A 57,204-nucleotide genomic window follows, 5' to 3' on the forward strand; every position below is an offset into this window, starting at 1 on the left:
TAGCCAGGCGCTGATAGATATCCGGGGTCATACCGGCAATGATTTCATCGAGTTCCATTACAGTTCCGTTAACCTTTGGTGATATTTCCGTCATCGTCGCTGAAGCTCAGCGATGCGGAATTAACGCAGTAACGTTCACCGGTTGGCTGCGGGCCGTCCGGGAACACGTGGCCCAGGTGAGCGTCACAGCTGCCGCAGCGGATCTCAATACGCTGCATTCCGTGAGTATTATCATCAAGATAGCGAATGGCCTCGTCGCTGTAAGGCTCGTAAAAACTGGGCCAGCCGCAGCCTGAATCATACTTTGACGCGGACAGAAACAGCGGGGCCTGGCACACCAGGCAGTGATACAGACCTTGCTCTTTGTTATGCAACAGTTTACCCGAATACGGTGGCTCTGTGCCACGCTGCTGGGTAACGTAATGCTGCATTTCGTTCAGTTCATTTTCGGGTGAAATAGGGGATTTCTCATTAGCCATGGTAGACTCTCTGGCAGTGTTATTATGAAGACTTCGCTTAGCATTCTAACAAATACTTAACAAGATCAGGTGAATTTTTCTCTCAAGGTGCGAGAGGAGAATCGTTCAGAGACATAATTGTGACTCAGATCACCTTTTACAATATGACCCCCTTTATATTCGGGTTAAGTGCCTTAAGATCACGGCAGGGTTGGCGTCAAGAAATGGACTTTTTATTGAATAATTCCTGGTCATGAGTTTGACCTGTAGCAATAATTGACACGATTCCGCTTGACGCCTGGTAAGCTTTTTGTAATTTTACTGCCAACCTTTTATTCACTATCAACTAGCTGGTGGAATATATGACTATCAAAGTAGGTATCAACGGTTTTGGCCGTATCGGTCGCATCGTTTTCCGTGCTGCTCAGGAACGTTCTGATGTAGAAATCGTTGCGATCAACGATCTGCTGGACGCAGAGTACATGGCTTACATGCTGAAGTACGACTCAACTCACGGTCGCTTCGACGGCACTGTAGAAGTCAAAGACGGTCAACTGGTTGTTAACGGTAAAACCATCCGTGTTACCGCTGAGCGCGACCCTGCTAACCTGAAATGGGACGAAGTGGGCGTTGACGTTGTTGCAGAAGCAACCGGTCTGTTCCTGACCGACGAAACCGCACGTAAACACATCCAGGCTGGCGCCAAGAAAGTTGTTCTGACTGGCCCATCTAAAGATGACACCCCAATGTTCGTGATGGGCGTGAACCACAAATCTTACGCTGGCCAGGACATCGTTTCTAACGCATCCTGCACCACCAACTGCCTGGCACCGCTGGCTAAAGTTATCAACGACAAGTTCGGCATCGTTGAAGCGCTGATGACCACCGTGCACGCAACTACCGCTACTCAGAAAACCGTTGATGGCCCGTCTCACAAAGACTGGCGCGGCGGCCGCGGCGCGTCTCAGAACATCATCCCTTCATCTACCGGTGCTGCAAAAGCCGTAGGTAAAGTGATCCCTGAGCTGAACGGCAAACTGACCGGTATGGCGTTCCGCGTTCCTACCCCTAACGTTTCCGTTGTTGACCTGACTGCACGTCTGGCTAAGCCTGCTTCTTACAAAGAAATTTGTGAAGCAATCAAAGCCGCGTCTGAAGGCGAGCTGAAAGGCGTTCTGGGCTACACCGAAGACGAAGTGGTTTCTACCGATTTCAACGGTGAAAAACTGACTTCCGTATTCGATGCTAAAGCCGGTATCGCACTGAGCGACACCTTTGTTAAACTGGTTTCATGGTACGACAACGAAACTGGTTACTCTAACAAGGTACTGGATCTGGTTGCGCACATCGCCAAATAAGGCGTGCTGTAACAGAATCAGACACTAAGGGCGACTCAGGTCGCCCTTTTTTTATCGCTATTTTTCTGAAGGACCGCTCATGAACGAAAAGCTCTTCTCGCTGCCGGTACTTAACCAGATCTCGCCTTACATCACCCAGCGTCAGGTGGGCGAACTGCCGGTGGTCGTTATTACCCATCCTAAGGTCCGCGCGGCCGTCACGCTGCAGGGCGCACATCTTCTCGCCTGGCAGCCCGCTGGCGAAAAGCCGGTGGTCTGGCTGAGTGAGAAAACGGCCTGGACCGCCGGTAAGGCCATCCGCGGCGGCGTACCGATTTGCTGGCCGTGGTTTGGTCCGGCGGGTGAACCGGCACATGGCTTTGCCCGCAACCTGCCGTGGAAGCTCTCCGCGCATGATGAAAACGAGCAGAGCGTGATGCTGACCTTCGTTCTGGAAAGCAACGAGCAGACTAAAAAGCTCTGGCCGCACGACTTTACCCTCTTCGCCCGCTTCCGCTTCAGCGATACCTGTGAAATTGAACTGGAAGCGCACGGCGATTTTGAGGCCACTGCCGCACTGCACAGCTACTTTAACGTTGCCGATAACGCGGCCGTGACGGTCAGCGGTCTGGGACCGGACTATATCGATCAGGTGCTGAAGGGCGCAGCCGGCCATTTGACGGACGGCAAACAAACCTATCAACAGCGCGTCGATCGGATCCATACTCAGCCCGCAGACTGCAGCGTGCTGGAAGACCGTGCCGGTCAGCGGGTTATTGAAGTACACCATCACTATCAAAGTGACGTTGTCACATGGAATCCGGGCGCGGAGCTGTCGTGCAGCATGGGTGATATGGCCAATGAAGGCTACAAAACGATGGTCTGCGTAGAAACGGCGCGTATCTCGCGCCCGTTGGTCAGCTCCGGTGAACAGCCGGCACGCCTGGCAGTGACCTTCCGCATTCAGAAGTAATCTGCGTTACCCCGCAGGCGGCCGGCCATGCCGGACGCCTGCGGGGATCGTCACCCGGCCTGCTGCGCCGTAGCTTAAACCACATCCAGCGGCAGTTTTGCCGACGGCGGCGGAAATGCCTGGTTGAGCAACATCAGCTCTTCGCTGCTGAGCGTAACCGACAGCGCCGCGGCATTTTCCCTGACGTGGGCCAGTGAACTGGCTTTCGGAATGGCGATAACCCCTTCTTTACGAATCACCCACGCCAGCAGCACCTGCGCGACGCTGATGCCCTTGCACTGTGCAAGCTGAGTCAGTACGGGGTGTTCCATCAGCTCACGACGCAGCCTGCCCGCCTGGGCTATCGGACAGTAGGCCATTACCGGCATTGTCAGCTGCTGGCACTGCGGCAGGAGGTCGTACTCGATACCGCGCGACGCGAGGTGATACAGCACCTGGTTAGTGGCGCAGCCTTCACCGCCCTCCTCCTGCAGCAGTTCACTGAGGTCATCGGTGTCGAAGTTGGATACGCCCCAGCGGCGAATTTTCCCCTGCTGCTGCAGGGTTTCCATCGCCCGAATCGTCTCCTCCAGTGGGATATTGCCGCGCCAGTGCAGCAGGTAGAGATCGAGATAGTCGGTTTTCAGCCGACGCAGGCTGCGTTCGCAGGCGTCAACCGCATCGACCTCGCTGGCATTCCAGGGATAAACCTTGGATACCAGCCAGGCGCGATCCCGACGGCCCACCAGCGCCTCACCGACGATCTGCTCCGCACCGCCTTCGGCGTACATTTCCGCGGTATCAATCAGCGTCAGGCCGGCCTCTATGCCGCACTGTAATGCGGCCACCTCCTGGCGACGTAAACCGGGGTCTTCCCCCATATACCACGTGCCCTGACCGATAGCGGGCAGGCGGATCCCATCAGAAAAGGTGACCGTCCGGCTCATTACTCTCTCCCTGCATCATTATTGCGCCCCAAAACAGCACAAAAGGGCGCGATGCGCCCTTCTGTGGTGCAGAGCGCGTTATCAGAAGGTGTAGCTGATCCCACTCCACAGCAGAACCTGAGAACTTTTATCAACCATCGGGCTGTCTTTGATTTCATCGCCCAGGCGAACATAGCGGCCTGACACCGTCGCGTTCCAGCTGTCGCTGATTTTCCAGCCGCCGGTCAGCTCCAGATACGGGCTCCAGCTGTCATCCGCGTCGTAGCGATTAAGGCCGCTACGGTCGGACTCGGCGGACGAGATGCCGTAATAATACTGGTTCTGGTTAGAACTGTTCCACAGCGCGCCAATCCCCGGGGTCAGGCTGAACTGGCCGAATTCGAAGCGGTAAAGATAGGTCAAATCCCAGATGATGCCGTTGCTGTTATCCAGCACATCGCCCGCCAGGGTGGTACGCACAATCCCCCAGTCGGCCATATGGCGGTAGGAGAAACCGGCCATCATGGTCATATGGCGCTTGTTCAGCGACTTCATATCGCCATCGTCGGCATCGTCAGGATCGTAGTTTTGCGGCGAACCCAGCACCGTCAGAGAGAACTGGTCCTGGCTGTCCTTCCACAGGTAGTAACCTGCCTGCAGCGTATTCAGATAGAAGCTGTCCCCGTCATAGTTGATGATGGGAACCGGATAGTAACGGTCCTGACCACTTTTGTACGGGCTCTGGCTGTAAATAACGGAAGCACCCAGCGTCAGCGGGTTAGCCTGTGCGACAGGGGCCGCAAAATACAGAGGCAGAAATGCGGCAAGCGCGGTAAGTTTGAAATGGTTCACAAATTAATCGTTCCGTAAATATAACAATCAGGTTGATTAGTTTAACCATGATATCCCTGGGCGATCATAAATTTACATAACTTGTAGCACTCTTTGTTAATTTTAAGCAGGGAATATCCGCTTCTTTACCGCAGCGTTATTTTTCTCTGCCGGGCCGGACGAGGCTGGAAAGTGTGCTGCTTAGCGCTTTTCTGACTTTGTTATTGAAATTTCATCGAAAATGCTCGACGGCTCAGGAAATTTTTTACTATGCGTTCTACGCTTAATTGTAAGACCTAAATTTTAACGAGCAGAGTAACCAAAGAAGTGTGTTTCCCGATAAAAAAAGTCAGGTTGGCATAAGGGTTGCTGTACTCATTAATAAGTTCCTTCAGGAGCTATCGCGTTAGGCTCCTGGTACCTGTGCTAAAAACGAAAGGACGGGCATCGCTATGAATATATTCGATCACTATCGTCAGCGTTATGAAGCTGCCAAGGACGAAGAGTTCACACTGCAGGAATTTCTTACCATCTGTCGGCAGGATCGCAGTGCATACGCCAACGCGGCGGAACGACTGCTAATGGCAATCGGTGAACCCGTAATGGTCGACACCGCTCAGGAGCCTCGCCTTTCCCGGCTGTTCTCAAATCGTGTGATTGCACGTTACCCGGCGTTTGAAGAGTTTTACGGCATGGAGGAAGCGATTGAACAAATCGTCTCCTACCTGAAACACGCCGCCCAGGGGCTGGAAGAGAAGAAACAGATCCTGTACCTGCTGGGTCCGGTCGGTGGCGGTAAATCCTCCCTTGCAGAGCGGCTGAAATCGCTGATGCAGCGCGTGCCTATCTATGTCCTCAGCGCGGACGGCGAACGCAGCCCGGTCAACGACCACCCGCTCTGCCTGTTCAATCCACAGGAGGATGCCAATATTCTGGATAAAGAATACGGCGTCCCGCGTCGCTATCTTGGCACCATCATGTCTCCGTGGGCGGCGAAGCGCCTGCATGATTTCGGCGGGGATATCACCCGCTTCAAGGTGGTCAAGGTCTGGCCGTCTATTCTGGAACAGATTGCCATCGCCAAAACCGAACCGGGTGATGAGAATAATCAGGATATCTCCGCGCTGGTGGGGAAAGTGGATATCCGCAAGCTGGAGAATCACGCCCAGAACGATCCTGATGCCTACGGTTATTCCGGCGCGCTGTGCCGGGCAAACCAGGGGATCATGGAATTCGTTGAGATGTTCAAAGCGCCGATAAAAGTGCTCCACCCGCTGCTCACCGCTACGCAGGAGGGCAACTATAACGGCACCGAAGGCATCTCCGCCCTGCCGTTTAACGGTATTATCCTCGCACACTCTAACGAATCCGAGTGGGTGACGTTCCGTAATAACAAGAACAACGAAGCGTTCCTTGACCGCGTATATATCGTCAAGGTTCCCTACTGCCTGCGGGTCTCTGAAGAGATCAAGATCTACGAAAAACTGCTGGTTAACAGCGAGCTGACGCATGCTCCGTGCGCGCCGGGAACCCTGGAGACGCTGGCTCGATTCTCAATTCTTTCCCGTCTGAAAGAGCCGGAAAACTCCAGCAGCTACTCGAAAATGCGGGTCTACGACGGTGAAAGCCTGAAGGATACCGATCCGAAAGCTAAATCCTATCAGGAGTATCGTGACTACGCCGGTGTGGATGAAGGCATGAACGGGTTGTCAACCCGCTTCGCCTTTAAAATCCTCTCCCGCGTGTTCAACTTCGACCACGTGGAGGTGGCGGCTAACCCGGTACACCTGTTCTACGTGCTGGAACAGCAGATTGACCGCGAGCAGTTCCCGCAGGAGCAGGCGGAGAAATACCTTGAGCATCTGAAAGGCTATCTGATCCCGAAATACGCCGAGTTTATTGGCAAAGAGATCCAGACCGCCTACCTGGAATCCTACTCTGAATACGGCCAGAATATTTTTGACCGCTATGTCACCTATGCCGACTTCTGGATCCAGGATCAGGAATACCGCGACCCGGATACCGGACAGCTGTTCGATCGTGAATCGCTGAATGCGGAACTGGAGAAAATCGAGAAGCCCGCCGGGATCAGTAACCCGAAAGACTTCCGTAACGAAATCGTCAACTTTGTGCTGCGCGCCCGGGCGCATAATAACGGCCGGAACCCGAACTGGACCAGCTACGAGAAGCTGCGCACCGTCATCGAGAAGAAAATGTTCTCCAACACGGAGGAGCTGCTGCCGGTGATTTCGTTTAACGCGAAAACATCCACCGATGAGCAGAAAAAACACGACGACTTCGTCGATCGCATGATGGAAAAAGGCTATACCCGTAAACAGGTTCGCCTGCTGTGCGAGTGGTATCTGCGCGTCAGGAAGTCATCCTGACGTTCAGGTCACTGCTTAAGCCTTCGGCCCGGAAGCGTCATCCCGGGCCGATCGGCGATGGCAGATTCGCAGGAAGTGCATCAGGGCGGGTTCGGGCGATGTCCCAGCCGCCTGCAACGTAGTATGGGGGAGCTATGGCCTATTTTATCGATCGGCGTCTTAACGGCAAAAATAAAAGCGCGGTAAACCGCCAGCGCTTTTTGCGCCGCTATAAGTCGCAAATCAAACAGTCGATCTCCGAGGCCATCAACAAGCGTTCGGTTACCGACGTCGAAAGCGGCGAATCCGTCTCTATTCCCGTTGAGGATATCAACGAACCCGCGTTCCATCAGGGCCGCGGAGGCCAGCGTCACCGGGTACATCCGGGTAACGACCACTTCGTGCAGAACGACCGCGTGGAACGTCCGCAGGGCGGTGGCGGCGGGAGCGGAAGCGGTCAGGGCAACGCCAGCCAGGACGGTGAAGGCCAGGATGAATTTGTATTCAACATCTCGAAAGATGAGTATCTGGATCTGCTGTTTGAAGATCTGGCCCTGCCGAATCTGAAGAAGAATCAGCATCGTCAGCTTAACGAGTATAAAACCCATCGGGCGGGCTATACCGCCAACGGCGTTCCGGCCAACATCAGCGTGGTTCGATCCCTGCAAAACTCGCTGGCGCGCCGCACGGCGATGACCGCCGGCAAACGCCGAACGCTGGCCGAGCTGGAAGAAACGCTGAAAACCGTTGAAAACAGCGAGCCGGCAAAGCTGCTGGAGGAAGAACAGCTGCGTAAGGAGATTGCCGAACTCCGCGCCCGTATCAAACGGGTTCCGTTTATTGATACGTTCGATTTACGCTACAAGAATTTTGAAAAACGCCCCGAGCCTTCCAGCCAGGCCGTGATGTTCTGCCTGATGGACGTTTCCGGTTCGATGGACCAGGCCACCAAAGATATGGCCAAGCGCTTTTATATCCTGCTGTATCTGTTCCTCAGCCGGACCTATAAAAACGTGGATGTGGTTTACATTCGCCACCATACGCAGGCGAAGGAAGTCGATGAGCAGGAGTTTTTCTACTCGCAGGAAACCGGCGGTACGATCGTTTCCAGCGCGTTAAAACTGATGGATGAAGTGGTCAAAGAGCGCTATGACCCCGCGCAGTGGAATATCTACGCCGCGCAGGCGTCCGATGGCGACAACTGGGCCGATGATTCCCCGCTTTGCCACGAGCTGCTGGCGAAAAATATCCTGCCGGTGGTGCGTTATTACAGCTATATCGAAATCACCCGCCGTGCCCATCAGACGCTGTGGCGCGAGTATGAAAATCTGCAAACCCGCTTCGATAACTTTGCCATTCAGCATATTCGTGAGCAGGAAGATATCTACCCGGTGTTCCGCGCCCTGTTCCAGAAGCAGGTTGAGGAAAATTACTGATCCCGTCTGCGCCGGTAGCGCCCTGCTACCGGCGTTGAATGCAGGATTAACGGCCATTTATGCCTGATTACGGGCGCTACGCGTGCCGGATGGCAGAAAAATTCCCTTTTGCGCACTCAGCGGTATTCATTCCGGCGGTTTTTACGCTATTTTATCCCCTGTATTCAACTGAGTGACCTCGGTTTTTTAAACCTTTTCTCCGCCACGCACTATCTGTAAAAAAAATTTTAACCTGTTGGGAGACACACCTTTTGGAAGCCAGCGCGATTTACAGTTTATTTATCATTGGTTCAGTGCTGGTTGCCGCAAGCATACTGCTGAGTTCCTTTTCCTCCCGCCTGGGCATTCCGATTCTGGTTATCTTCCTGGCGCTCGGCATGCTGGCGGGCGTTGACGGCATCGGCGGCATTGTTTTTAACAACTATCCGGTCGCGTACCTGGTCAGTAACCTTGCCCTGGCGGTGATCCTGCTCGATGGCGGCATGCGAACCCAGGCCAGCTCCTTCAGGGTGGCCCTCGGCCCGGCGCTGTCGCTGGCGACGGTGGGCGTGCTGATCACCGCCGGTCTGACCGGCATGGCCGCCGCCTGGCTGTTTGATTTAAATATGATGAACGGCTTCCTGATTGGGGCGATTATTGGCTCCACCGATGCGGCAGCGGTTTTCTCGCTGCTCGGCGGAAAAGGGCTTAACGAGCGCGTCAGCGCCACGCTGGAGATTGAGTCAGGCAGCAACGATCCGATGGCGGTGTTTCTGACCATCACCCTGATCGAGATGATTCAGAAAGGCCAGAACGGGCTGGACATGATGTTCGTTATTCATCTGATCCAGGAGTTTGGCCTGGGCATCGCACTGGGCATTGGCGGCGGCTGGGGGCTGCTGCAGCTGATTAACCGCATTTCACTGCCCCCGGGCCTTTATCCGCTGCTGGCCCTGAGCGGCGGTATTCTGGTGTTCTCCCTGACCACCGCGCTGGAAGGCAGCGGGATCCTGGCGGTGTACCTCTGCGGGTTTGTGCTCGGCAACCGGCCGATCCGCAGCCGTCACGGCATTCTGCAAACCTTCGACGGCATGGCCTGGCTCAGCCAGATCGGCATGTTTCTGGTGCTGGGGCTGCTGGTTAACCCGCTCGACCTGTGGCATATCGCCGTACCGGCGATGCTGCTGTCACTGTGGCTGATCCTCGTTGCCCGTCCACTGTCGGTGATGGTGGGCCTGCTGCCGTTTCGCGGTTTCAATATTCGTGAGCGCTTCTTTATTAGCTGGGTTGGGCTGCGCGGTGCGGTACCGATTATCCTCGCCGTATTCCCGATGATGGCGGGTCTGCCCCACGCCTCGCTGTTCTTCAATATCGCCTTCTTCGTAGTGCTGGTTTCGCTGATTGTGCAGGGCACCTCGCTGGGCTTCGCCGCCCGTAAAGCCAGGGTCATCGTTCCCCCGACCGCCTCCCCGATTTCGCGCATTGGCCTGGATATCCATCCCGAAAATCCGTGGGAGCATTTTGTTTACCAGCTCAGCGCCGATAAGTGGTGCGTCGGTGCCGCCCTGCGCGACCTGCATATGCCGCGGGAAACGCGTATCGCCGCCCTGTTCCGCAATAATCAGCTGCTGCACCCCACGGGCAATACGCGGCTGCGCGAGGGGGATATCCTTTGCGTAATTGGCCGCGATCGCGATCTCCCGGCGCTGGGCAAGCTGTTCAGCCAGTCCCCGCCGCTCGAACTCGACCAGCGATTCTTCGGCGACTTTATTCTGCAGGCCGATGCGCGCCTGCAGGATGTCTCTGAAATTTATGGCATCGACCTTGATGAAGAAAATGACAAACAGCAGACACTCGGGAAGCTGGTTTCCGACATCATTGGTGGTGCTCCGGTGGTCGGCGATCAGGTTGAGTGGAAAAATATGATCTGGACCGTGGCGGAAAAAGAAGATAACGAAATTATTAAGGTTGGGGTGCGCGTGCAGCAGGATAAAGAATAACAACCCGGCGTAAGGAGACAATTCCTCTGTCTCCTTACACTTAATGCTTTTCTTTTCCGTGGGTAATCTCTACCCTGTACGGCTTGCTTTAATTTGGATCTTACTTCTGTCATGCAAAAATTCACCCTGCTGCTGCTCAGCCTGGTTCTGCTTGCCCCGCTGGGCATCGATCTCTATCTGCCTACTCTGCCGGACATCGCCGTTGGATTAAGCACGCCCGTATCCACTATTCAGACCACCATCCCTCTTTTCCTGCTGGTGATGGGGCTTGGGCAAATTGTTGCCGGGCCGCTGGTGGATAATCTGGGACGGAAACCGATCGCTATCTTCGGTCTGCTGCTTTACATTGCCGGCAGCATTATGGCGGCCACCGCAGACGCCTGGTTACAGTTCCTCGCCGCGCGAATTATTCAGGGCTGTGCCGTATGCTGCACGGCGGTTGTCGCCTTCAGCGGGGTGCGTGACCGCCTGGACGGTGATGATGCCGCCCGCGCCTATGGTTTCCTTAACGGCGCGCTGAATATCGTCCCGGCGCTGGCTCCGCTGCTGGGCGGCCTGCTGGCGGAAGCCTTTAACTGGCGCGCGCCCTTCTGGTTCCTAACCCTTTACGCGCTGGGCATCGGCCTGCTGGTGGTGTTCTTCCTGCCGGAAACACGCCCGGCGGATACACAAAAAGTGAAAGGACTGCCGCTGCGCCAGTACTGGCAGATCCTGCGCCAGCCGCGTTTCCTGGCGTTCGCTTTCGCCAACGCCGGGGCGCTGGGTATGGTGCTGACCTATGTATCGCTGGCACCCAACGTCCTGATGACCGAAGGCCGCCTTTCTGCCCTGCAGTTCTCGATTGCATTTGGTGCCAACGGCTTCTGGATTATGCTGGTCAGCGTGCTGGTCAATAAGGTGATTCGCAAGCTGGGTCGTCCGATCTGCCTGGCGATTGGGGCGCTGGCTATGACGGCAGGAGCCGTGATGCTGATGGCTGGCGTCTGGCTGCTGCCCGAGGCCTGGCAGACAAACTGGGCGCTGTATATGCTGCCTGTGGCGGTGTCCGTTGCCGGACTGGCCTTTACCGTTGGCCCGGCCACCAGCTACGCGCTGGAACCCTATCAGCAGCAGGCCGGTGTGGCTTCCGCGCTGGCGGGCTTTATTCAGATGGCGGGCGGATCGTCAGCGGGGCTGGTGATGATGGCGCTGCCGCTGGCCGAGAAGTCGGCGCTGGCGCTGATGATGGTGGCGGGTGCGCTGCTGGCGTTTATCGCCTGGCGCTTCAGTAAGAAAGTGCGCGGTACGCTGACCGCGCTCTGAGTCAGACGATCACACTACAACAACCGGCACTCTCGGTGCGAGCGCGCACATCAGCTCATAACCGACGGTGCCGGATGCCGCTGCGACATCATCTATCTTGACGTGATTTCCCCACAGCTCCACCGCGCTGCCGATACCGGCCTGCGGACACGGGGTTAAATCAACGGTGATCATATCCATGGAGACGCGGCCAACGATGCGCGTCATCACGCCATCCACCATCACCGGCGTGCCGGTCGGTGAAATGCGCGGGTAGCCGTCGGCATAGCCGCAGGCAACCACCCCGATGCGCTGCTCTTCCTCCGCACGATACAGACCACCGTAGCCTACTCTGGCTCCGACGCCCAGCTGCTGCACGCCGATAATTTCACTGGTTAAGGTCATCACCGGCTTCAGCCCGTTACCGGCGATGTCCTGCCAGCGGCCGCTCGGTGAAGCACCGTAAAGAATAATGCCGGGGCGCACCCAGTCGTGATGCGTTTGCGGGTGCCACAGCGTGGCGGCAGAGTTCGCGAGGCTGCGCGGGCAGTCAAGGCCTTCCGCCGCCTGCTCGATACGTTTCAGCGGTTCGGCAATGCCCTCTTCCGTCTCCGCTTCGGCAAAGTGCGCCATCAGCGTGATTTCACCCACGTTGGGCAGCGAACGCAGTTTCTGCCACGCGTTATGCACCTGATCCGGCTGGAAACCAAGCCGGTTCATCCCGCTGTTCATCTTAAGGTAAATATCCAGCGGCGCGGAGAGCCTGGCTTTCGCCAGCGCCTGGATCTGCCAGTTGCTGTGCACGCTGGTCGTCAGGCGGTAGCGATCGAGAGTTTCGAGATCTTCCGGATGGAAAAACCCCTCCAGCAGCAGGATGGGTTTCTTCCAGCCGCGCTCGCGCAGCAGGATGGCCTCTTCCAGATTCAGCAGCCCAAAACCATCGGTGTCCTGCAGGCTCTGCCAGACGCGGTCAATACCGTGGCCATAGGCGTTAGCCTTCACCACCGACCACAGGCGCGAACCGCCCGCGGCCTGGCGGGCAACGGCCAGGTTTTGCCGCAACGCGGCGGTATCGATCGTTGCGACAATCGGACGCGACATACTCTCTCCTTTTGCTTTTAATACGGTAAATTAACGGATACCGGCACCGTGCAGCGAGCGGGCCGGAGCCGGCGTATAGCCCGGCAGATAGCGCATTACCGACAGATCTTCCGCCATAATCGCCGGCGTTTTACCCGTAATAATATCCGCGAGGAGCTGACCGGATCCGCAGGCCATCGTCCAGCCCAGAGTACCATGACCGGTATTAAGGTACAGGTTTTTCAATGGGGTACGGCCCACGATAGGCGTTCCGTCCGGGGTCATCGGGCGCAGTCCGCTCCAGAACGTCGCCGCGGCCACATCCCCCCCATTCGGGAAGAGATCGCGCACCACCATTTCCAGCGTTCCGCGGCGTGCCGGTAATAATTTTGTATTATAGCCAACAATTTCCGCCATTCCGCCGACGCGGATACGATTATCAAAGCGTGTGATCGCCACCTTATAAGTTTCATCCAGCACGGTGGAAACCGGCGCGGCACTCTCGTCGGTGATCGGTACGGTAAGCGAATAGCCTTTCAGCGGATAGACCGGGATTTTGACCATGTCGTGCAGCAGCGCGGTGGAAAACGAACCAAATGCCACCACGTAAGCGTCAGCGGTAACCACTTCCTCGCCGCACTTCACCCCGCGGATCTGATTCCCTTCCTGCAGCAGCGCATCGACCTGCATATTGAAGCGGAAATTAACCCCCGCTTCCGCCGCCATTCTGGCCAGGCGCTGAGTGAACAGCTGGCAGTCGCCGGTTTCATCGTTAGGCAGGCGCAGGCCGCCGGTCAGTTTATGCTGGGTGGTCGCCAGCGCGGGCTCTACCCGCGCCAGGTCTGCGGCCTCCAGCAGTTCATAAGGCACCCCGGCCTCTTTCAGCACGGCGATATCCTTCGCCGCACTTTCATACTGCTGCGCGGTACGAAACAGCTGCAGCGTACCGCCCTGGCGGCCCTCATAGGCAATGCCCGTTTCCTGGCGCAGCGCTTTCAGGCAGTCGCGGCTGTACTCGGAGATGCGCACCATACGGCTTTTGTTCTGCTGGTAGTGGTTCATATCGCAGTTGCGCAGCATCTGCCACATCCACTCCAGCTGGAAGCGGCTGCCGTCCAGACGAATGGCCAGCGGCGCATGGCGCTGGAACATCCATTTTACCGCCTTCAGCGGCACACCCGGTGCGGCCCACGGGGCAGCATAGCCCGGAGAAATTTGTCCGGCGTTGCCGGCACTGGTCTCCAGCGCCGCATCCGGCTGGCGATCGATGACCGTGACTTCGTGCCCCGCCTGCGCCAGATACCACGCACTGGCCACGCCGACCACCCCACTACCGAGAATGACAACACGCATACTGAACCCCAACTGGTTTACAAAAGAACATTACACTGTGTGAGAGCTTTAATTACCGAGTAAACCACCAGGAAAAGCGCTCACTCTCCGCTGACAAATTTCACATATTTTTCACCCAGCCAGCGAATAAAAACAAGATATCACTACGAATACAGTCATAAATTCTTCTTTTTTTATAATGGCAGCATCTTAAAAACCTTTTTTGGAATAAAACGCCTGTTGACAGCACAAACCTTTTACATCATAGGTTTTGGTTATAAACAGGATTAAATCCTGAAAATCGCCCGCTATTGGGCATTTCCCATCACGTAAATATCTTTTTTTAAATCGTGCTCTATTTTCTGTCGAAGATTTCATTTGTTTTCACGGGAGGGATAAGAGACAGTGAACTATCATTGAGATATTGGCTTTTATTCCAGGCTTATCAACGCGGCACAGCGGCGGGGATGGGTTGACATGAAAACGGACATTTTGTCGCTACGTGCTGTATCGCCAGAAACCGGTTTTATAAAAAGGGGTGCGCTATGACAACGATCTTTGACGTTCCAATTACGGACAGCAAACGACTCAATGATGGACCAGACTGGACGTTCGACCTGCTTGATGTGTATCTGAAAGAGATCGATCGCGTTGCCAAATCCTACCGGCTGGATACCTACCCTCATCAGATTGAGGTGATCACCTCGGAACAGATGATGGATGCCTACTCCAGCGTGGGGATGCCAATCAACTATGCGCACTGGTCGTTCGGCAAAAAATTTATTGAAACCGAACAGCGCTATAAGCACGGTCAGCAGGGGCTGGCCTATGAAATCGTCATCAACTCCAACCCCTGTATTGCCTACCTGATGGAAGAGAACACCATGACCATGCAGGCGCTGGTGATGGCGCACGCCTGCTACGGGCACAACTCTTTCTTTAAAAATAACTACCTGTTCCGCAGCTGGACCGACGCCAGCTCCATCGTTGATTACCTGATTTTTGCCCGCAATTACATCAGCGAATGTGAAGAACGCTACGGGCTTGAGCAGGTGGAACGGCTGCTGGACTCCTGCCACGCGCTGATGAACTACGGCGTTGACCGCTACAAACGCCCGCAAAAAATTTCGCTGCAGGAAGAGAAAGCGCGGCAGAAAAGCCGCGAGGAGTATCTGCAAAGCCAGGTCAATATGCTGTGGCGAACGCTTCCCCGTCGCGAACGCGAGGAAACCCAGTATGCCGCCGCCCGCTATCCGTCAGAGCCGCAGGAAAATCTGCTGTACTTTATGGAGAAAAACGCACCGCTGCTGGAGCCGTGGCAGCGCGAGTGCCTGCGTATTGTCAGAAAGGTCAGCCAGTATTTTTATCCGCAGAAGCAGACGCAGGTGATGAATGAGGGCTGGGCAACGTTCTGGCACTACACCATCCTGAATCATCTGTATGACGAAGGTAAAGTCTCCGAGCGTTTCATGCTGGAGTTTCTGCACAGCCACACCAACGTGGTGTATCAACCGCCTTATAACAGCCAGTGGTACAACGGTATTAACCCCTACGCGCTCGGGTTTGCCATGTTCCAGGATATTCAGCGCATCTGCCAGCATCCGACCGAAGAGGACCGCTACTGGTTCCCGGATATTGCCGGCAAAGACTGGCTGGAAACCCTGCACTTCGCCATGCGCGAGTTCAAGGACGAGAGCTTTATCAGCCAGTTCCTGTCGCCCAAGGTAATGCGGGATTTCCGCCTGTTCACCGTGCTGGACGATGACCGTAATAACTATCTTGAAATTGCGGCGATCCACGACGAGGCGGGCTATCGGGCAATTCGTCAGCAGCTCTCCGCACAGTACAACCTCAGCAATCTGGAGCCGAATATCCAGGTTTACGATGTCGATTTACGCGGTGACCGCTCGCTGACGCTGCGTTATGTGCCGCACAACCGTGCACCGCTGGATAAAAGCCGTCGCGAGGTGCTTAAACACGTTCACCGCCTCTGGGGCTTTGACGTCACCCTCGAACAGCAAAATGAGGATGGTAGTTCGGAAATCCTGGACCGCTGCCCACCGCGTCCGAGCGCCCCGCTCTGAGGCACGGCCGGCCGCGCACAAGCTGAAATAAAAACGCCCCCGGAGAGTGACCTCATCCGGGGGCGTTTTACATTTTACGGTTCGTTAGCGGCGCGGCGGCGGCAGATCCGTCGGCATACTGACCTGCATCGCATGCCAGATTTCTCCGCTGCGGCGGCCGTAATCGCGTACGCTGTCGGCAATCAGCTCGTACTCTTTCGAGTGGCAGATATGCAGCAGGTGCTGGTAGAAGTCCTGCGCCAGACGGCGTGCTTCCGGGTTGGAGAAGTAGTGGCGGCCAACCCGGGTATACAATCCTCTCAGCCCGTTCAGGATCAGTCCATAAATCGGATTGCCGGAAGCAAAGGCCAGCCCGCGGAAGATACTGTAGTCCAGCTCGGTGTAGGCTTCAGCGTGATCGTCAATGTGGTTCGCCGTTTCCAGCACTTCTTTCGCTTTATCCGGAAAGTTACGAATGGCGCGGCGGATAAAGATGGAAGAGATATCGGTCCGCACGGAGAGCAGGTTATCAATCAGTTGAGGCACGCTGTCGTGGTCAAGCCGTGCCAGCGTTTCAAGAATGCTGAGCCCGGAAGTTTCCCAGAAGTTATTCACCCGCGTGGGTTTACCGTGCTGAATGGTCAGCCAGCCGTCACGAGCCAGACGCTGCAACACTTCACGAAGCGTGGTGCGCGTTACGCCGATTAACTCTGAGAGTTCACGTTCAGCAGGCAGTATCGAGCCGGGGGGAAAACGATTATTCCAGATACTTTCGATTATATATTCTTCCGCGAAACCCGCAGGGCTCTGAGCCTTAATGACCATAAGCGTTTTGTTTCCATTGCGTTCATAACTGCAAAAATTCATCTCATCATACCAGAGCCCCCAGGCTTCACCTAGCTCAGGCAAAGGGGAAAATGGCGATCGCCAGCAAAAAAATAAGCTTTATCCTGGTCTTTATCCGAGGTTTTTTTCTTTTCACCGATGAAACCGGCGTCGGGTCTTCCGCCGCCACTTTTTTTCGTACCGGTTTTAATTTAAGTCATTTTACTGCCTAAATTTTTCTTGTCCCGAGGCTGGAATACGGCCGCATTTGGTTTACACTGCCGAATCAACGCTTACTACACGGATAGACTTATGTTGAGATACCTGAATCGCTGTTCTTATGGCCGGGGTGCCTGGCTGTTAATGGCGTTTACTGCTTTTGCCCTCGAATTGACGGCGCTCTATTTTCAGCATGTCATGTTGCTTAAACCCTGCGTCATGTGCATTTACGAACGTTGCGCGCTGTTCGGCATTATGGGTGCCGGGATCGTGGGCGCCATCGCCCCGAAAACGCCGCTGCGCTGGGTGGCGATTCTGATCTGGCTTTACAGCGCGTGGGAAGGGGTGCGCCTGGCATGGGAACACACCATGATCCAGCTGCATCCGTCCCCTTTCGTCACCTGTGATTTCGCCGCGCGCTTCCCGTCCTGGCTTCCGCTGGATAAGTGGCTGCCTTCGGTATTTGTTGCCAGCGGTGACTGCGCGGAGCGCTCATGGACGCTGCTGAATATGAGTATGCCGCAGTGGCTGGTGGGGATTTTTGCCGCTTATCTGCTGGTGGCGGTGCTGGTGCTGATTGCCCAGGCGTTTAAGCCCAAAAAACGCGACCTGTTCTCGCGCTAAATAAGAATAAGGCCAGCATAAACGCTGGCCTTATTTTTTGTCCCTCATTCGCTGACGGTCAGTTACCGTACCCGCGTGGACGATTGATGATGTGCTCTTCCCAGTCCACCACTTCACTTTCATGAACGGCGATATGCCGCACTGAGATCCTTGCTGCATGCATCGCTGCCCGCGAGCCGTTGCGTAACGGGTGCCAGACCGGCAGCGTTTTACCCTCTGCCAGTACGCGGTAGGCGCAGCTCGGCGGTAACCAGGAGAAGGTCGGCAGATTTTCCCGCGTCAGCTTTATGCAGTCCTCTTCCAGCTCAAAACGGTGCTCGTAGTTGCGGCACTGGCAGGTTTTGATATTCAGCTGGTTGCAGGCGACATTGGTAAAGTAAATCTCATCCGTGTCCGCATCCTGCAGCTTGTTCAGGCAGCACTGACCGCAGCCATCGCACAGCGATTCCCATTCCTCATCGCTCATTTGCTCCAGCGTTTTGTGCTGCCAGAAAGGGTTCTCAGTCATATCGGCGTCCGGTAAAAGTAAAAACCCGCACCTTATAAAGGGTTTGGGCTGAGTATGCAAGTTTTACAGTACCCGGGTGGCAACCCCGTGGCCGCCGAGCGACACTTCCAGCTTATCGCCGGATACCATCGGGCCAACGCCCTCCGGCGTGCCGGTGAGGATCACATCGCCCGCGCGCAGGGTGAAAAACCTGCTCATGTAGGCAATCAGCGGCAGGATTTGATGGATCATATCGGCGGTGCTGCCGTGCTGACGAACTTCACCGTTGACGACGAGCTTCAGCTCAACGTTTTGCGGATCGGCAGTAAACTCGCTGCGCGGAATGAAGCCGGAAATCGGGCAGGAGTTATCAAAGCCTTTGGCTTTTTCCCACGGCTGACCGGCTTTTTTACAGCCCGCCTGCACGTCGCGCAGGGTTAAATCCAGCGCAACGCCATAGCCTGCAATCGCCTGCGCAACGTGTTCTTCACTGGCCTGTTTGAGGGTGGCACCAATCAGCACCGCCAGCTCCACCTCATGATGGACGGCACCCAGACCCTGCGGAATAGACAGCGGCTGGCGAATGTCACACAGCGCGGTTTCCGGCTTGATAAACAGTACAGGTTCGGTCGGGGTCGCGCTGCCCATCTCTTTAATATGTTTGGCATAGTTGCTGCCTACGCAAACCACTTTATTGACCGGAAAATCCAACAATGCGCCCTGCCAGTTGTGATGCTGATACATGTTTTTCCCCTGCTTTAATGAATGACAGCCCCGGTAATCTACCGCAGCCGCCCCGTTTACTGCGCGAGAGCATCGGCCATCATGCCGATACTGATGGCGAAATAATAAGATCGATTCCAGTGCATGAGCGTACGGAAATTGTCATAAACCATGAATGAACGCCCGTCGCCATCCTCAGGCGTGACGATCCACGCCCGGCCGGGTGCGTTACCCTGCGCTGGCGTTTTGACGACCACGCCGAGCTGCTGCCACTGCGCCAGCGTTTTCGCCTGCGCGGTTTTCAGGCCATTAAGCCGGTTATCGAATCCCGGCGGCAAAGTCACCTCACTTCCCCATCCCTGCCCGGCTTTCCAGCCCTCTTTCTGCAAATAACTGGCGATGGAGGCGAACACGTCATCGACATTATTCCAGATATCAATTTTTCCGTCGCCGTCGCCGTCCCTGCCGTAATTCAGGAATGAACTGGGCATAAACTGGCTCTGCCCCATGGCGCCTGCCCAGGAACCCTTCAGCGAGTCTGCCGTCATGCCCTGCTGCTGAATAATCTTCAGCGCCGCCATCAGCTCTTTGGTGAAGAACGCTTCACGGCGCCCCTCAAAGGCCAGAGTGGCAAGCGCGGAGATGACGTCCTCTTTACCCTGAATAGTGCCGAACTGGCTCTCCATCGCCCATAGCGCAACGATATACTCTGGCGAAACGCCAGACTGCGACGCGACGCGATCGAGCGACGCGCGATATTCATTGAGCTTTTCTCGTCCCTTTTCGATTTTACCGAGGGTCAGAACGCGGCTGAGGTAATCATTAAGGGTAACTTTATGTTCAAGCTGGCTGCGATCGGACTTTATGGCGCGATCGACAAAATGGATGCCGGCAAAAGCCGTGGCGATGGTCGCGTCAGAAAAACCCTGCTGGCGAGCCGTGGCTTTGAGCTGTTCCACGTAGCCCGGGAACTCGGCAGGATCGCGCCCCTGTTGTGACAGCGAGGTCGCGGCGGGAGAGGATAACGTCGCCGAAGGGATGGCAGCGTAACTTAAACTGACGCTGCCCGAAATCGACAGCAAAGATAACAGCGTGGTAAGGAGTGGCAATTTCATGCATGCATCCTTTAATCACTTCCCCAGCGCCGGATTTAAATGTGGAGGCCGGCGCGGGAGATATATTTACAGACGATTCCTAGTTAAACTTTTTTATGGTTTTCCAGATGCATCTTTAGCAAACTTTCGGGCGGGGGTGGCATTTGTAAATAAAAGCCTTCCTCACGTAATGCCGCCCTCACTTTTTCAATATCTGCCCCCACCAGCTTCTTGCTGCCGTCCAGCGGCAGCAGCATCGCGAGCTGCGGTTTGCCGAAGCCATTCATCAAAGCTTCAGGCACCCGTGAGAAATCGTCTTTTTTTTCGACATAAAGATAAGTCTGGTCGCGTTTAGTACTTCGATAGATCACACAAAACATATTTTTTACTCGAATTAACCTGGATGGTAGCTTGCCTGGATATTACAGTAACTATAACATGCTTGCAGAACTTCGGAATATTGTCCTGATTTGATTAACCAGCACAATGTGCGGCTATTTTAGACGGGATGATAAATAACAGGACTGAGCGGGACAGATGCCACAATCGCCAATTGAGTTAAAGGGCAGCAGTTTTACACTTTCTGTCCTACATTTGCACCATACCGATCCCGCCACCGTGCGTAAGGCGCTGGCGGAAAAGGTCAGCCAGGCTCCGGCCTTCCTGAGAAACGCACCTGTCGTTGTGAATGTTTCATCTTTAACTCGCGATGTTAACTGGCGGCAGATGCAGCAGGCGATCGTCGCCTCAGGGCTGCACATTGTCGGCGTCAGCGGCTGTCGGGACGAACAGTTAAAGCGCTCAATTACGCGTTCAGGGCTGCCATTATTAACCGAAGGGAAAGAAAAGAAACCCGTAGCGGATGTACAGCCCGAAGCCCCTGCTGTCATACCCGTCGCTGCGGTGACGGAACCTTTGGTCGGGAAAACGCGGGTGATTTCCACCCCCGTGCGATCCGGGCAACAAATCTATGCCAAAAACTGCGATCTGATTGTCACCAACAGCGTGAGTGCGGGTGCGGAACTGATCGCCGACGGCAATATTCATATTTACGGCATGATGCGTGGCCGCGCGCTCGCGGGTGCCGGCGGCGATAAAAGCTGCCAGATTTTTTGCACGAATTTATCAGCGGAGCTGGTTTCCATAGGCGGTGTGTACTGGATTATGGACCAGATACCGAACGAGTTTTTCGGAAAAGCGTCACGTCTTTGTCTCAAAGACGGTGAGCTGACCATCCAGACATTGAACTGAGCCATGCTCGCAAGCCCTTTCTTTTCTAAGGAAATTACTATATGGCACGCATAATTGTTGTTACATCGGGTAAAGGAGGCGTTGGTAAAACCACGTCCAGCGCGGCCATCGCTACCGGTTTAGCGCAAAAAGGAAAAAAAACGGTCGTTATCGATTTTGATATCGGCCTGCGAAACCTCGATTTGATAATGGGCTGTGAGCGACGCGTTGTTTATGATTTTGTTAACGTGATCCAGGGTGATGCCACGCTGAATCAGGCGTTAATTAAAGATAAACGCACGGAGAATCTGTTTATTCTCCCCGCGTCACAAACTCGCGACAAAGATGCGCTGACCCGCGAAGGCGTGGAAAAAGTGCTGAACGATCTGGCGGCCATGGAGTTCGACTTTGTTATCTGTGATTCACCGGCAGGTATTGAAACCGGCGCACTGATGGCCCTGTATTTCGCCGATGAAGCCGTGATCACCACTAACCCGGAAGTGTCTTCCGTGCGCGACTCAGACCGCATTCTGGGCATTCTGTCGTCGAAATCCCGCCGGGCAGAAAACTCGCAGGACGCGATTAAAGAACATCTTCTGCTGACCCGTTATAACCCGGGCCGCGTTAGCCGTGGCGATATGCTGAGCATGGAAGACGTGCTTGAAATTCTGCGTATCCCGCTGGTCGGCGTGATCCCAGAGGACCAGTCCGTACTGCGCGCCTCTAACCAGGGTGAACCTGTCATTCTGGATATCGAATCCGATGCAGGCAAAGCCTATGCTGATACCGTTGACCGCCTTCTTGGAGAAGAACGCCCCTTCCGCTTCATTGAAGAAGAGAAGAAGGGATTCCTGAAACGCCTGTTTGGGGGATAAACCATGGCCTTACTAGACTTCTTTTTATCCCGAAAAAAGAGCACAGCTAACATAGCCAAGGAACGGCTGCAGATTATTGTGGCAGAACGCAGGAGGGGGGATGTTGAACCCCAGTATCTGCCACAGTTGAAAAAGGATCTTCTGGAAGTCATCTGCAGATACGTCAAAATCGATCCCGAAATGCTCAGCGTCAAGCTGGATCAAAAGGAAGGTGATATTTCCATTCTGGAGCTGAATGTCACGCTGCCTGAGTCGGAAGAACCTGATAAATGATCCTTCCCTGCTCATAATCTTCCCCTGCGAGCCGCAGGGGAAAATTGACGAGCTTAGTCCGCGCTGAGGATTTCGTTGATGCCCGCCTCCAGCAGCGTGCCCCGCCAGCCATCAATCAGTTCCGGTTTACGATCCCGCGGTTTTAATTTCCAGTACCAGCTCAGCAGCTGATTGATCTGACGGCGTGATGCCAGCAGTTCCTGACTGACGCCATGCTGTTCCGCCGCACTGGCCACCAGCGCTTTAATCGCTTTGAACACCGACTTGTAACGCGGGTGATCAATCAGGTTGACCACCGGCTCCGGCAGTTCACTCTCGTCCAGCGCTTCGGCTTTCGCCACCATCGCCAGCAGCGCACGTCCGTGGAAACGGATCTCCTGCCCCGGTACGCCGAGATGCTCCAGCTCGCCGAGCGATCCTGGCAGGTAGCGTGCCACCTTCCACAGATTTTCTTCGCGAACCACAAAGTTAACCGCCATATCCTTTTCGCGCGCCGTTTCAAGACGCCACGCGGCCATCAGGCGCAGCGCGGCCAGCTGCCGTGGGCGCAGCTGCCAGGCGTTGGTCATTTCACGATAAGCTTCCTGAGGGTCAAGCTGCGCGGTGCGCCGCTGGCACAGCAGGCGGCATTCATCCAGCGCCGCCGCCATCTGTCCGGCGGCTTCCGTTTCAGCCATCAGCTTCTGCGCGATGGGCAGCAGATAGAAAACGTCTGCAGCAGCGTACTGGCACTGTTTTTCGGTCAGCGGGCGCGCCATCCAGTCGGTGCGGGATTCGCTCTTATCCAGAGCAATGCCGGTAAAGGATTCCACGATGGTGGCAAAGCCGCATGACAGCGGGCGGCCGGAAAACGCCGCCAGGATCTGGGTATCGATCATCGGATCGGGGAGCACGCCAAACTCATGCAGGAATACCTCCAGATCTTCACTGCCGGCGTGCAGAAACTTCACGATCTGCCGATCCTGCAGCAGCGCGCGGAACGGTTCCCAGTCACCGATAGTCAGCGGGTCGATCAGCGAAATGGTTTCCCCGTCAAAAAGCTGAATTAAACCCAGTCGCGGATAGTAGGTGCGCGTACGGACGAATTCAGTATCCAGCGCCAGGGCAGAAACCTGACGCGCACGCTGACAAATGTCCGCCAGCGCTTCATTGGTGGTGATCATGGTGTAATTCAAAATAACAGTCTCTTGTCGCAGACCGCCGCGCGGTCGGCCTCTGCAGGTGTTAGAAATAATAATGCCGGGCGCATCCCGGCATGTTGTCCCCCGTGGCCCCGGCTGCAATGTTGGCACAGCCGGACAGCCACGCGGCTATCGATTAATCGCAGTCTGTCACTCAGGCTGCCGGTTTTTGCGCCGCCTTAATCGCTTCATCACGCAGCTCACGGCGCAGGATTTTTCCCACGTTGGTCTTGGGCAGATCTTCGCGGAACTCCACAATCTTGGGCACTTTGTATCCCGTCAGATACTTTTTGCAGTGGGCTATCAGCTCTTCTTTGGTCAGGGAAGCATCCTTCTTCACCACGCAGATTTTCACCGACTCGCCCGCCACATCATTCGGTACACCGATCGCCGCAGCTTCCCGTACTTTCGGGTGCAGCATCAGCACATCTTCGATTTCATTCGGATAGACGTTAAAACCTGAAACCAGAATCATGTCTTTTTTGCGGTCAACGATGCGAAGAAAGCCTTCATGATCAACGGTAACAATATCGCCGCTGCGAAGCCATCCATTTTTTAAAACTTCATCGGTGGCATCGGGGCGCTGCCAGTAGCCCAGCATCACCTGCGGTCCCTTAATGCACAGCTCGCCGGGTTCGCCCGGCGCAACCTCATTCCCTTCATCGTCAACCAGCATGACGTCGGTCGACGGTACCGGCAGGCCGATGCTGCCGTTGTGGCACTGGATATCATACGGATTGACCGACACCAGCGGCGAGCACTCCGTCAGGCCGTAGCCCTCCAGCAGATAATGCCCGGTCAGCTTCTCCCAGCGTTCGGCAACCGACTTCTGCACCGCCATGCCGCCCCCGGCGGAGAGGCTGAGGCTGGAAAAGTCCAGCTTGTTGAAACCGTCATCGTTCAGCAGCGCGTTAAACAGCGTATTCACGCCGGTAATCGCGGTGAAAGGATATTTTGCCAGCTCTTTAACCAGGCCCGGGATGTCGCGTGGGTTGGTGATCAGCAGATTGGCACCGCCGAGATCGATAAACAGCAGGCAGTTTACCGTCAGCGCAAAGATGTGGTACAGCGGCAGCGCGGTGACCACCGTCTCCTGCCCTTCTTTCAGCAGCGAACCGTAGGTGGCCCGGGTCTGTTCCAGATTTGCCTGCATATTGCGATGGGTGAGCATCGCCCCCTTCGCCACGCCGGTGGTGCCGCCGGTGTACTGCAGAAAAGCCAGATCGTCGTTAATGATATCCGGCTTGGTGTAGTTCAGATGCGCCCCGCGCTGCAGCGCCTGGCGGAACGAGATCGCCCCTGGCAGATGGTATTTGGGCACCATCTTCTTAATGTACTTCACCACAAAATTAACCAGCGTGCCCTTAGCCGCCGACAGCTGGTCGCCCAGCCGGGTGAGGATCACATGCTTCACCTGGGTTTTCGCCACCACTTTTTCCAGCGTGTGGGCAAAGTTAGAGACAATAACAATCGCGCTGGCGCCGCTGTCGTTCAGCTGATGTTCTAATTCGCGCGGGGTATAAAGCGGGTTAACGTTGACCACGGTCATTCCCGCGCGCAGCACGCCAAACAGGGCGATGGGATATTGCAGCAGGTTGGGCATCATCAGCGCCACGCGATCGCCCTTCTTCAGCCCCAGCCCCTGCTGCAGATAGGCGGCAAATGCCCGACTGCGTTCGTCAAGCTGCCGGTATGACAGGCTTTGCCCCATGTTGATAAATGCGGTCTGTTCAGCATAGCGCAGTGCCGCATGTTCAAACAGATCGATGAGGGAGCGGTAACGGTCCGCGTTAATTTCAGCCGGAACATCGGCCGGATAGCGGTTAAGCCAGACCTTTTGCAAGGAGTCACCTCGAAAATGAGTATTTGTAGTCATCGCAGCTCAGCCTCTGGTTTCTGTTAACATTATTTTAACTCAGCGTACCAGTTTGCTCAGCTCTCCGTTTAGAGGTTGCGAAGCCCATCACTAAAAATTTCTCACCCGGAGAAAAGGAGTCAAAAAAAAGGCATACCCGCTGAAACACAGCGGATATGCCGTGAAAAAATTCGTTACTGCGGCACTATTCAGTCAGGATAGTCTGAACCTGCGCCGGAGCCGGTGCGTAGTAACCCCACGGCGGCGGACCCCAGTAGCCGCCATGACGACGACCATAGCCCGGTCCATACCAGATCCACGGGTCAATCGGCTGTGGCGCCGCGACCATCTGCTGGATCTTATGCCAGCGCTGATAGCCGGAGACTCTTACGACAACAAAGTTATAGTTTGCCTCACCAATTTTACCCTTTTCAACTCCCGAGATTGGCCCGACAACGGTCACCATCTGGTCATTGAAGTTAATGGGATCAACAAAGCCGTTGATATCGGCGAACACGCGACCAATCGTCGCCGATCCGAGGATCGGTCGTGCCGAGTCATCCAGCCGCATGGCGGCAATCTCAAGACGCGTCATGCCATTCTTGTTAGTGACGCTAATCACTTTACCGCCGAAGCGCGACTCCTGCCCGACATAGAGCTGTGGCGCATTAAGCACCCGCACCAGATCCTGCTGCGGCGTCGGCGACGTGCCCTTCACTGAGTCAGGCACGGTGACACAGCCTGCAAGCAGGAAAGACGTTAATAACAAACCACTCAACTGCCATAAACGAGATTTACGCATAAAATTCTCCCAGGTACTGTTGATTTGACTGCACCGTGGCGAAATAGTTGCCGCGACTCACTCGCGGCCCGGTAATTTTTTCCAGGTTACTTCATTACGTAAATACGTGGGTTCTGCCTGCTCCGGCGCAACGGTTTCACCGGCTGCCAGCGCCTGTGAGGCAAGGATCAGCATATCTTCGGCGGCAGGTAATTCCACCTCACTGGCCGTTAATACCAGCTGGCTGTTTTCAGCCAGCTCCGGCCAGGCTTTCCAGCCGGTGCCCACGCAGGTCCACTCACCGCTTAAAGCGGCCATACGCTCACTCGCCGCCTGGGGGCTGAGTACGGCTTCGCTCTCTTCACCGTGCCAGATACCCTGTTCATCGCGCTGATATTCAGCCCAGTAGACTTCGCCCATGCGGGCATCAATCGCCGCCAGCACGCGTGAAGCTCCGCCCACGCGGAAAGCGCCCTGCGCCATCGTTTTCAGCGTGGAAACGCCAATCAGCGGCAGCTCTGCGCCAAGCGCCAGCCCCTGCGCAATGCCAATGCCGATGCGAACGCCGGTGAAACTCCCCGGGCCGCGACCAAAGGCCAGGGCATCCAGCGCCTTCAGCGCCACGCCGCCCTGCTGCAGGATTTCCTGCACCATGGGGAGAATGCGCTGGGTATGTTCCCGCGGGCAGAGTTCAAAGTGTGCCAGCCGCTGCTGGTTATTCAGCAGGGCTACCGAGCAGGCTTCCGTGGCCGTATCAATGGCTAAAATTCGCGTGGACATTGCAACCTCAGGGATAAAAATTTCGGCGCGAATGATAGCACACTGCGCGCCATTTTGATGACTGCCGCGTTATGGCTTGAGAAATGCCGCCGCACGGGCAATATCTCGCGTGCGCGGCGTGGGTGGCAAACTGTTAAGAAACACCGCGCCGTAGGGCCGCATCACCAGTCTGTTATCGCAAATCACCAGCACGCCGCGATCGTCAACGTCGCGGATCAGGCGGCCAACGCCCTGTTTGAGGGTGATAACCGCATCCGGAAGCTGCACCTGATCGAAGGGATCGCCGCCGCGCAGCTTGCAGTCTTCCATCCTGGCTTTGAGTAAGGGATCGTCAGGCGAGGTAAACGGCAGCTTATCGATAATCACCAGCGACAGTGCATCACCCCGAACGTCCACCCCTTCCCAGAAGCTGCTGGTGGCCACCAGCAGCGCATTGCCGGCGGCAATAAACTGCTTCAGCAGCTGGCCCTTGCTGGTTTCCCCCTGCAGCAGCACCGGCAGGGTCAGCGAGGCGCGGAACTCGGCGGCCAGATCGCGCATCACCTGATGTGAGGTACAAAGGAAGAAGCAGCGCCCGTTGTTGGCTTCGATCAGCGGCCGCAGCATCCGTGCCAGCTGGCGCGCGCCGCCCGGCTGATTAGGCGACGGCAGATTGCGCGGCACGCACAGCAGCGCCTGGCGGGAATAGTCAAACGGGCTGTCGAGGATCAGCGTTTCCGCCCTTTCAACGCCCAGCCGCTCAACGAAGTGGGTAACCTGCTCGTTAACGGCCAGCGTGGCCGAGGTAAAGATCCAGCTGGCCGGCCGCTCTTCCATCACTTCACGGAAGCGGTCAGAGACGGAAAGCGGCGTCAGCGCCAGAATAAAGTGGCGGGAGTTGCACTCGTACCAGTAGCTGAACCCCGGCTGCGAAACGTCCTTGAGGCGCTTCAGCCTGCCGCGATAGAGCGCGGCGCGCTCAAACGCCGCGTCCAGCAGCGCCGAGCGCCCCAGCGACAGTTTGGCCACGTCGTAACACAGCTCCAGCGCATCATCGAGCAACAGCAGCGCGCGCTGCACGTGGGGATCGCTCAGCAGCTCGCGCAGATTGCCGCGAAAACCGGGATCGCCCAGCGCCAGCCGGAAATCCTGCGCGCTCTGCGCCAGCCGGTCGGCGGATTTCTGCAGCTGCTGTACGTCGCGAATTTCGGTGCGATAGGCAATAGTGATGTCTTTAGCCAGATCGAGCAGCTGGCGGCTGGAGAGCTGCTGGCCAAAATACTGGCTGGCAATATCCGGTACCTGATGCGCCTCATCGAAAATCATCACGTCGGCTTCCGGGATCAGCTCGGCGAAACCGCTCTCTTTCACCACCATATCGGCCAGAAAGAGGTGATGATTGACCACCACCACGTCGGCATCCATCGCTTTACGTCGCGCCCTGACCACAAAGCAGTCTTTATACTGTGGGCAGTCGCTGCCCAGACAGTTGTCGTTGGTACTGGTGACCAGCGGCCAGATGGTGCTGTCTTCCGCCACGCCGCCGCAGGTACTGATATCCCCGTCAACGGTTTCACTTGACCAGCCGCGCAGATGCACCAGATCGCTCATGGCCTGCACGGCCAGTTCCCCTCCGGCCATTGACTGTTGCTCCAGTCGTTCGAGGCACAGATAGTTAGAACGCCCCTTAAGCAGCGCCAGCGTGCCTTTAAACTTGAGCGCCTTTGCCACCGTGGGCAGATCGCGGCTGTAGAGCTGATCCTGCAGGGCTTTCGAACCGGTGGAAACAATGACTTTTTTCCCGGAGCGGAGCGCGGGAGCGAGATAGGCGTAGGTTTTCCCGGTGCCGGTACCGGCTTCCACGACCAGTTCGCCGCGCATGTCGATAGCTTTCGCCACCGCCGCAGCCATTACCCGCTGGGGTTCACGCGGTTTAAAACCGGGGATCGCCTGCGCCAGAGCGCCGTCCGCTGCAAAATCGTCTGCCACATATCCTCACTGCAGGAAAGAAACTACTGTAATTATGTCAGTATTACCTGCCGGATGCAAAATAGCTGGAATCAATGAGTTAGTGTGAATTAACGACGTGATGGCTGCGGCAGGTGGCCGGTTTACAGGCACGGAGTGTCAGATGAGTTTGCCGTAAAGGCTATCAGGGCAGCAAAGCAGAACGATCCGCTGGCTCTCAAAATACCCCGTTGAGTCACCCGAAGGCCTTTTATTAGTTAAGCACATCAGGCGCTATCACGGGTGCACATGGTCGACAGCGATCTTTAAAAGCGATCTGTTTGAATGGGGAATATTAAGACTGGGCTGTAATGGTTACTGAAATAAAACAGTAATACTTACTGGCTGGCCGTCATAATTGACTTACAAAATATGCACTTAGCACCATACGGGTTCAACTTGGTGATATCAAGATGAGAAAAACGGTACTGAATGCTAAAGCAGGATGGGCAGATAAGTTTGAAATTGTAGATAATAACCTTCATTTTTTTATTTAAGAAAAACCACCTTAACACTAATAATCCAATAAATATGTTTTATTTCTGTTTTTTATTCACGACGGCTTTTTTAATAATAACGGCGTGCCGTGAGTCAGAATGCGCAGCACCCTGCCGCAGGTGACTCGCGCCGCCGTTTATGCCAGGCTATCGCCGGTGATTAAAGTGTAAAAAGGAAAACGCATGACCATTGAACGTATCGATCCGGAACACCGCATGTCCGAAGCCGTCATTCATAATGATGTCGTCTATTACACCAGCGTGCCGGAAAACCTGGATGAAGATGCTGAAGCACAGACGGCAAATGCGCTGGCGGTGATCGATCGCCTGCTGACGCGCGTGGGTTCGGATAAGAGCCGCATCCTCGATGCCACCATTTTTCTGGTGAATAAGGAAGATTTTGCCGCAATGAACCGCGCCTGGGATGCGTGGGTGTCGCCGGGTAACGCACCGGTACGCTGTACCGTTCACGCCGGGCTGATGAACCCTAAATATCTGGTTGAAATCAAAGTCGTGGCAGCAAAATAATCAGTGCCCCTGTCCTGACGACAGGGGATTCATATCAGTAATCGTCTTCGTCTTCTTCGTCTTCATCATCCTGACCATCGGCGCGATCGTCGTCGTCATCTTCATCATCAAACATCACTGCAACGTGGCCGCCGGTATGCGTGCTGCGGATCTCCTCCGCCACCATCGCAATGGCCTGGCCGCTGGTTAAACCTTCGGACATCAGCTGATGAATGCGTTCTACGGCCTGCTGTTGCTGTTCATGTGACAGCGCGGGTAATCCTGTAAACATAGTGGCTCCTGGGTGGTCGTGCGGCGCGGATTATTTCACGGGTGACAAAGAGATGCCAGCGGCAGAAAAATATGCCAGGCTTGCACCCCTGTAACGAATTACCCTGCTGAAGAATTATGCTGCCTGTTAGACATTCACTGAAGTATACGCCGGATGCGGTCGAGCATCAGTTTGCCGCTCTGGCGCATTTGCCGTGGGCGATGCTGCTGCATTCCGGCTTCGCGGATCACAGCGACAATCGCTTTGATATTCTGGTGGCGGATCCGCGCTGTACGCTGACAACTCGCGGGGAGCAGACCGAAATTGCTGAAAACGGAGCGGTCCGGCATTCCGCGGACGATCCGCTCAGCCTGCTGGCCGCGCAGTTGGATAATGCTGCCATGGTCGCCGCGCCGCGTGACGATTTGCCGTTTCAGGGCGGAGCGCTCGGGCTTTTTGGCTACGATCTTGGCCGCCGGTTTGAAACGCTGCCCGCCTTCGCCGATGCGCAGTTAACCACTCCGGATATGGCCGTCGGGATTTATGACTGGGCGCTGATCGCCGATCATCATCTGCGCCGGCTTACGCTGGTCGTCTGGGGCGATGTTGAACAGCGACTCGGCTGGCTGGAGGCACAGCGCCCGGCAGCCACTGAGCCGTTCCGCCTGACCCACGGCTGGCAGGCCAACATGACGCGTGAGGAATACGGCGAGAAGTTTCGCCAGGTGCAGCAGTGGTTGCTCTCCGGGGACTGTTACCAGGTGAATCTGGCTCAGCGCTTTCAGGCCCGCTATCAGGGCAGCGAATGGCAGGCCTTCACTCGCCTTTGCCGCGCTAACCGCGCGCCGTTCAGCGCCTTTATCCGTCTGCCCGACAGCGCCATTTTAAGCCTGTCACCGGAGCGTTTTATCCGGCTGCAGGACGGTGATATTCAGACACGCCCGATCAAAGGCACGCTGCCGCGCCTGGCCGACGAGCAGGCCGATCGTCAACAGGCCGCCCGGCTGGCCCGTTCCCCTAAGGATCGCAGCGAAAATCTGATGATCGTCGACTTACTGCGCAATGACATCGGTCGCGTTGCCGTGCCGGGTAGTGTCCGCGTACCCGAACTGTTTGTGGTGGAGCCGTTCCCGGCGGTGCATCACCTCGTCAGTACCATTACCGCGCGGCTGAAGCCGGGTCTGTCAGCGTGCGATGTGCTGCGCGCCAGCTTCCCCGGCGGCTCGATTACCGGCGCGCCGAAAGTGCGCGCCATGGAAATTATCGAAGAGCTGGAGCCACAGCGACGCAACGCCTGGTGCGGCAGCATTGGCTACCTCAGTGCCTGCGGCAACATGGACACCAGCATTACTATCCGCACGCTGATTGCCGAACAGGGCAACCTGTACTGCGCAGCCGGGGGCGGCATTGTGGCAGACAGCGACGAAGCTGCGGAGTATCAGGAAACGTTCGATAAGGTGAACCGCATTTTACCCTGCCTGCAGGAGCCGCTTGATGAGCAGCAGTAACCTCCCCCTGCAACGCTTTTTATCGCGCTTTATTCTGCAGCCGCCGCCGGTTGAAAATGTAACGCTGCCACGTCGTCAGGCGGCGGTACTGGTTCCCATCGTTGCACATCCCTGCCCCACGCTGCTGTTGACGCGGCGTGCGGCCACGCTGCGTAAGCATGCCGGTCAGGTTGCCTTTCCCGGCGGCATGCGCGATGCCGAAGATGAGTCGCTGGTGGTCACCGCACTGCGCGAAGCTCAGGAAGAGGTGGCTATCCCGCCCGAGGCCGTGGCGGTAATTGGCGTGCTGCCGCCTGTCACCAGCAGCACCGGCTTTCAGGTGACGCCGGTGGTGGGCATTATTCAGCCGGGGCTGCGCTGGCAGCCTAATGAGGGAGAGGTTGAGTCGGTGTTCGAAATGCCGCTGGACGAGGCGCTGCGCCTGGGTCGCTACACGCCGCTGGACGTGCATCGCGGCGGGCTGCACCACCGCGTCTGGCTCTCCTGGTTTGATGACTATTTTATCTGGGGGATGACCGCCGGTATTATTCGCCGCCTGAGCCTTCAGGTGGAAAAATCCGCGCAAAACGGCTAAAATACAGTCTCATATCGGTCTGAAATTCACCTTTGCCTTATTTTTAACTGCTTTATTGCAGGATGACGATCCAAATCACTGCAAGGCGGCCGCTTTTCATTTATATTTCACCCAATTCATCTTTTTTGTGAGCATCGTCCAGTGCGTAATATTGTTAAGGAGCGTATAGCGTGATTAGCGTTTTCGACATGTTTAAGATCGGCATCGGCCCGTCGAGTTCTCATACGGTTGGTCCAATGAAAGCCGGCAAACAGTTTGTCGACGATCTGGTGGCCAGCCGCCAGCTCTCCTCCGTGACGCGTATTGCGGTGGACGTTTACGGCTCGCTGTCGCTGACCGGTAAAGGCCACCACACCGATATCGCCATTATTATGGGCCTGTCGGGTGCCTCACCGGAAAGCGTGGATATCGACAGCATTCCGGCGTTTATCCGTGACGTGGAAGATCGCCAGCGCCTGCTGTTGGCGAACGGCGCGCACGAAGTCGACTTCCCGCGCGAAGGCGGCATGGTGTTCCGCAGCGATAACCTGTCGCTGCACGAAAACGGCATGAGTATTCATGCGTTCGCCGGCGATTTGAAAATCTACAGCAAAACCTACTACTCGGTGGGCGGCGGTTTTATCGTCGATGAAGAGAGCTTTGGTAAAAGCACGCTGAATGAAATTGCGGTGCCCTATCCGTTTAACTCGGCGAAGGAAATGCTGAACCACTGCCAGCAGACCGGCCTTTCCCTGTCGGGGATGGTGCTGAAAAACGAGCTGGCGATCCACTCCCGCGCGGATATCGAACGTTACTTCTCCGACATCTGGCAGACCATGCGCGACTGCATCGATCGCGGCCTGAATACCGAGGGCGTGCTGCCCGGCCCACTGCGCGTGCCGCGCCGCGCTTCCGCGCTGCGTCGCCTGCTGGTGTCGTCGGATAAGCTTTCCAGCGACCCGATGAACGTCATCGACTGGGTGAACATGTACGCCCTGGCGGTAAACGAAGAGAACGCCGCCGGTGGCCGCGTGGTGACGGCACCCACCAACGGTGCCTGCGGTATCGTGCCGGCGGTGCTGGCCTACTACGACCACTTTATTGAATCGGTCAGCCCGGATATCTTCACCCGCTACTTTATGGCGGCCGGGGCAATCGGCATCCTCTACAAAATGAACGCCTCGATTTCCGGTGCGGAAGTTGGCTGTCAGGGTGAAGTGGGCGTTGCCTGCTCCATGGCGGCGGCCGGTCTGGCTGAACTGCTGGGCGCCAGCCCGGAACAGGTCTGCGTGGCGGCGGAGATCGGTATGGAGCACAATCTCGGCCTGACCTGCGACCCGGTAGCCGGACAGGTACAGGTGCCGTGCATTGAGCGTAACGCCATCGCCTCGGTAAAAGCGATCAACTCTGCCCGCATGGCGATGCGTCGCACCAGCGAAGCGCGCGTCTCGCTGGATAAGGTGATTGAAACCATGTACGAAACCGGCAAGGACATGAACGCCAAGTACCGTGAGACTTCTCGCGGTGGTCTGGCAATAAAAGTTCAGTGTGATTAATGATATCGGATGCAGGGTGCTCTGCCCCTGTCCCTGTCCTCCTTTTCGTCAAGTACCAAAATTAGTACCATAAATAACCAGGCGCCATCTAACGGATGGCGCTTTTTTTTTCCTATACTTCAAAATAGTATAACGGGTGGCTATCCCCGGATTCAGGAAACGGCTAGAGTGTTTCGGCGCGTACTGTGAGAGTAAGTTCCTGTTTTTGAGACATTCAGCTTTTCTCTTAAGTGCTACTAAACTTAATGTCTGTTCTGCCGATTAACGCTGTTCAATCTCTTCATACGCGACTGGCCTAAAGGATGGTTACTAATGCAAATGTCCCAGGAAGTTTTAGGACAGTTTCGCCGCAAGCGATTACTTATCGCTGCGGTTGTTGCCGCACTGGTGCTCATTCTGACCTTAACCTTCAGGTATGTGGAAGAAAAGAACCGCATTGAGCAGCAATCGCACGGCTTCGCGAACAACGCCATTCAGCGTTTTGACCGCATGTTCTCCCCCCTGGATGTTGCCGCCGATAACGCCCTTACCTGGGTCGGCACCAACTGCGAACTTATCCGCTTTAAGCTGATTGAGAAGCTGGCCGTTCTGCAGACCGTCAGGTCGATTCTGCTGGTCGACAACGATCGTATCTACTGCTCAAGTATCTTCGGCCCTGCGGATCTCCCTTTCAGCAGCAACTACCCTGAACTGATGGCGAAAAATCAGCGGATGCAGCTGGCGGTGGATGAACATTTGCTTAAGGGTTCACCGGTTCTGCTGCTGTGGACACCGCGTGGCGAGGACCAGCGGGCAGGCGTGTTACAGGTTATTAATATCGAGCTGATGACCAGCTATCTGCTGGAACCCACGCTGCCCTGGGTCGAACGGGCAATTCTGAACGTCGGCAATCAGAGCCTCGAGTACGGCAATCCGCTGATTGAGCCGGCCACCCCCGCTGAAGACCAGGTCAGCATCGTCGAATCGTCGCTGCGTTATCCTTATTCGATTACCCTGTTCGGCCCCTCGCCCTCGCGGCTGGCGCTGATGACGGTGCCCTCGCAGCTGCCGCTGGCGCTGCTGCTGAGCCTGCTGATGGGCTATATCGTCTGGCTGGCGACCGCCAACCGCATGAGCCTGTCCTGGCAGATCAGCTACGGCATTACCGCGCGGGAATTCATGGTCTACTGTCAGCCGTTAATCAATGCCCATAGCGGCCAGTGCGACGGGATTGAGCTGCTGCTTCGCTGGCACAATCAGCGGCAGGGCTGGATCCCGCCGGACGTCTTTATCCCGCTGGCCGAGCGCCAGAACCTGATCGCCCCGCTGACCCGCTTTGTCATCAGTGAAGCGGTCAGACATTTGCCCGAGCTGCCGATGCGCTCCTCGTTTCACATTGCCATCAACGTCGCGGCCAGCCATTTCCGCGAGCGGGCGATCATAGACGACCTGCAGCGCCTCTGGTGGCCGGCAAACCCACAGCCGCAGCTGGTTGTGGAGCTGACCGAGCGGGATTCGCTGCCGGTGGTCGATCAGCGGGTGGTGTCTCATCTGCATAAGGTCGGGGTTAAACTGGCGATTGATGATTTCGGTACCGGGCACAGTTCGCTCTCCTACCTCAAGACGCTCAGCCCCGACGTGCTGAAAATTGACAAAGTCTTTACCGCCGCGATTGGTACAGACGCGATTAACGCCACGGTGACCGATATGGTGATTTCACTGGCGCAGCAGTTGAATATCGCGCTGGTTGCGGAAGGTGTTGAAACGGCAGAACAGGCGGACTATCTGCGCGAGCGCGGCGTGGATGTGCTGCAGGGCTATTACTATGCGCGTCCGATGCCGCTGGGGGATTTCCCGGCCTGGCTGGCAAACCATAAGGCCTTCTCCCCGGCATAAAAAAAGCCGGGTTTCCCCGGCTTCAGCATCGTCCTTAGCTTTCTTCTTCGTCGTGCGCGTCACGTTCACGGGTGACGCGCACCAGGTCAATGCGGTAGTCCGTCGCTTCAATAATCTGGAAGCGCAGCGGTGGCATATCGAAGACCTCACCGGCTTTAGGCAACTGCCCCTTCTGGGCAATCAGCAGACCCGCCAGAGAGGCGTGGTCATCTTCCGGACGAACCAGCTCCTGCGTATCAAAGAGCTGCTGCAGTGAGTGCAGGTCGGTGCCGCCCTTAACCAGCCAGCCGTCACCGTCGGCGATAATATCCGGGGTTTCATCCTCATCCGGGAATTCACCGGCAATCGCTTCCAGTACGTCAAGCGGGGTGACCAGTCCCTGGACCACACCAAACTCGCTGGTGACGACCACAAAGCTGCCTTTGGCGCGGCGCAGCACGCTCAGCAGATTGATCGGGTCCAGCGTCTCCGGAATGATGATCGGCGGCGTGGCGGCAGCAAATGTCGCGACATCCACACCGTGATCCAGCGCCACCAGCAGTTCTTTTGCCCTGACCACGCCGACTATCTCGTCCAGCTCGCCGCGACACACCGGGAACAGGCTGTGCGGCGTATCCAGCAGCTGCATGCGGATCTCTTCCAGCGGGCGTTCAATATCCACCCAGGAGATATCACCGCGCGGCGTCATGATGCTGCGAATCGATCGGGAAGCCAGGGTCAGAACGCCGTTAATCATGTAGCGTTCTTCGTCCTTAAAGGCTTCCTGCGGCATGATGGTGGCCACCTCACTGCTTTCGCTTCCGCTATTCTCGCTGCGGCGGCGGCCACCCATCAGACGCTGAATCGCCTCTGCGGTGCGTTCGCGCATCGGCCTTCTGGCCTGATGCCGCATAAAGTTATGGCGGGCAATCTGGTTAAACAGCTCAATCAGAATGGAGAAGCCAATCGCCGCGTACAGATAGCCTTTCGGAATGTGGAAACCGAAGCCTTCCGCCACCAGGCTGAGACCAATCATCAACAGGAAGCTCAGGCACAGCACCACAACGGTGGGATGCGCGTTAACGAAGTTGGTTAACGGTTTGGATGCCAGCAGCATCACGCCCATGGCGATAACCACCGCCGTCATCATGACCGCCAGGTTATTCACCATACCCACGGCGGTAATCACCGCATCAAGGGAGAAGACGGCATCAAGAATAACGATCTGTACCACCACCGCCCAGAAACTGGCGTATCCCCGGTTTGCACCGTCATTATGCTCGCGGTTTTCCAGCCGCTCATGCAGCTCCATCGTGGCCTTGAACAGCAGGAACAGTCCCCCGAACAGCAGGATCAAATCCCTCCCGGAGAAGCTAAACTCGCCGATGCTGAACAGCGGACGCGTCAGCGTGACTATCCACGAGATAAGCGACAGCAGGCCCAGACGCATAATCAGCGCCAGCGAAAGCCCGATCAGACGCGCTTTATCACGCTGTTTAGGCGGCAGTTTGTCAGCCAGGATCGCAATAAAGACCAGGTTATCAATGCCGAGTACGATTTCAAGAACAACCAGCGTGAGCAGACCCGCCCAGATTGAGGGGTCTAAAAGAAATTCCATGACAGACTCCGGAAAAAGGAACGGGAAAACGCAGCAGACGTTCGGCTGAGCGTGCGGCAGAAATAACGACGAGTGGAGGCAGAGATGACGTCAGGAGACGTTGAAAGCGATACCGGAAAGCCCGGCGGCATAGTTAAGCGACTTCGGTGACAGTCCATAGGGAGGGCTGAGGCCCGTTACTCCTGTATTAGAAAAGGATCCCTACTCTAGCAGTAGAAACATCCCTGTCAAAATGGTTTCTTACACTTGCCTGGCTTCCTTGCAGAACTTTACGCTTTACAGACCACGCGAATTTGCAGACTACGGTCTAAATAACTGAGCAAGGTCACATAATTTATTTTTTCACGTACTAAAATAAATCGCGACATACGGTGTGTTAAGCGTGCCATCCGTCATCAGGCGGCACGAAGTAGAAAAATAAGTGTGACCTCTTTCATGCTGAATCACGCAGATACCTTATGTATCCGGCCACGTTTATTGAATTGTCGGGTCCATCGGGTATCCGATCGGCTGAGCCTCGCGCGGCTTGAACTCCAGAGAGCCGTCGCCAACTGGATAAGGAGTAGCAAGTGACTATTGCTATCATCATCGGCACACACGGCTGGGCAGCGGAACAGCTGCTGAAAACGGCCGAAATGCTCCTGGGTGAGCAGGATAACGTCGGCTGGATCGACTTTGTCCCGGGGGAAAATGCAGAAACGTTAATCGAAAAGTATCGGGCCCGAATGCAGGATCTCGACGTCAGTCAGGGGGTGCTGTTCCTGGTTGATACCTGGGGCGGTAGCCCGTTTAACGCCGCCAGCCGTCTGGTGGTGGATAAGGAACATCACGAGGTGGTTGCCGGGGTCAATATTCCGATGCTGGTCGAAGTCCTGATGGCCCGCGACGATAATCCGACCTTTGATGAGCTGGTGGCGCTGGCGGTTGAAACCGGCCGTGAAGGCGTCAAGGCATTGAAAGCCAAACCCCCGGAGGCCACCCCTGCTCCCGTCGTGAAAAAAGCTCCCGCCGCACCGCAAACCCCGCTGAAGCCCGGTGAACATATGGTGATTGGTCTGGCACGTATCGACGATCGCCTGATCCACGGCCAGGTGGCCACCCGCTGGACCAAGGAAACGAACGTCACGCGCATCATCGTCGTCAGTGATGAAGTGGCGGCGGACCACGTGCGCAAAACGCTGTTGACCCAGGTTGCCCCTCCGGGCGTGACCGCACATGTGGTGGATGTCGCCAAAATGGTTCGCGTCTGGAATAACCCGAAGTATGCCGGTGAGAAGGTCATGCTGCTGTTTACCAACCCGACCGACGTCGAAAGACTGGTGGAAGACGGTGTCGGTATTACCAGCGTGAATATCGGCGGTATGGCATTCCGCCAGGGGAAAACCCAGGTCAACAATGCCGTATCGGTTGATGCAAAAGATATTGAGGCGTTTAACAAACTCAACGCGCGCGGAATTGAACTGGAAGTGCGTAAGGTTTCCAGCGATCAGAAACTGAAAATGATGGACCTGATCGCCCGTCTTAATCAGTAGCCCGTGGCCTGAAAGTTCAGGTTGAACTCCGTTCTGTATCTAAGAGGAAAAGTGTAATGGAGATTACCACGCTGCAAATTGTTCTGATATTTATCGTCGCCTGTATAGCGGGCATGGGCTCAATCCTTGATGAATTTCAGTTCCACCGCCCCCTGGTCGCCTGTACGTTAATCGGTGCGGTTCTGGGTGATATTAAAACCGGGATCATCATCGGCGGTACGCTGGAGATGATCGCGCTGGGCTGGATGAACATCGGTGCGGCAGTTGCGCCGGATGCCGCCCTGGCTTCCATCATCTCCACCATTCTGGTTATTGCCGGCGGGCAAAGCGTTGGGGCCGGTATTGCCCTGGCGATCCCACTGGCGGCTGCCGGCCAGGTTCTGACCATCATCGTGCGTACCATCACCGTGGCCTTCCAGCACGCGGCGGATAAAGCCGCAGAGAAAGGCAACCTCACCGCCATATCGTGGATCCACGTTTCGGCGCTGGTCCTGCAGGCGATGCGCATCGCCATTCCGGCACTGATTGTGGCGATTTCGGTCGGCACCAGCGTGGTTCATGACCTGCTGAGTTCAATTCCGGAAGTGGTAACCAACGGCCTGAACATCGCCGGTGGCATGATCGTTGTCGTCGGTTATGCGATGGTGATTAACATGATGCGCGCGGGTTACCTGATGCCGTTCTTCTACCTCGGCTTCGTAACCGCCGCCTTCACCAGCTTTAACCTGGTGGCGCTGGGCGTTATCGGCGTGGTCATGGCCATCCTGTACATCCAGCTGGCACCAAAATACAACCGCGTTGCCGGTGCGCAGGCTGCGGGCCCGGTAAATAACGACCTTGATAACGAACTCGATTAAGGAAAGGTGAGAAAAATGGTTGAGACAACAACGCAAAAGAAACTGACTCCCGGTGATATCCGCGGAGTGTTCTTACGCTCAAACCTGTTCCAGGGTTCGTGGAACTTCGAACGTATGCAGGCGCTGGGCTTCTGCTTCTCCATGGTGCCGGTGATCCGCCGTCTGTATCCTGAGAATAACGACGACCGCAAACAGGCGATTAAACGCCATCTGGAGTTCTTTAACACCCATCCTTACGTGGCGGCCCCGGTACTGGGCGTGACCATGGCGATGGAAGAACAGCGCGCCAACGGCGCACCGATTGATGATGCCGCCATCAACGGCATCAAGGTGGGCCTGATGGGGCCGCTGGCCGGCGTGGGTGACCCGATCTTCTGGGGTACGGTACGCCCGGTGTTTGCCGCGCTAGGTGCCGGGATCGCCATGAGCGGCAGCCTGCTTGGCCCGGTGCTGTTCTTCGTGCTGTTTAACCTGGCGCGCCTGCTGGTCCGCTATTACGGCGTGGCCTACGGCTATCGCAAAGGGGTGGATATCGTCAGCGATATGGGCGGTGGCTTCCTGCAGAAACTGACGGAGGGGGCGTCGATACTCGGCCTGTTTGTCATGGGGGCGCTGGTTAACAAGTGGACGCATGTTAACGTGCCGCTGGTGGTGTCGCGCATTACCGACCAGACCGGAAAAACCACCGTTACCACGGTGCAGTCGATCCTCGACCAGCTGATGCCGGGGCTGATCCCGCTGCTGCTGACCTTCGGCTGTATGTGGCTGCTTCGCCGTAAGGTGAATGCGCTGTGGATTATTATGGGCTTCTTTGTTATTGGTATCTTTGGCTACTGGGTAGGCCTGCTCGGCGTCTGAGCCTGACTATCAGCATCATTGACTCACGGGGGCCAGCACAGTCTGGCCCTTTTTTTTCGGACGGGATTATGCAACTGACTGATTACCTGATTTTGCTGTTTATTGTTTTGATTCTGCTCTACGCCATTTACGACGAGCTGATCATGCCGCGCCTTAACGGCCCGACGCATCTGAAGATCCTGCTACAGCGGCGGACCAAGCTCGACAGCCTGATATTCATCGGCCTGCTGGCCATCCTGCTCTATCAGAACCTGCGCGTACAGGGGCCACAGCTAACCACGCTGCTGCTGCTGGCGCTGGGTGCGATGGCGGTATGGCTGTTCTGGATCCGCGCGCCCAAGCTGCTGCTGAAAGAGCACGGTTTCTTTTTTGCCAATGTCTTTATCACCTGGGATCGTATCAGCGCGATAAATCTGTCTGAGGATGGCGTGCTGGTCATCACGCTGGAAAATCGTCGCCTGCTGATCTACGTCCGCAGGCTGGACGATCTGGAGACAATCTACAAGTTTATGCTGGAGAGTCGCTGACGGCGGCGTCTGCTTCATCCTGCCGCTGCCACAGCCGCAGGGTGAAATCCGTTTCGCAGGCAAACTCGGTGGTGGTGGCAAGGATACCCCACACCTCAGGGCGGGCGCGCCAGGCAAACGGCGTCATCTGCAGCAGCGCGGCCGACTCTTCGCTGTTCAGCGTCATGGGATAGCCCAGCGACTGTTCATCAACCAGCGTGAAGCCGGGCATCGCCTCAACCGCGTTATCGTGCAGCTTGGCATCCTGATAGATCAGCGCTTTGAACTGCAAAAGATGGCGCGGCCCGGGCGTGACGGTCAGCACAAAGCCCTGCGGCCTGACGACCCTGGCCAGTTCGGCCGCTTTGCAGGGGGCATAAATTCGCAGCACCGCATCAAACTGGTTATCGCTGAACGGCAGACGATGGCTGGACGCCACGCAGAACTCCACGTTAGCGTAGCGTTTCGCGCCGTAGCGAACGGCGATCTTCGCCACGTCGAGGCCGTAAATCGTCGAGTCGCTGCGTTTTTCCTGCAGGCTGCTGGCCACGGCCTGGGTGTAGTAGCCTTCGCCACAGCCGATATCCAGCACCTCCACCGCGTTCTGCGGCAGAACTTTATCGAGGATCTCACACACCCGCTGCTGCAGCGGCTGATAGTGGCCCGCATCCAGGAAGTTGCGCCGCGCCTGCATCATCTCCGCGCTGTCGCCGGGCTGTTTAGATCGCTTGTGCTGGACCGGCAGCAGGTTGATATACCCTTCCTTAGCCAGATCGAACTGATGTTGGTTATCACAGCGCAGCGTGCGCTGGTGAGCGATTAAAGGCTGCTGGCAAAGGGGACACAGGTAGGACATAACAACTCTCCGCTATCAAAGACGGCGGCAGTGTACTTGAAACCGGCTCGGTTCTGCACTATTTCTTGCCGCAAACAAAAAAGCTCTGTCATCGCTGACAGAGCTTTAGTATTCAGATTTCAGGCTGCACTACGCAAGGCGTGAGTGACAGACTCAAATCGAAATCAGATTGCGGTGACGTTCACAGCAGCAGGGCCTTTCTGGCCGTCCTGAATTTCGAACTCAACGTTCTGGCCTTCAGCCAGAGTTTTGAAGCCGTTACCCTGGATTGCAGAGAAGTGTACGAACACATCTTTGCTGCCGTCAGCAGGAGTAATGAAACCAAAACCTTTAGACTCGTTGAACCACTTAACCTGACCTTTAATCTTTGCCATTTTGCAAATTCCTTAGAGTGTTTATTAGCCCGTAGGCCTGACGTACAGAAAAACCAGAGACATTACTGCATGAGGCATAAATTAAGGCTCGGCAAGGAAGCGGTATTCAACGTCAACGTCTTTACTCAGAACTTCTTTACTGAAGATGCCACACATAAACAGAACTGTACCTCGTTTAACTCAAATGCGTTTATCACATATCCGCTTATTAATGGCAAGTTATTTTTAGGCAAGCATTGAGATGTCGCACACAATTGAAACAGCAAAGGAGGTAATGACCCCATTTAACCGATTCCAGGCACAAAGGTTGCACATATTTTCATCCCAGTTAAACCCCGATGCCGCAGGGGTTTAACTGGCATAAAACGCTGCCAAATGGCGGCCATATTACGATAATAAACTACAAGTATTACGTAATTATGGCAAAGCATTGTCGAATAAAATCTATTGGACTCCCGTCTTCTCCCGCCATGACAGCAAGTTACGCCGCCTGATATCGCGCCGTAACCGTCATCGGATAATTAAGTCTGCACCAAAAGCAGGAGCATGTCGATTTCTCTGCCCCATTAAAAGGCATTGCATCATTATTTGGAATTAATCTTATTTTTCATTTTAATTACGCTATTCGACGCAGCTCTCATTATTCGCTATTACATATAAAAAAATAGATTAGGATTAATCTTGACATATATTGTTCAACAGTACTCTTGCACCTATTCGCCATGCCTGAAAACGGTCACTGTCCAGCCCGCCCCGCCCCATTGCCTGGCGTAATACGCGGGGAGGCTCATCCAGCGATTCATCCGCCAGTTCAAACACGCCCCAGTGAATCGCCACCGTATGCGGCTGTCCCATGGCCTTGTGCAGGGACACGGCCTGATCCGGATCCATATGCTGGCCGCGCATGAACCATTTTGGTGCATAGGCGCCGATAGGCAACGCCGCCAGGTCAAACGGCCCCAGCCGTCGGGGGATCTCCAACAGGTTATCCGAATAGCCGCTGTCGCCGCTAAACCAGAAGTTGAATCGCGGATGCTTCACCACCCAGCCGCACCACAGGGAGCGGTTACGATCGCGCAGCGTGCGCATACTCCAGTGGCGCGCGGGGACGGCAGAAAAGGTTAATTCCCCTGCGCGGGCGCTTTGCCACCAGTCCAGCTCCTCCACGTTGACCGCGCCCAGGCGCTGAAACCATGTCGCCAGCCCCAGCGGCACCACAAAACGCACCTGCGGAAAACGACGAAGAATTTTTTTAATGGTCGGCCGGTCAAGGTGATCGTAGTGGTTGTGGGAAATCAGCACGGTATCCAGGCCGGGCAAATCCTCAATCATCAGCGCAGGCGGCGTTTTACGCTGCGGCCCGGCGAACGGCAGCGGCGAAGCGCGTGACGACAACGCCGGATCAATCAGCGTATACCGGCCATCAAGGCGAAGCAGCAGGCAGGCGTGCCCCAGCCACCATACGGCATCCGCGTCACCGCTGAGGTCGGCGGGCTGCCACCACTGGCGGGTAAACTGCGCATAGCCCTGCGCCGGCGGCTTCGGCAACCCCTGCTCTTTGCGCTCGCGACGCCAGCGTTGCAAATCGCCCGCCTGCCGCAGCTCGGGCTCGGGATTACAAAAACCGTCAGGGGTATGGTGAGAGAGTGCGGGATCGTACCAGGGATTTTTCCAGGCCATTGCAATTACCTTATTCCCGGAGGATCAGCGCTCCGGGATCATGCGAATAAAATCTTTCTCGGCATCGTCTTCGGGTGCCTGCTCCGGCTGTGCTTTTTCTGAGGTGTTCTCCGTCAGTTTACGCAACAGCGCGTTCTGGCGTTTCTGCTCTTCCAGCAGCGCTTCCAGCAGTTGGATCTGCTGATTGGCCCGCACGCTGGCCCGGTTAACAAAAAACCAGACCACCAGGCCGATGATCACCAGGGCCATGATCAGCGCCGTTGAGGTCATCCCCTGCACGTCATTTACCATTTCGTTCATACCCACCTCAAAACTGAATTTACGTCACCGGTTCACCCGGCAACACTGCGGCTGTAGATTCTACCCGCTGCTGCGCCAATTGATAGCCACATCACAAAATTTACGCGACGACAGCACGGGCAGGCAGGGATGTTTCAGCATCCTCTTATCGCTTTGTCGGCGCATTGACGGCATGCTGACAAAGCAGCCCCCGGTGGACCGGGCTAATCTGCGGATAAACAACAATAAAGGGGATAGCATGAGAGTATTGACGCGACTGGTGGCTCTGCTGGTGATTATCTGGCTGGCGATGCTGGTAACCGGCTACGGCGTACTGACCGGCAGTAACAAGAACGTGGCGGGAATGGGCCTGCAGTGCCAGTACCTCACGGCGCGCGGCGTGGTGATTGCGCAGTACCTGCATACCGACAGCGGTATTATCGGCGTGACCGATTGCCCCCTGCTGAGAAAAAGTACCGAAGTGGTCGACAACTAAACCCGGGCGGGCCGGTCATCACCGGCCCGTCACTCAAAAGGGATAGTCCGCATAGCCCTGCTGTGCAGAAATCGTTTTTGCCGCGCGATGCAGCATGGCGACATACGCTGCTTTATGCTCTTCCGCAAAGCGGATCGTCGGGAAGGAAATACTCAGCCCGGCAATCACCACGCCAAAGCGGTCAAAGACCGGGACGGCAATACAGCGAATCCCCTCTTCCTGCTCTTCATTATCTTCGCCATAGCCCTGCGATCGAACGCGGTCGAGCGCCGTTAACAGCTCATCAACGCCGTTAAGCGTTTTCTGCGTGCTGAGAACGAACTCCACATCGGCGAGGATCTCGCGCACCTCATCATAATTTCGCCACGCCAGCAGCACCTTACCAATGGCCGTGCTGTAAAGCGGGTTGCGCCGCCCGATGCGTGAATACATGCGCAGGTTATAGAGCGAATCGATCTTATGGATATAGACAATGCTGTCCTCCTCCAGCGCGCCAAGATGAATCGCCTCGCGGGTCTGGCGGGAGATCTCGCGCATCTGAATGTCAGCACTGCGGATCAGATCCACGTTCTGTAAAGCCTTAGCGCCCAGCTCAAACAGCTTCATGGTCAGCGCATATTTTTCAGATTCGCCTTCCTGAGACACGTAGCCCAGCGTTTTCATGGTCTGCAGAAACCGGTAAACGGTGCTTTTCGACATCATCACGCGCTGTGACAGCTCGGTAATGCCGTTTTCCCGTTCTTCACCGAGCGCCTGCAAAATGCCAAACACTTTCATCACCGAAGAGACGGCATCCGGTTGCTTATCTGACTCGGTACTGGACATTGCGCTTTACCTTTGTGTTTTATTAAAAATGGAACGCTATTTCCAGTATACGTACCGCACCCTGACGCTGCAACGACGCCTGCCGCCCCGTGGACACATCCGGTGATAGTTTTCAGTCATTTACCCTCTGGCAAAAATCGTAAAAAGCATTAGCATGGTAATATTCACCTCTTACACTACTACCTCGCTATGTCTTCAATTTCTGTCAACGACGGCCTGCCCGTCCCGCAACGCTACGGCGCGATTCTGGCTATCGCGCTGGGTATTACCGTCGCCGTACTCGATGGGGCGATTGCCAACGTCGCCCTGCCCACCATCGCCCGCGAGCTTAACGCCAGCCCGGCGGAGTCGATCTGGATTGTTAACGCCTACCAGCTGGCGATTATTATCTCGCTGCTGTCGCTGGCGTTTATTGGCGATATGATCGGCTATCGCCGGGTCTATCAGTGCGGGCTTGTGCTGTTTACCTGCACCTCGTTATTTTGTGCGCTCTCCGACTCGCTGACCATGCTGACGATTGCACGCGTGCTGCAGGGCTTTGGCGGCGCGGCGCTGATGAGCGTCAACACCGCGCTGATCCGCATTATCTACCCGCAGCGGCAGCTGGGGCGGGGAATGGGCATAAACTCGCTGATTGTGGCGGTGTCCAGCGCAGCCGGCCCTACCGTCGCCGCGGCGATCCTGTCAGTCGCTTCCTGGCAGTGGCTGTTTCTGATCAACGTGCCGGTCGGCATTGCCGCGCTGTGCCTCGCCCTGCGCTTCCTGCCTGACAATCCGCAAAAATCACAGGGCCAGCGCTTTGATGTGCCCAGCGCCGTGATGAACGCCCTGACCTTTGGCCTGCTAATCTCGCTGCTCAGCGGCTTTGCCCAGGGCCAGAACGGCACGCTGCTGCTGGTCGAGCTGGTGCTGCTGCTGATTATCGGTACGCTGTTTATTCGCCGCCAGCTGCGTCTGCCGTTCCCGCTGCTGCCGGTCGATCTGCTGCGCATTCCTATCTTTGCCCTCTCCCTTGGCACCTCGATCTGTTCTTTCTGTGCCCAGATGCTGGCGATGGTGTCGATACCCTTTTATCTGCAGAACGTACTGGGCCGCAGTGAAGTGTCAACCGGCCTGCTGCTGACGCCCTGGCCGCTGGCAACGATGGTCATGGCCCCCATCGCCGGGCGGCTGATTGAGCGGGTGCATGCCGGTCTGCTCGGGGCGATTGGCCTGGCGATGTTCGCCAGCGGCCTGTTCGCGCTGGCGCTGCTGCCGGCCGCCCCGACGGATGCCGACGTTATCTGGCGCATGATGCTCTGCGGCGCGGGTTTTGGGTTGTTTCAGTCACCCAATAACCACACGATTATCTCTTCCGCTCCGCGCAACCGCAGCGGCGGCGCCAGCGGAATGCTCGGCACCGCCCGCCTGCTGGGGCAAACCAGCGGTGCCGCGCTGGTCGCGCTGATGTTTAACCTGTTCGCCAGCCAGGGGACGCATTTCTCCCTGCTGCTGGCGGGCAGCTTTGCCACCGTCGCCACGGTGGTCAGCGCATTGCGCATTCGTCAGCCGCGCAGCCTTCACGAATAGGCGCCGCGTGGCGGGGTCTGTTTGCCCCGCAGCCCGGTGTCGACGGCATAAAAAAAGCCACTGTCCTGCAGACAGTGGCTTTTTGACGTTACCCCTTCGGGTTACCGGGCGCGACCGGTCAGTTACTTAAGATACTCACCGGTACGCAGCGCTTCAATACGCTTATCCAGCGGCGGATGCGACATAAACAGCTCGCTCAGCGACTTGGATTTCCCGTTGATGCAGAACGCCATCATGCTGCTGGCTTCCTGCGGTTCATAGCTGGTTTTCAAACGCTGTAGTGCAGCGATCATTTTTTCACGACCGGCCAGACGCGCCGCTCCGGCATCCGCATGGAACTCGCGGTGACGGGAGAACCACATGGTGATAATGCTGGCGGCAATACCGAACACCAGCTCCAGCACCATCGACACGGCAAAATAGACCAGCGGGTTGCCGTTGCTGCTTTCTTCATTATCGCGATTCCCCGAGAGGAACCCGGCGGCCAGCTGGGCCAGAATACGTGAAATAAAGATCACAAAGGTGTTCACAATCCCCTGAATCAGGGTCATGGTCACCATGTCACCGTTGGCAATATGGCTGACTTCATGGGCCAGAACCGCCTCGGCCTCATCGCGGCTCATGTTCTGTAACAGGCCGGTGGAAACCGCTACCAGTGAAGCATCGCGGCGCGCGCCGGTAGCAAACGCGTTAATATCGGGCGCGTGATAGACGGCCACCTGCGGCATGGCAATGCCGACCTGCTGCGCCTGACGCGCAATGGTGTCAACCAGCCAGCGCTCGGTCTCGGTACGAGGCTGTTCAATCACTTCACCGCCCACGGAACGTAACGCGATCCACTTCGACATCAGCAATGAAACGAACGCACCGCCGAAGCCAAACAGACCCGCCATTATCATCAGGCCCATCACACTGCTTGACTGGATCCCTGTCAGGCTGAGGATCAGCCCGAAAACCAACATTACGCCCAGGTTGGTTAACAGGAAAAGAGCAATACGCATCATATGATTTAATCTTCCTCGGTTATTTACTCACTGTACGCAGGGGTACAAAGATGTACTGATATCGTAAGGTCAACGCAGCACAATTCAAGCCCTGTGCGCCGTTAAGTGTTTAAAAAAACATAACTTTACATTTTCAGCAGGTTTTAAATGCAGTTTCTGACGAGCGTATACACGCATAAAAAAAGGCACAGCGGGCGCTGTGCCTTCGGGTCTTAGTTGACCGCTGCCGGCGTGGCCGGCGGCTGCTGTTTTTCCAGCTGCGCCAGGTCATTGGCAATGTTGACCGTTTCATCAAGATACGGGTCGGGTTCTTTATAATCCTTCGGCAGATCGTCCAGTTTGACCAGCGGTTTTTTACCTTCCGCTTTCAGTCGGGCGTTGATCCGCTCCAGGCGCAGCGCATCATCTTCACGGTTCTCTTTCTCACGCTCGGCCAGATTCAGCGAAATGATATTGCGCTTATCTTTATTGGCGTTGAAACGTGCGATGTCCTTGATGATGTACTGGAACTCGGCATCTTTCGCAATGCGGTCCTGGTGGTCTTTCAACAGCTTCGGTTCCAGCGGTTGCAGATCGCCAATCTTGGTATAGGTTGCGGCGGTCACGCTATCCCACGGCAGCGCGTTGTCCTCAAATTTCTCACCGGTTTCAATCGCTTCCACGCCGGTTGGCATCAGCAAATCGGGCGTTACGCCTTTACGCTGGGTGCTGCCACCGTTGATGCGATAAAACTTCTGAATGGTGTACTGCACGGACCCCAGCGCTGGCCATTCCGGACGCAGCATCTGATCGTAGATGCGATTCAGCGAGCGGTACTGTTGCACGGTGCCTTTACCAAAGGTTGGCTCCCCGACAATCAGCGCACGTCCGTAGTCCTGCATTGCCGCAGCAAAGATCTCTGAGGCAGAAGCACTGAAGCGGTCAACCAGCACCACCAGCGGTCCTTTATAGTAGGTCACACCATCGTTGTCGCTGTCTTCACGGACTTTGCCGATATTGTCGCGCACCTGCACCACCGGACCACCGGGGATGAACAGGCCGGAGAGGGAAACCGCTTCGGTCAGCGCACCACCACCGTTGGTACGCAGGTCGATGACGATGCTGTCAACGTTCTGCTTCTGCAGTTTCTGGAGCTGCACCTTCACATCGTCGGTCAGGCCTACATAGAAACCGGGAATATCCAGCACGCCGACTTTTTCTTTGCCGACGTTGTGCACGGTCATTTTCACCGCGCGGTCTTCCAGACGGATTTTCTCACGCGTCAGGGTAATAATGCGGGTTTTGGTGCCTTTACCGGCCGGCAGCACTTCCAGGCGAACCTTACTGCCCTTCGGCCCTTTAATCTGCGCAACCACGTCATCCAGACGCCAGCCGATCACATCGACAATCGGTTTACCCGGCTGGCCGACGCCGACGATGCGGTCGCCAACGGTGATGGCTTTGCTTTTCGCCGCCGGACCACCGGCAACCATCGAATTGATCACCGTGTAATCATCATCCATCTGCAGCACCGCACCGATGCCTTCCAGCGAGAGGCTCATTTCGGTGTTGAACTGTTCGGTATTACGCGGGGAAAGATAGTTAGTGTGCGGATCGATTTCGTGAGCAAAGGCGGTCATCGCCAGCTGGAAGACATCTTCGCTGTTGCTCTGCGCCAGTCGACGCTCGGCAAACTGATAGCGCTTGGTGAGAACTTCGCGGATCTCTTTCTCATCTTTACCGGTCAGCTTGAGGCTCAGCTCATCGTATTTGACCTTGGCATCCCACAGCGCATTAAGTTCATCGGTGGTTTTCGGCCAGGCGGCCTTGCTGCGGTCAATATCAATGGTGTCGTTACCGGTGAAGTTCATCGGCTTACTTAATACCGACAGGGCATACTGGTAACGCTCAAAGCGGCGTTTCTGGGTCAGATTATACAAATCGTAGAACACAGAAAGCTGGCCGGTTTTCAATTCTTCGCCCAGCGTGGTTTTTTTATCAGCGTACTGTGCAATGTCAGACGCTAACAGCACGTTGTGGCTGTAGTCGAGCAGGTTCAGATAACGATCGAAGATTTTTGCTGAAAAATCTTTATCCAGATCGAACTGACGGTAGTGGGAACGGGTAAAGCGGGAAGTCACGCGTTCACTAACGGTTGCGTGTTGGGCTTCCTGATGCAGCTGCGGGATCTGATCGGCGCGGGTGATATTGTCCGCGGCGTAAACATTGCCTGCAAAAAGCAGGCCCGCAATGATGGTGCTTTTAAAAAGAGTGTTCATGCCCTGATTAGCCTCCGTATCAGAACTGCAAGTGTTCTGCGCGTACTATCATTGCCAGGCCGGAAGCCAGCTGCACCCGGACGCCATCTTTACTGATTTCAAGAATGGTCGCGTCCATGGCATTTTTGCCCGCGGTCACTTTAATGCTCTGGCCAACTTGCAATGCTGAGGTGTCGGTAACGGGTTTGCTACGCGACGGCTGAGGCTCTTCACGTGCAGCTGCAGCTGCCGGAGCGCGCTCGGTCTGCGGACGGGCAGGCTTGCTGCGCGGTTTGCGCGGCTGCTCACCTTCGGCTGCAGGCTTGCGGGCAGGCTTTCGTGGGCGACGCGGCGCGGTTTCTTCACCGGCTTCACGTTTTTTCGCCTGCTGCTGCTCGCGCTGTGCCTGAACGCGTGCTTTTGCTTCTTCAAGCTGTTTGCGGGCATGTTCAACATGCTGCTCATCGAGCTTGCCACAGGCGTTACCGTCCAGATCTACGCGGTCGGCACCGGCTTTAATGCCGTACAGATAACGCCAGCTGGAGGTATAAAGACGCAGTGCAGAGCGAAGCTGGGTTTTACTCAGCCCCATTTCGCCCTGTACGCGGTCAACTAAATCCTGAAAGATCCCAATCTTTAATGGTCGCGCTTCGCCTTCAGCGCTAAAGCACTGAGGGAAACGCTCTGCCAGAAAGGCAATGACTTCTTTAGTGCTATTCAACTTAGGTTGATTTTCCATGAAATTTCCTGATTACAACGGGTTTGCCAATCAGCGCAGGCATGAACAGGCGTCATTATAATGACCCCATCAACAATTGCTACGTGATCCAGCGCTTTAGGTGCGTTTCATGCGAATAAATTTTTCCACATTGGTGCCGGCCAGCACCTCGCACAGCCCGTCCGTTAAGGCTTTCAGCCCAATTTCATCCTCATTATCGAAACGGTTATACTCCACGCTGTCGATATCTAACACCCCGATTACGCTACCGTTAACCACCAGCGGCAGGACAATTTCAGCATTGCTGGCCGCATCGCAGGCGATGTGACCGGGGAACTGATGGACATCATCAACGCGCTGCACGGCGTTTTCCGCGACGGCCGTACCACAAACGCCACGCCCTACCGGAATACGCACGCAGGCGATTTTTCCCTGGAAAGGACCCAGCACCAGGGTATTTTCTTCTGTTAACAGATAGAAACCGGCCCAGTTAACGCCTTCAAGACGTTCATACAGGAGTGCGCTACAGTTACCCATGGCGGCCAGGAAGCTGGTTTCACCCGTTAACAGGGCACGCATATCCCGATTAAGGTCGGAGTAGAATTCTGTTTTTGTCATTGTTTAACCATTATGGAATCTGTCGCGAAGCCCACAGACGCTTCGCTGAATAAAATTGTGATAAATGCCAGCGAGACAGGATGATTCATGTCGTTAGTTAATATAACCTTAGAGTTGTATGAAGCGATCTGCACGATTCAAACGAGTCACGTGACTTGCCTAAATCTGCCCTGCACCTGCGCTGTTTGGGCCTAAGCACGACCGGGAATATGAAAATACACGCCATTAGTCATGCTCTGCCACAGGCACGTTATCAGCGATGTCCGCAATGCGATACCCTTTTTTCCTTACCAGATGTGAAATCCAGACAGTCGGCCCACTGCCCGTGCTGTAACGCGCGGATTCTGAACGGACGGGACTGGTCGATGACCCGCCTGACGGCCATGGCGGTGACGATGATGCTGCTGATGCCCTTCGCCTTCAGCGTGCCGTTGATGACGGTTCACCTGCTCGGCACCAATATCCGCGCCAGCCTGCTGGGCGGTATCATGCAGATGGCGCAGCAGGGTGACGTGATCACCGCCTCGATGGTGGCCTTCTGTACCATTGGTGCCCCGGTCACGCTGGTGGTGTCGATCTGCTACCTGTACTTCGGCGAAAAGCTGGGGATGAACCTGCGCCCGGTGCTGCTGATGCTCGACAGGCTGAAAGAGTGGGTGATGCTGGATATTTACCTGGTAGGCGTTGCCGTGGCGTCAATTAAAGTGCAGGACTATGCCTCGATTGACCCCGGCACCGGGCTGGTAGCCTTTATCTCGCTGACGCTGCTCAGCCTGCTGACGCTTATCCATCTCAACGTTGAGCAGCTGTGGCATCGTTTCTATCCGCAGCCGGTCCCCAACGCGCCCCATGCTTCACTGCGCGTATGTCTGAGCTGCCATCACACCGGCGTGGCCGATGAACGCGGCCGCTGCCCGCGCTGCCATACTCCGCTACCCTTTCGCCGCCACTTCAGCCTGCAAAAATCCTGGTCAGCGCTCATTGCGTCGATTGTTTTGCTGATCCCGGCTAACCTGCTGCCGATTTCGATCATCTATCTGAACGGCGCACGCCAGGAGGACACCATCCTGTCCGGCATTATGTCCCTCGCCTCCGGCAATATTCCGGTGGCCGCGGTGGTGTTTATTGCCAGTATCCTCGTGCCGTTTACGAAAGTCATCGTACTGTTCAGCCTGCTGCTGAGTATCCATTTCAACTGCGAGCAGGGGCTGAAAACCCGGATCCGCCTGCTGCGCGTCGTGAAGTGGGTCGGCCGCTGGTCGATGCTGGATTTATTTGTTATTTCACTGACTATGTCGCTGGTCAATCGTGACCAGCTTCTGGCTTTTACTATGGGACCGGCAGCCTTCTACTTTGGCTCGGCGGTTATACTGACTATTCTTGCCGTTGAATGGCTCGATAGCCGTTTACTTTGGGATGCTCATGCAACAGGAAACGCCGACTACACCGACTAGCGCACGCGTCGTCAACCGGCGAAAAATTTCGCCGTTCTGGCTGCTGCCGTTTATTGCCCTGCTGATTGCCGGCTGGCTGATCTGGACTAATTACCAGGAACGCGGCACGACGGTGACCATCGATTTTGCCACCGCCGACGGTATTGTGCCCGGTCGTACGCCGGTCCGTTACCAGGGGGTTGAGGTCGGACTGGTGCAGGGCATCAGCATGACCGACGATCTGCGCACCATCAAGATCAAAGCCAGTATCAAAAGCGATATGCGCGATGCGCTGCGTGAGGATACCCAGTTCTGGCTGGTGACGCCGAAGGCCTCTCTGGCCGGCGTTTCGGGGCTTGATGCGCTGGTGGGCGGTAACTATATCGGCATGATGCCCGGCAAGGGCGAACCGCGCGAAAACTTCGTAGCGCTCGACACCCAGCCGAAATACCGCGTTAACACCGGTGAGATGCTGATCCATCTGCACGCGCCGGACCTCGGATCCCTCAACAGCGGGTCGCTGGTCTACTTCCGCAAGATCCCGGTGGGCCGCGTTTACGATTACAGCATCAATCCCGATAATCACAACGTCACCATTGATGTCCTGATTGAGCGCCGCTTTACCAATCTGGTGAAAAAAGACAGCCGCTTCTGGAACGTGTCCGGGGTTAAAGCCGACGTCGGGCTGAGCGGAGCCAAAGTCGAGCTGGAAAGCGTGGCGGCGCTGGTCAACGGCGCGGTGGCCTTCGACTCACCGGGATCCTCGGGCAATGCAAAAAGTGAGGACAGCTATACGCTCTACCCGGACCTGGCGCACAGCCAGCGCGGCGTGGCGATTACGCTTGACCTGCCGGACGGTAAAAACCTTAAGGAAGGCACTACGCCGCTGATCTATCAGGGTCTGGAAGTGGGCACCCTGACGAAAATGACCCTGCAGAACGGCGGTAAAGTCACCGGCGAACTGACGCTGGACCCGTCGGTGACCGGCCTGATGCGCAGCGGGACGCGTATCGAAATGCACAGTCCCAAAATCAGCCTTAACGACAGTTCACTGAGCAGCCTGCTCACTGGCAATACGCTGGAACTGGTCCCCGGCGACGGCGAGCCGCAGACCCACTTCGTGGTGCTGCCGGATAATGAATCCCTGCTGCAGCAGCCCAACACGCTGGTGCTGAAACTCAACGCGCCGGAAAGCTACGGCATTGATGCCGGGCAGCCGTTGATCCTCCACGGAATGCGGATTGGCCAGGTGCTGAGCCGAACGCTGACGGAAAAAGGCGTCAGCTTCAGCATCGCGGTAATGCCGGAATACCGGCAGCTGGTGCACGGCGACAGTAAGTTTATTATCAACAGCCGGCTGGACGTGAAGCTGGGCATCGACGGCATGGAAGTGCTGGGTGCCAGCGCGCGGGAGTGGGTTGACGGCGGCATTCGCCTGGATCCCGGCAGCAAAGGCGAGCTGAAAGACGTCTATCCGCTCTACGCCAACAGCGAAAAAGCCGAGGAAGGGGTCACCGGCGATCGGCTCCCCACCACCCTGACGCTGGTCGCCACCAGCCTGCCGGATATTCAGGCCGGTTCCGTGGTGCTGTATCGTAAATTCCAGGTGGGTGAGATTATCAACGTCACCCCGCGTGCAGATGCGTTCGACGTCAGCGTACATATTAAACCGGAGTACCGCCGTCTGCTGACGCAGAACAGCGTTTTCTGGGCCGAAGGCGGCGCCCGGGTTCAGCTGAACGGCAGCGGTCTGACCGTGCAGGCTTCACCGCTGAACCGTGCCCTCAAGGGCGCCATCAGCTTTGATAACCTCAGCGGTGCCGGAGCCGGTCTGACGCGCGGCGATAAACGCATTCTGTATGATTCAGAAACCGCCGCCCGCGCGGTGGGCAGCCAGATCACGCTGCGGACCTACGATGCCAGCAAGCTGTCGGCCGGAATGCCAATCCGCTATCTCGGCATTACCATCGGCCAGATGGAATCGCTGGCGCTGGGTGCCGATAACAATCAGGTCATCGCCAAAGCGGTGCTTTATCCGGAGTATGTCGACAACTTTGCCCGCCTGGGCAGCCGCTTCTCGGTGGTATCTCCGCAGATCTCAGCGGCCGGGGTCAATCATCTGGAAACGCTGCTGCAGCCCTATATCAACGTCGATCCGGGTAAAGGCCGCGCGCAGCGCACCTTCGAACTGCAGGAGTCCACGATCACCGACGCCCGCTATCTTGACGGCCTGAACGTAGTGGTTGACGCGCCGGAAGGCGGCTCACTCTCCGTCGGCACGCCGGTGCTGTTCCGCGGCGTTGAGGTGGGAACCGTAACCGGTACGGCGCTGGGCAGCATGGCCGATCGCGTGCAGATCACCCTGCGCATCAGTAAAAAATATCAGCATCTGGTGCGCAATAACTCGGTGTTCTGGCTGGCCTCCGGCTATAACCTGAAGTTCGGGCTGATTGGTGGCGTGGTGAAAACCGGCACCTTCCAGCAGTTCATTCAGGGGGGTATCGCCTTCGCTACGCCGCCAACCGTCCCGCTGGCTCCGCGCGCCACCTCCGGCAAGCACTTCCTGCTGGAAGAAGAAGAGCCGAAAGACTGGCGGAAATGGGGCACCGCCCTGCCGCAGTAATCTCCCCATCGGGCAGCGCAGGCTGCCCGATTTATTTGCGGGCTACCGCGACAGAATCGCCCTTTCTCACCGTGCGCCGCCAGGACTGTGGTAAACTGTGCCACTGTTAATTTTGTGGATCCAGCCCGTGTCTCACTCTTCCCGCGTCTATTTTCCGCCCGCTTTTCTCAGCCTGATGCAGCAGATGCTGCCCGATCCCGCCGAATTCGACCGCTTTATCGCGATGAGTGAACGGCCGCTGCGCCGCAGCCTGCGCGTTAACACCTTAAAAATCAGCGTTGAGGATTTCCTTGCGCTGGTCGCGCCGATGGAGTGGGCATTAACGCCGATCCCGTGGTGCCCTGAAGGCTTCTGGATCAGCCGTGACTATGCCGACACGCTGCCGCTGGGCAGCACGGCGGAGCATCTGGCCGGCCTGTTCTATATTCAGGAGGCCAGCTCAATGCTGCCGGTCACGGCCCTGTTCGAGGGTTCGCCGGCCCCGCTGCGGGTGATGGACGTGGCGGCAGCGCCCGGCTCCAAAACCACCCAGATCGCCGCCCGAATGAACAACAACGGTGCCATTCTGGCCAATGAATATTCGGCCAGCCGGGTGAAGGTGCTGCACGCCAACCTCAGCCGCTGCGGCATTAGCAACACGGCCATGACCCACTTTGACGGCCGCGTATTTGGTGCCGCCCTGCCGGAAACCTTCGATGCCATCCTGCTGGATGCGCCCTGCTCGGGTGAAGGCGTGATCCGCAAAGATGCCGATGCGCTGCGCAACTGGTCAGAGGCCAGCAATGCCGGGATCGCCGCCACGCAGCGTGAGCTGATTGACAGTGCGTTCCACGCCCTGCGCCCCGGCGGAACGCTGGTCTATTCGACCTGTACGCTGAACACGGATGAGAATCAGCAGGTTCTGGCCTGGCTGCTGGCGCGCTATCCGGAAGCGGTGGAAGTTGAACCGCTCCATCAGCTGTTTGACGGCGCGGAAAAAGTCGCCACCGCCGAAGGCTATCTGCACGTTTTCCCGCAGATTTTCGACAGCGAGGGCTTCTTCGTGGCCCGCCTGCGTAAAACCGCCGGCATTCCTCCCCTGCCGAAGCCGGGATATAAAGTCGGCAAGCCGCCGTTCAGCCCGATGACCCGCGCCCAGCAGCAGGAGGTCGCCGCCGCCGCCGCGAAGTGCGGGCTGCGCTGGGATGAGCAACATACGCTGTGGCAGCGTGACAAAGAAATCTGGCTGTTTCCGGCGGCGATTGAAGCGCTACTGGGGAAAGTGCGTTTCTCACGCATCGGGCTTAAACTGGCGGAAACTTTCCCGAAAGGCTATCGCTGGCAGCACGAAGCGGCGATTGCCCTTGCGGATCCTCACGCCGCCAATGCGGTTGAGCTGAGCAGTGCCGAAGCGGAAGAGTG

The 57,204-nt window shown here is 56.3% G+C and carries 53 protein-coding genes and 2 pseudogenes (2 of these 55 running past the window's edge); 26 read left to right on the forward strand and 29 right to left on the reverse strand.

The genetic code is table 11. From position 1 onward, the window contains the following. Window positions 1–58 carry the start of a YeaC family protein gene (locus PGH32_RS08730; protein ID WP_314426413.1) on the reverse strand. Its footprint begins 221 nt before the window's first position, so the window shows 58 of its 279 coding nt (coding positions 1–58); it begins with the start codon at window positions 56–58; its stop codon lies off the left edge, out of view. A 10-nt stretch (window positions 59–68) separates the two neighbouring features. Further along, complete coding sequence (gene msrB, locus PGH32_RS08735) at window positions 69–479, reverse strand: peptide-methionine (R)-S-oxide reductase MsrB (protein WP_123329492.1); 411 nt, start codon at window positions 477–479, stop codon at window positions 69–71. Window positions 480–820: 341 nt separating this feature from the next. Between msrB and gapA the strand changes: the two genes are divergently transcribed. Further along, entirely contained in the window at window positions 821–1,816 is a 996-nt protein-coding gene (gene gapA, locus PGH32_RS08740) for a glyceraldehyde-3-phosphate dehydrogenase (protein ID WP_199734985.1), read from the forward strand. A gap of 79 nt (window positions 1,817–1,895) precedes the next feature. Beyond that, the gene (locus PGH32_RS08745) at window positions 1,896–2,768 is read left to right on the forward strand and encodes a D-hexose-6-phosphate mutarotase (protein WP_314426418.1); all 873 of its coding nucleotides are present in this window, start codon (window positions 1,896–1,898) and stop codon (window positions 2,766–2,768) included. A 74-nt stretch (window positions 2,769–2,842) separates the two neighbouring features. Here the strand turns inward: PGH32_RS08745 and PGH32_RS08750 are convergent, their stop codons facing one another. Next, complete coding sequence (locus PGH32_RS08750; RefSeq protein WP_337893780.1) at window positions 2,843–3,694, reverse strand: aldo/keto reductase; 852 nt, start codon at window positions 3,692–3,694, stop codon at window positions 2,843–2,845. 81 nt (window positions 3,695–3,775) lie between these two features. Further along, entirely contained in the window at window positions 3,776–4,525 is a 750-nt protein-coding gene (locus PGH32_RS08755) for a MipA/OmpV family protein (RefSeq protein ID WP_314426423.1), read from the reverse strand. Window positions 4,526–4,956: 431 nt separating this feature from the next. On the opposite strand from PGH32_RS08755, the gene yeaG reads away from it, so the two are divergent. The 4 genes from yeaG to PGH32_RS08775 all read left to right on the forward strand — a co-directional run bounded on the left by yeaG (window position 4,957) and on the right by PGH32_RS08775 (window position 11,587). Next, window positions 4,957–6,891, forward strand: a complete 1,935-nt coding sequence (yeaG, locus tag PGH32_RS08760; RefSeq protein ID WP_205064391.1) for a protein kinase YeaG — start codon at window positions 4,957–4,959, stop codon at window positions 6,889–6,891. 134 nt (window positions 6,892–7,025) lie between these two features. Then, the gene (locus PGH32_RS08765; RefSeq protein WP_314426427.1) at window positions 7,026–8,306 is read left to right on the forward strand and encodes a YeaH/YhbH family protein; all 1,281 of its coding nucleotides are present in this window, start codon (window positions 7,026–7,028) and stop codon (window positions 8,304–8,306) included. Window positions 8,307–8,557: 251 nt separating this feature from the next. After that, window positions 8,558–10,285 carry a potassium/proton antiporter gene (locus PGH32_RS08770; RefSeq protein WP_337893781.1) on the forward strand — a complete coding sequence of 576 codons (1,728 nt, stop codon included), beginning with the start codon at window positions 8,558–8,560 and terminating at the stop codon, window positions 10,283–10,285. Between the two features lie 111 nt (window positions 10,286–10,396). Then, complete coding sequence (locus tag PGH32_RS08775; RefSeq protein ID WP_337893782.1) at window positions 10,397–11,587, forward strand: multidrug effflux MFS transporter; 1,191 nt, start codon at window positions 10,397–10,399, stop codon at window positions 11,585–11,587. 9 nt (window positions 11,588–11,596) lie between these two features. Here PGH32_RS08775 and dadX read toward each other — a convergent pair whose 3' ends face one another. Both dadX and PGH32_RS08785 read right to left on the reverse strand, forming a co-directional pair. Next, the gene (dadX, locus tag PGH32_RS08780; RefSeq protein ID WP_314426437.1) at window positions 11,597–12,667 is read right to left on the reverse strand and encodes a catabolic alanine racemase DadX; all 1,071 of its coding nucleotides are present in this window, start codon (window positions 12,665–12,667) and stop codon (window positions 11,597–11,599) included. Window positions 12,668–12,697: 30 nt separating this feature from the next. Continuing rightward, window positions 12,698–13,999 carry a D-amino acid dehydrogenase gene (locus tag PGH32_RS08785; RefSeq protein ID WP_314426440.1) on the reverse strand — a complete coding sequence of 434 codons (1,302 nt, stop codon included), beginning with the start codon at window positions 13,997–13,999 and terminating at the stop codon, window positions 12,698–12,700. A gap of 524 nt (window positions 14,000–14,523) precedes the next feature. Here PGH32_RS08785 and PGH32_RS08790 point away from each other — a divergent pair. Next, a complete protein-coding gene (locus PGH32_RS08790; RefSeq protein WP_314426443.1) occupies window positions 14,524–16,062 on the forward strand; it encodes a SpoVR family protein in 1,539 nt (512 codons plus the stop codon). Window positions 16,063–16,146: 84 nt separating this feature from the next. On the opposite strand, the gene fadR is transcribed toward PGH32_RS08790, so the two are convergent. Next, complete coding sequence (fadR, locus tag PGH32_RS08795) at window positions 16,147–16,866, reverse strand: fatty acid metabolism transcriptional regulator FadR (protein WP_337893783.1); 720 nt, start codon at window positions 16,864–16,866, stop codon at window positions 16,147–16,149. 92 nt (window positions 16,867–16,958) lie between these two features. Here fadR and PGH32_RS08800 point away from each other — a divergent pair, with 92 nt between their 5' ends. After that, the gene (locus PGH32_RS08800; RefSeq protein WP_337893784.1) at window positions 16,959–17,099 is read left to right on the forward strand and encodes a hypothetical protein; all 141 of its coding nucleotides are present in this window, start codon (window positions 16,959–16,961) and stop codon (window positions 17,097–17,099) included. A 79-nt stretch (window positions 17,100–17,178) separates the two neighbouring features. Then, window positions 17,179–17,709 carry a disulfide bond formation protein DsbB gene (gene dsbB, locus PGH32_RS08805; protein ID WP_314426452.1) on the forward strand — a complete coding sequence of 177 codons (531 nt, stop codon included), beginning with the start codon at window positions 17,179–17,181 and terminating at the stop codon, window positions 17,707–17,709. A 58-nt stretch (window positions 17,710–17,767) separates the two neighbouring features. On the opposite strand, the gene PGH32_RS08810 is transcribed toward dsbB, so the two are convergent. The 4 genes from PGH32_RS08810 to PGH32_RS08825 form a co-directional block, all read right to left on the reverse strand. Continuing rightward, entirely contained in the window at window positions 17,768–18,217 is a 450-nt protein-coding gene (locus tag PGH32_RS08810) for a YcgN family cysteine cluster protein (RefSeq protein WP_314426455.1), read from the reverse strand. A 63-nt stretch (window positions 18,218–18,280) separates the two neighbouring features. Further along, window positions 18,281–18,940: a fumarylacetoacetate hydrolase family protein gene (locus PGH32_RS08815; RefSeq protein WP_337893785.1), complete on the reverse strand. Its 660-nt coding sequence runs from the start codon at window positions 18,938–18,940 to the stop codon at window positions 18,281–18,283. A 56-nt stretch (window positions 18,941–18,996) separates the two neighbouring features. After that, window positions 18,997–20,034 (reverse strand): lytic murein transglycosylase, encoded by a 1,038-nt coding sequence (locus PGH32_RS08820; protein WP_337893786.1) that lies wholly within the window; start codon window positions 20,032–20,034, stop codon window positions 18,997–18,999. A gap of 83 nt (window positions 20,035–20,117) precedes the next feature. Then, complete coding sequence (locus tag PGH32_RS08825; RefSeq protein WP_314426461.1) at window positions 20,118–20,393, reverse strand: YcgL domain-containing protein; 276 nt, start codon at window positions 20,391–20,393, stop codon at window positions 20,118–20,120. A 157-nt stretch (window positions 20,394–20,550) separates the two neighbouring features. Between PGH32_RS08825 and minC the strand changes: the two genes are divergently transcribed. Genes minC through minE form a run of 3 tightly spaced genes read left to right on the forward strand, consistent with a single transcriptional unit; the run spans window position 20,551 to window position 22,391 of the window. Continuing rightward, window positions 20,551–21,264 (forward strand): septum site-determining protein MinC, encoded by a 714-nt coding sequence (gene minC / locus PGH32_RS08830; RefSeq protein ID WP_337893787.1) that lies wholly within the window; start codon window positions 20,551–20,553, stop codon window positions 21,262–21,264. A 41-nt stretch (window positions 21,265–21,305) separates the two neighbouring features. After that, entirely contained in the window at window positions 21,306–22,118 is an 813-nt protein-coding gene (gene minD, locus PGH32_RS08835; protein ID WP_123329448.1) for a septum site-determining protein MinD, read from the forward strand. Window positions 22,119–22,121: 3 nt separating this feature from the next. Continuing rightward, complete coding sequence (gene minE, locus PGH32_RS08840; RefSeq protein WP_123329446.1) at window positions 22,122–22,391, forward strand: cell division topological specificity factor MinE; 270 nt, start codon at window positions 22,122–22,124, stop codon at window positions 22,389–22,391. Window positions 22,392–22,444: 53 nt separating this feature from the next. Here minE and rnd read toward each other — a convergent pair whose 3' ends face one another. From rnd to ymcF, 6 genes and pseudogenes are all read right to left on the reverse strand, one after another. Continuing rightward, complete coding sequence (rnd, locus tag PGH32_RS08845) at window positions 22,445–23,554, reverse strand: ribonuclease D (RefSeq protein WP_337894279.1); 1,110 nt, start codon at window positions 23,552–23,554, stop codon at window positions 22,445–22,447. A 172-nt stretch (window positions 23,555–23,726) separates the two neighbouring features. Beyond that, a complete protein-coding gene (gene fadD, locus PGH32_RS08850; RefSeq protein WP_337893788.1) occupies window positions 23,727–25,415 on the reverse strand; it encodes a long-chain-fatty-acid--CoA ligase FadD in 1,689 nt (562 codons plus the stop codon). 217 nt (window positions 25,416–25,632) lie between these two features. Next, window positions 25,633–26,229 (reverse strand): Slp family lipoprotein, encoded by a 597-nt coding sequence (locus PGH32_RS08855; protein ID WP_314426471.1) that lies wholly within the window; start codon window positions 26,227–26,229, stop codon window positions 25,633–25,635. Between the two features lie 57 nt (window positions 26,230–26,286). Then, on the reverse strand, window positions 26,287–26,988 hold the full coding sequence (tsaB, locus tag PGH32_RS08860; RefSeq protein WP_314426473.1) for a tRNA (adenosine(37)-N6)-threonylcarbamoyltransferase complex dimerization subunit type 1 TsaB: 702 nt from the start codon (window positions 26,986–26,988) through the stop codon (window positions 26,287–26,289). A gap of 69 nt (window positions 26,989–27,057) precedes the next feature. Next, on the reverse strand, window positions 27,058–28,956 hold the full coding sequence (locus PGH32_RS08865; RefSeq protein ID WP_314426476.1) for an ATP-dependent DNA helicase: 1,899 nt from the start codon (window positions 28,954–28,956) through the stop codon (window positions 27,058–27,060). Window positions 28,957–29,327: 371 nt separating this feature from the next. Next, window positions 29,328–29,459 (reverse strand): annotated as a pseudogene (gene ymcF, locus PGH32_RS24695) (cold shock small protein YmcF); the annotation flags it as partial. Window positions 29,460–29,654: 195 nt separating this feature from the next. Here ymcF and PGH32_RS08870 point away from each other — a divergent pair. Continuing rightward, window positions 29,655–29,999, forward strand: a complete 345-nt coding sequence (locus PGH32_RS08870) for a RidA family protein (RefSeq protein WP_314426478.1) — start codon at window positions 29,655–29,657, stop codon at window positions 29,997–29,999. Window positions 30,000–30,033: 34 nt separating this feature from the next. On the opposite strand, the gene PGH32_RS08875 is transcribed toward PGH32_RS08870, so the two are convergent. Further along, window positions 30,034–30,270 (reverse strand): YoaH family protein, encoded by a 237-nt coding sequence (locus PGH32_RS08875; protein ID WP_314426481.1) that lies wholly within the window; start codon window positions 30,268–30,270, stop codon window positions 30,034–30,036. A 116-nt stretch (window positions 30,271–30,386) separates the two neighbouring features. Between PGH32_RS08875 and pabB the strand changes: the two genes are divergently transcribed. The 4 genes from pabB (at window position 30,387) to PGH32_RS08895 (ending at window position 35,741) form a co-directional block, all read left to right on the forward strand. Then, window positions 30,387–31,757, forward strand: a complete 1,371-nt coding sequence (pabB, locus tag PGH32_RS08880; protein WP_314426484.1) for an aminodeoxychorismate synthase component 1 — start codon at window positions 30,387–30,389, stop codon at window positions 31,755–31,757. Further along, window positions 31,744–32,331: a CoA pyrophosphatase gene (locus PGH32_RS08885; protein ID WP_314426488.1), complete on the forward strand. Its 588-nt coding sequence runs from the start codon at window positions 31,744–31,746 to the stop codon at window positions 32,329–32,331. The genes pabB and PGH32_RS08885 overlap by 14 nt, the downstream gene beginning before the upstream one ends. 170 nt (window positions 32,332–32,501) lie before the next feature. Further along, window positions 32,502–33,866 (forward strand): L-serine ammonia-lyase, encoded by a 1,365-nt coding sequence (locus PGH32_RS08890; protein ID WP_314426491.1) that lies wholly within the window; start codon window positions 32,502–32,504, stop codon window positions 33,864–33,866. A gap of 312 nt (window positions 33,867–34,178) precedes the next feature. Continuing rightward, a complete protein-coding gene (locus PGH32_RS08895; RefSeq protein ID WP_314426494.1) occupies window positions 34,179–35,741 on the forward strand; it encodes an EAL domain-containing protein in 1,563 nt (520 codons plus the stop codon). 34 nt (window positions 35,742–35,775) lie between these two features. Here the strand turns inward: PGH32_RS08895 and PGH32_RS08900 are convergent, their stop codons facing one another. After that, the gene (locus PGH32_RS08900; RefSeq protein ID WP_314426497.1) at window positions 35,776–37,338 is read right to left on the reverse strand and encodes a TerC family protein; all 1,563 of its coding nucleotides are present in this window, start codon (window positions 37,336–37,338) and stop codon (window positions 35,776–35,778) included. A 569-nt stretch (window positions 37,339–37,907) separates the two neighbouring features. Here PGH32_RS08900 and manX point away from each other — a divergent pair. From manX to PGH32_RS08920, 4 genes are all read left to right on the forward strand, one after another. Next, window positions 37,908–38,870, forward strand: coding sequence for a PTS mannose transporter subunit IIAB (manX, locus tag PGH32_RS08905; protein ID WP_337893789.1), 963 nt, complete (start codon window positions 37,908–37,910; stop codon window positions 38,868–38,870). A gap of 56 nt (window positions 38,871–38,926) precedes the next feature. After that, window positions 38,927–39,727: a PTS mannose/fructose/sorbose transporter subunit IIC gene (locus tag PGH32_RS08910; protein WP_314426503.1), complete on the forward strand. Its 801-nt coding sequence runs from the start codon at window positions 38,927–38,929 to the stop codon at window positions 39,725–39,727. Between the two features lie 15 nt (window positions 39,728–39,742). Beyond that, window positions 39,743–40,585, forward strand: a complete 843-nt coding sequence (locus PGH32_RS08915) for a PTS mannose transporter subunit IID (RefSeq protein ID WP_105594156.1) — start codon at window positions 39,743–39,745, stop codon at window positions 40,583–40,585. A gap of 68 nt (window positions 40,586–40,653) precedes the next feature. Next, window positions 40,654–41,112, forward strand: a complete 459-nt coding sequence (locus tag PGH32_RS08920; RefSeq protein ID WP_314426506.1) for a DUF986 family protein — start codon at window positions 40,654–40,656, stop codon at window positions 41,110–41,112. Here the strand turns inward: PGH32_RS08920 and rlmA are convergent. From rlmA to PGH32_RS08945, 5 genes and pseudogenes are all read right to left on the reverse strand, one after another. Continuing rightward, window positions 41,093–41,947, reverse strand: a complete 855-nt coding sequence (gene rlmA, locus PGH32_RS08925; protein ID WP_337893790.1) for a 23S rRNA (guanine(745)-N(1))-methyltransferase — start codon at window positions 41,945–41,947, stop codon at window positions 41,093–41,095. The two genes, PGH32_RS08920 and rlmA, sit on opposite strands and share 20 nt — an antisense overlap. A gap of 164 nt (window positions 41,948–42,111) precedes the next feature. Further along, window positions 42,112–42,321 carry a transcription antiterminator/RNA stability regulator CspE gene (gene cspE / locus PGH32_RS08930; RefSeq protein WP_001062678.1) on the reverse strand — a complete coding sequence of 70 codons (210 nt, stop codon included), beginning with the start codon at window positions 42,319–42,321 and terminating at the stop codon, window positions 42,112–42,114. After that, a pseudogene (locus tag PGH32_RS08935) lies at window positions 42,308–42,477 on the reverse strand (DUF2627 domain-containing protein). The gene cspE and the pseudogene PGH32_RS08935 overlap by 14 nt, the downstream one beginning before the upstream one ends. 519 nt (window positions 42,478–42,996) lie before the next feature. Further along, window positions 42,997–44,001, reverse strand: a complete 1,005-nt coding sequence (locus tag PGH32_RS08940) for an MBL fold metallo-hydrolase (RefSeq protein ID WP_337893791.1) — start codon at window positions 43,999–44,001, stop codon at window positions 42,997–42,999. A 24-nt stretch (window positions 44,002–44,025) separates the two neighbouring features. Then, window positions 44,026–44,301 carry a YebO family protein gene (locus PGH32_RS08945; RefSeq protein ID WP_314426531.1) on the reverse strand — a complete coding sequence of 92 codons (276 nt, stop codon included), beginning with the start codon at window positions 44,299–44,301 and terminating at the stop codon, window positions 44,026–44,028. 238 nt (window positions 44,302–44,539) lie between these two features. Between PGH32_RS08945 and PGH32_RS08950 the strand changes: the two genes are divergently transcribed. After that, window positions 44,540–44,776 carry a YobH family protein gene (locus tag PGH32_RS08950; RefSeq protein WP_314426534.1) on the forward strand — a complete coding sequence of 79 codons (237 nt, stop codon included), beginning with the start codon at window positions 44,540–44,542 and terminating at the stop codon, window positions 44,774–44,776. A gap of 33 nt (window positions 44,777–44,809) precedes the next feature. Here the strand turns inward: PGH32_RS08950 and kdgR are convergent, their stop codons facing one another. After that, window positions 44,810–45,601 (reverse strand): DNA-binding transcriptional regulator KdgR, encoded by a 792-nt coding sequence (kdgR, locus tag PGH32_RS08955; RefSeq protein ID WP_314426536.1) that lies wholly within the window; start codon window positions 45,599–45,601, stop codon window positions 44,810–44,812. Window positions 45,602–45,790: 189 nt separating this feature from the next. Here kdgR and PGH32_RS08960 point away from each other — a divergent pair, with 189 nt between their 5' ends. Next, a complete protein-coding gene (locus PGH32_RS08960; RefSeq protein WP_337893792.1) occupies window positions 45,791–47,170 on the forward strand; it encodes an MFS transporter in 1,380 nt (459 codons plus the stop codon). Window positions 47,171–47,292: 122 nt separating this feature from the next. Here the strand turns inward: PGH32_RS08960 and htpX are convergent, their stop codons facing one another. The 4 genes from htpX to PGH32_RS08980 all read right to left on the reverse strand — a co-directional run bounded on the left by htpX (window position 47,293) and on the right by PGH32_RS08980 (window position 51,747). Beyond that, window positions 47,293–48,174, reverse strand: coding sequence for a protease HtpX (gene htpX / locus PGH32_RS08965; protein WP_314426545.1), 882 nt, complete (start codon window positions 48,172–48,174; stop codon window positions 47,293–47,295). A 212-nt stretch (window positions 48,175–48,386) separates the two neighbouring features. Beyond that, window positions 48,387–50,432 (reverse strand): carboxy terminal-processing peptidase, encoded by a 2,046-nt coding sequence (prc, locus tag PGH32_RS08970; protein ID WP_337893793.1) that lies wholly within the window; start codon window positions 50,430–50,432, stop codon window positions 48,387–48,389. A 19-nt stretch (window positions 50,433–50,451) separates the two neighbouring features. Then, on the reverse strand, window positions 50,452–51,150 hold the full coding sequence (gene proQ / locus PGH32_RS08975; RefSeq protein WP_314426550.1) for an RNA chaperone ProQ: 699 nt from the start codon (window positions 51,148–51,150) through the stop codon (window positions 50,452–50,454). 96 nt (window positions 51,151–51,246) lie between these two features. After that, complete coding sequence (locus PGH32_RS08980; RefSeq protein WP_337893794.1) at window positions 51,247–51,747, reverse strand: GAF domain-containing protein; 501 nt, start codon at window positions 51,745–51,747, stop codon at window positions 51,247–51,249. 209 nt (window positions 51,748–51,956) lie between these two features. Between PGH32_RS08980 and yebS the strand changes: the two genes are divergently transcribed. From yebS to rsmF, 3 genes are all read left to right on the forward strand, one after another. Then, on the forward strand, window positions 51,957–53,201 hold the full coding sequence (yebS, locus tag PGH32_RS08985) for a membrane integrity lipid transport subunit YebS (RefSeq protein WP_337893795.1): 1,245 nt from the start codon (window positions 51,957–51,959) through the stop codon (window positions 53,199–53,201). After that, complete coding sequence (locus PGH32_RS08990; RefSeq protein ID WP_337893796.1) at window positions 53,170–55,803, forward strand: PqiB family protein; 2,634 nt, start codon at window positions 53,170–53,172, stop codon at window positions 55,801–55,803. The genes yebS and PGH32_RS08990 overlap by 32 nt, the downstream gene beginning before the upstream one ends. 127 nt (window positions 55,804–55,930) lie before the next feature. After that, window positions 55,931–57,204, forward strand: the 5' portion of a protein-coding gene (gene rsmF / locus PGH32_RS08995) for a 16S rRNA (cytosine(1407)-C(5))-methyltransferase RsmF (RefSeq protein ID WP_337893797.1). It continues 163 nt past the right edge of the window; 1,274 of the gene's 1,437 nt are visible here — the first part of the coding sequence; the start codon lies at window positions 55,931–55,933; the stop codon falls past the right edge of the window.

The organism is Erwinia sp. SLM-02, from assembly GCF_037450285.1.
In the GTDB taxonomy this organism is placed as follows: Bacteria; Pseudomonadota; Gammaproteobacteria; order Enterobacterales; family Enterobacteriaceae; genus Erwinia.

Bases quoted from the DNA above. Each gene is read 5' to 3' on its own strand.
- minD (WP_123329448.1), top strand. From the start codon at position 21,306: ATGGCACGCATAATTGTTGTTACATCGGGTAAAGGAGGCGTTGGTAAA.
- PGH32_RS08980 (WP_337893794.1), bottom strand. From the start codon at position 51,747: ATGACAAAAACAGAATTCTACTCCGACCTTAATCGGGATATGCGTGCC.
- PGH32_RS08745 (WP_314426418.1), top strand. From the start codon at position 1,896: ATGAACGAAAAGCTCTTCTCGCTGCCGGTACTTAACCAGATCTCGCCT.
- PGH32_RS08815 (WP_337893785.1), bottom strand. From the start codon at position 18,940: ATGTATCAGCATCACAACTGGCAGGGCGCATTGTTGGATTTTCCGGTC.
- fadR (WP_337893783.1), bottom strand. From the start codon at position 16,866: ATGGTCATTAAGGCTCAGAGCCCTGCGGGTTTCGCGGAAGAATATATA.
- PGH32_RS08885 (WP_314426488.1), top strand. From the start codon at position 31,744: ATGAGCAGCAGTAACCTCCCCCTGCAACGCTTTTTATCGCGCTTTATT.
- proQ (WP_314426550.1), bottom strand. From the start codon at position 51,150: ATGGAAAATCAACCTAAGTTGAATAGCACTAAAGAAGTCATTGCCTTT.
- PGH32_RS08895 (WP_314426494.1), top strand. From the start codon at position 34,179: ATGCAAATGTCCCAGGAAGTTTTAGGACAGTTTCGCCGCAAGCGATTA.
- PGH32_RS08750 (WP_337893780.1), bottom strand. From the start codon at position 3,694: ATGAGCCGGACGGTCACCTTTTCTGATGGGATCCGCCTGCCCGCTATC.
- PGH32_RS08790 (WP_314426443.1), top strand. From the start codon at position 14,524: ATGACAACGATCTTTGACGTTCCAATTACGGACAGCAAACGACTCAAT.
- pabB (WP_314426484.1), top strand. From the start codon at position 30,387: ATGCTGCCTGTTAGACATTCACTGAAGTATACGCCGGATGCGGTCGAG.
- PGH32_RS08940 (WP_337893791.1), bottom strand. From the start codon at position 44,001: ATGGCCTGGAAAAATCCCTGGTACGATCCCGCACTCTCTCACCATACC.
- PGH32_RS08950 (WP_314426534.1), top strand. From the start codon at position 44,540: ATGAGAGTATTGACGCGACTGGTGGCTCTGCTGGTGATTATCTGGCTG.
- rnd (WP_337894279.1), bottom strand. From the start codon at position 23,554: ATGATCACCACCAATGAAGCGCTGGCGGACATTTGTCAGCGTGCGCGT.
- PGH32_RS08855 (WP_314426471.1), bottom strand. From the start codon at position 26,229: ATGCGTAAATCTCGTTTATGGCAGTTGAGTGGTTTGTTATTAACGTCT.
- PGH32_RS08915 (WP_105594156.1), top strand. From the start codon at position 39,743: ATGGTTGAGACAACAACGCAAAAGAAACTGACTCCCGGTGATATCCGC.
- tsaB (WP_314426473.1), bottom strand. From the start codon at position 26,988: ATGTCCACGCGAATTTTAGCCATTGATACGGCCACGGAAGCCTGCTCG.
- minE (WP_123329446.1), top strand. From the start codon at position 22,122: ATGGCCTTACTAGACTTCTTTTTATCCCGAAAAAAGAGCACAGCTAAC.
- PGH32_RS08920 (WP_314426506.1), top strand. From the start codon at position 40,654: ATGCAACTGACTGATTACCTGATTTTGCTGTTTATTGTTTTGATTCTG.
- PGH32_RS08775 (WP_337893782.1), top strand. From the start codon at position 10,397: ATGCAAAAATTCACCCTGCTGCTGCTCAGCCTGGTTCTGCTTGCCCCG.
- gapA (WP_199734985.1), top strand. From the start codon at position 821: ATGACTATCAAAGTAGGTATCAACGGTTTTGGCCGTATCGGTCGCATC.
- PGH32_RS08800 (WP_337893784.1), top strand. From the start codon at position 16,959: ATGGCGATCGCCAGCAAAAAAATAAGCTTTATCCTGGTCTTTATCCGA.
- PGH32_RS08875 (WP_314426481.1), bottom strand. From the start codon at position 30,270: ATGTTTACAGGATTACCCGCGCTGTCACATGAACAGCAACAGCAGGCC.
- yeaG (WP_205064391.1), top strand. From the start codon at position 4,957: ATGAATATATTCGATCACTATCGTCAGCGTTATGAAGCTGCCAAGGAC.
- minC (WP_337893787.1), top strand. From the start codon at position 20,551: ATGCCACAATCGCCAATTGAGTTAAAGGGCAGCAGTTTTACACTTTCT.
- prc (WP_337893793.1), bottom strand. From the start codon at position 50,432: ATGAACACTCTTTTTAAAAGCACCATCATTGCGGGCCTGCTTTTTGCA.
- dadX (WP_314426437.1), bottom strand. From the start codon at position 12,667: ATGTCGCGTCCGATTGTCGCAACGATCGATACCGCCGCGTTGCGGCAA.
- PGH32_RS08820 (WP_337893786.1), bottom strand. From the start codon at position 20,034: ATGAAATTGCCACTCCTTACCACGCTGTTATCTTTGCTGTCGATTTCG.
- dsbB (WP_314426452.1), top strand. From the start codon at position 17,179: ATGTTGAGATACCTGAATCGCTGTTCTTATGGCCGGGGTGCCTGGCTG.
- PGH32_RS08960 (WP_337893792.1), top strand. From the start codon at position 45,791: ATGTCTTCAATTTCTGTCAACGACGGCCTGCCCGTCCCGCAACGCTAC.
- PGH32_RS08870 (WP_314426478.1), top strand. From the start codon at position 29,655: ATGACCATTGAACGTATCGATCCGGAACACCGCATGTCCGAAGCCGTC.
- PGH32_RS08825 (WP_314426461.1), bottom strand. From the start codon at position 20,393: ATGTTTTGTGTGATCTATCGAAGTACTAAACGCGACCAGACTTATCTT.
- cspE (WP_001062678.1), bottom strand. From the start codon at position 42,321: ATGGCAAAGATTAAAGGTCAGGTTAAGTGGTTCAACGAGTCTAAAGGT.
- kdgR (WP_314426536.1), bottom strand. From the start codon at position 45,601: ATGTCCAGTACCGAGTCAGATAAGCAACCGGATGCCGTCTCTTCGGTG.
- PGH32_RS08785 (WP_314426440.1), bottom strand. From the start codon at position 13,999: ATGCGTGTTGTCATTCTCGGTAGTGGGGTGGTCGGCGTGGCCAGTGCG.
- msrB (WP_123329492.1), bottom strand. From the start codon at position 479: ATGGCTAATGAGAAATCCCCTATTTCACCCGAAAATGAACTGAACGAA.
- PGH32_RS08945 (WP_314426531.1), bottom strand. From the start codon at position 44,301: ATGAACGAAATGGTAAATGACGTGCAGGGGATGACCTCAACGGCGCTG.
- rlmA (WP_337893790.1), bottom strand. From the start codon at position 41,947: ATGTCCTACCTGTGTCCCCTTTGCCAGCAGCCTTTAATCGCTCACCAG.
- PGH32_RS08910 (WP_314426503.1), top strand. From the start codon at position 38,927: ATGGAGATTACCACGCTGCAAATTGTTCTGATATTTATCGTCGCCTGT.
- PGH32_RS08900 (WP_314426497.1), bottom strand. From the start codon at position 37,338: ATGGAATTTCTTTTAGACCCCTCAATCTGGGCGGGTCTGCTCACGCTG.
- PGH32_RS08810 (WP_314426455.1), bottom strand. From the start codon at position 18,217: ATGACTGAGAACCCTTTCTGGCAGCACAAAACGCTGGAGCAAATGAGC.
- PGH32_RS08765 (WP_314426427.1), top strand. From the start codon at position 7,026: ATGGCCTATTTTATCGATCGGCGTCTTAACGGCAAAAATAAAAGCGCG.
- yebS (WP_337893795.1), top strand. From the start codon at position 51,957: ATGAAAATACACGCCATTAGTCATGCTCTGCCACAGGCACGTTATCAG.
- htpX (WP_314426545.1), bottom strand. From the start codon at position 48,174: ATGATGCGTATTGCTCTTTTCCTGTTAACCAACCTGGGCGTAATGTTG.
- PGH32_RS08990 (WP_337893796.1), top strand. From the start codon at position 53,170: ATGCAACAGGAAACGCCGACTACACCGACTAGCGCACGCGTCGTCAAC.